Consider the following 56,925-nt stretch of genomic DNA (forward strand, 5'->3'; position numbering starts at 1 on the left):
GCACGGTGCGCCGGGCACCCGGCCCGGCAGAGTAATCAGATGATCTGCGTGATTGACCAGATGATGCGGTACGCATGTGGGTTATTCTGCTTCGAAGAGGATCCGGGCAATGCAGCCCCCGGGTCCTTTTGTGTTTCCGGTTCGTTGTTACAGACAGATGACACAGCGGTACCGGGCAGTACCAAGCGGTAGTACTGAGCAGTGCGGTCCGAGTACCGCGCTACGGCACTACCGAGCAGTGCCGCATACGTCCTCGCAGGGACCGAGGAGGAACTGACGTAATGGGCAAGCGAACCGAGCACCACGCGTACGACCCGAATGACCGCAGTCCGGCCGCCGTTGACCGCAGTCCGGCCGGGGCAGGTGAGCGGCGATGAGTTCTCTGCTGCTCCTGACCAACGCGCTCCAGCCCTCGACGGAGGTGCTGCCGGCTCTCGGGCTCCTGCTCCACAATGTGCGGGTGGCTCCCGCGGAAGGGCCCGCGCTCGTCGACACCCCCGGTGCCGATGTGATCCTGATCGACGGCCGGCGCGACCTTCCGCAGGTGCGGTCGCTCTGCCAGCTCCTGCGGTCCACCGGACCCGGCTGCCCGCTGATCCTGGTTGTCACGGAGGGCGGGCTGGCCGCCGTCACCGCGGACTGGGGGATCGACGACGTCCTGCTCGACACGGCGGGTCCGGCCGAGGTCGAGGCCCGGCTGCGGCTCGCGATGGGCCGCCAGCAGATCTCGTCGGACGACTCCCCGATGGAGATCCGCAACGGCGATCTGTCGGTCGACGAGGCCACGTACAGCGCGAAGCTCAAGGGGCGGGTCCTGGACCTGACCTTCAAGGAGTTCGAGCTGCTCAAGTACCTCGCGCAGCACCCCGGCCGGGTCTTCACCCGGGCCCAGCTCCTCCAGGAGGTCTGGGGGTATGACTACTTCGGCGGTACGCGCACGGTCGACGTGCACGTACGGCGTCTGCGCGCCAAGCTCGGCCCCGAGCACGAGTCGCTGATCGGGACCGTACGGAACGTCGGCTACCGCTTCGTCACCCCGGAGAAGCCCGAGCGCGGCGCGGAGAAGTCCGAGCGGGGTGCCGGTGGCACGGGTGCCGGTACGGCTGCCGGTGCCGGTGCCGAGGACGCGGGTCAGGCGAAAGGATCCGCCGCCGAGGGCGCCCGTGGCGAGCCGCGGCACGAGCCGGCGGGCGAGCACGGGCGTACGGTTTCGGCCACCGAACTGGACGCTGTACAGGAACCTGCCGGACGGCCTGCCAAGCGGTAGGTCACCACGCGTAGACTGCCGCGCGTGGCCAAGGTGACGCGGGACGATGTGGCACGACTGGCGGGTACGTCGACCGCTGTCGTCAGCTACGTCATCAACAACGGACCCCGGCCGGTCGCCCCGGCCACGCGCGAGCGGGTGGTCGCCGCGATCAAAGAGCTGGGCTACCGCCCGGACCGGGTCGCCCAGGCGATGGCCTCGCGGCGGACCGACCTGATAGGGATGGTCGTCCCCGACGCCCGGCAGCCCTTCTTCGCGGAGATGGCGCACGCGGTCGAACAGGCGGCGGCCGAGCGCGGAAAAATGGTGCTCGTCGGCAATTCCGATTACCGCGACGAGCGCGAGGTCCACTATCTGCGCGCGTTCCTCGGGATGCGGGTCTCGGGGCTGATCCTGGTCAGCCAGGGTCCGAGCGAGCGGGCCGCCGCCGAGATCGAGGCCTGGGACGCGCGGGTGGTGCTGCTGCACGAGCGGCCCGAGGGCATCGACGATGTCGCGGTCGTCACGGACGACATCGGCGGCGCACAGCTCGCCACCCGCCATCTGCTGGAGCACGGGTACGAGTACGTGGCGTGCCTCGGCGGCGTCGAGTCCACCCCGGTCGTCGGCGACCCGGTGACCGACCATGTCGAGGGCTGGCGGCGGGCGATGCTGGAGTCGGGCCGGTCGGTGGAGGGCCGCCTGTTCAAGGCCCCGTACAACCGGTACGACGCGTACCGGGTCGCCTTGGACCTGCTCTCGGGCCCGGACCGGCCCCCGGCGCTGTTCTGCGCGACGGACGACCAGGCGATCGGCGTACTGCGGGCGGCACGCGAACTGCGGCTCGACGTCCCGGGTGAACTGGCGGTGGCGGGCTTCGACGACGTCAAGGAAGCCGGCCTCACGGATCCCCCGCTGACGACGGTCTCCTCCGACCGCCCGGCGATGGCGCGAGCGGCGGTGGACCTGGTCCTGGACGACGGCCTGCGGCTGGCGGGTTCGCGACGGGAACGGGTGAAGCAGTTCCCGTCGGCGCTGATCGTGCGCCGGTCCTGCGGGTGCGTGGGGTAGGGCCGTCGGGGGTCGAGGCCGGTCCGGGGGTCGAGGCTCCCGGGGGTCGAGGCTCCCGGGGGTCGGGGCGGTCCGGGGGTCAAGGCGGTCCCAGGGGCCGGGGCGGTCGCCCTTACATGGGGCATACACCGTTTTGTTGGGCTTCTCAGGACGTCCTCAGCCCGTTCTCATCTCGCGCGCCGACAGTCGATTCCATGACCGACTACTACCGCAGCAGCGGCGACGCAGACAGCACGCAGCAGCAGCCCACCGGAGGGTTCCCGGGTCCGGCGGCCTATCCGCCGCCGCCCGCGTACAGTCCCCCCGCCCCGCCGACCCACCGCGGCCGGAGCCGCGTCCGTACCCCCGGCGCGCTCCTCGCGGCGGTGGCGCTCGCCGCCGCGGTCGTCGGCGGCGGTACGGCCGCCCTGGTCGGGCAGTACTCCGACAACGGTACGGGCACCACCGCCACCAGCACCGTCACCGGGACCACCGTCGCGGAGAGCAGCAACGGCACGGTCGCCGGGGTCGCCTCGGCCGTCTCACCCAGCATCGTCGAGATCAACGCCACCTCGACCGGCGGCGAATCCACCGGCTCCGGCGTGATCATCACCTCCGACGGCGAGATCATCACCAACAACCATGTCATCACCGGCGCGTCCTCGATAAAGGTGCAGCTCAGCACGGGCAAGACATACACCGCCAAGGTCATCGGCACCGACGCCGACAAGGACCTCGCACTGATCAAACTCGACGGCGCGAGCGGCCTCAAGGCAGCCACCCTCGGCAACTCCGACCAGCTCAAGGTGGGCGACGGCGTCGTGGCGATCGGCTCCCCCGAGGGGCTGACCGGCACGGTCACCAGCGGTATCGTCTCCGCGCTCGACCGCGATGTCACCGTCGCGAAGGAGCAGGACCAGGGCCAGGGCGACGGCCAGAGCGCGAACCCGTGGCAGCAGGGGGGCGACGGAAGCTGGCCGTTCGAATTCGGCGGGCAGCAGTTCAACGGTGACACCGGCTCCTCGAAGACCACGTACAAGGCGATCCAGACCGACGCCTCGCTCAACCCGGGCAACTCCGGCGGCGCGCTGATCGATATGAACGGACAGATCATCGGCATCAACTCCGCGATGTACGCGCCGAGTTCGGCGTCGGTCGGCGCAAGCTCCAGCGCCGGGAGCGTCGGCCTGGGCTTCGCGATCCCGATCAACACGGTCAAGTCGGACCTGGCCACGCTGCGCGACGGGGGTGCGAACTGATCCGGTCCGCCGGGATCCGCACCACCGGGGCACCCCTCACAGCAATGCCCCGAGCCGTGCGACGCTGATAGGAGCCGGCAGCACCGGCACGACCGGCGGCCCGCGACCAGCGGCCGACGGTCAGCGACCGGCGACCGGCCAGAGACCGACCCGACGAGACACCCACGAGGTACCCGAGATATGAGTCCCGCCGAAGGCGATCCGCAGAGAATCCTGATCGTCGACGACGAACCCGCCGTACGCGAGGCCCTCCAGCGGAGCCTCGCGTTCGACGGGTACGGGACCGAGGTCGCCGTCGACGGCGTCGACGCCCTCGCCAAGGCCACCGTGTACGCCCCGGACCTGATCGTTCTCGACATCCAGATGCCCCGCATGGACGGCCTGACCGCGGCCCGCCGCCTCCGTTCCGCCGGTTCGAAGGTCCCGATCCTGATGCTGACCGCCCGCGACACGGTCGGCGACCGGGTCACGGGACTGGACGCGGGCGCCGACGACTACCTCGTCAAGCCCTTCGAGCTGGACGAGCTGTTCGCCCGTATCCGCGCACTCCTGCGCCGCAGCTCGTACGCCACGGCCTCCGGGGCCGGCGAACAGCCCGCGCACGACGTCCTCGCCTTCGCCGACCTGCGCATGGACCTCACCACACGCGAGGTCACCCGCGGCAGCCGCCGGGTGGAGCTGACCCGTACCGAATTCACGCTGATGGAAATGTTCCTGGCGCACCCCCGGCAGGTGCTCACCCGGGAGCAGATCCTCAAGGCGGTCTGGGGCTTCGACTTCGAGCCCAGCTCCAACTCGCTGGACGTATACGTGATGTATCTGCGCCGCAAGACGGAGAGCGGCGGCGAACCGCGCCTGGTGCACACGGTGCGCGGAGTCGGCTACGCACTGCGAGCGGACAGCGCCACGGGCGGTGGTACGAGCGGTACGGGCAGCGGCACCGGAGCCGCACCCGGCCGTGGCAGCGCCCCCGTCTCCCGAAGCGGTGGCGCCGAGTGACCGGCCCGATCCGCCGGTTCCAGTCGCTCCCCCTGCGCTCCCGGCTCGCGCTCCTCGTGACCACGGCCGTCGCCGTGGCCGTCGCCGCGGTGGCCGTGACCTGCTGGCTGCTCACCCGTACCCAGTTGCCGAGCGAACTGGACACCTCGCTCCAGAACACCTCGGCCCCGGCCACTACCGTCCAGAACACCTTCAACAACTGCGTCAACGGTACGGATACCGGCACCCCGAGCGGTTCCAACTTCGCCTATATCCAGGTGATCCTGGCCGACGGCACCCGCTGCGTGGCCTCGGACTCCGAGCCCGTGACCGTCCAGCAGGAGGATCTCGCGGTCGCCAACGGCACCGAGCACCAGTCCCTGCACGACAGTACGACCGAGAGCGGCACCCCGGTCCGCGTCTTCACCCAGCGCCAGGTCCTCCGTATCCCCGCCGGCGAGGTCGCGGTCTCCGTCGCGCGCCCCCTCACCGAGATCAACTCGTCCCTCAACCGGCTCGCCCTGCTCCTCACCGCCGTCGCCGGCATCGGTGTCATCGGCGCGGGCGCGGCCGGCCTCTGGGTCGCGAGGGCCGGGCTGCGCCCGGTCGACGGCCTGACGCGCGCGGTCGAACATGTCGCCCGTACGGAAGACCTCACCGTCCGTATCCCGGTCGCGGGCGAGGACGAGATCGCCCGGCTGTCCCGTTCCTTCAACTCCATGACCGCCGCGCTCGCCTCCTCCCGCGACCGGCAGTCGCAGCTCATCGCCGACGCCGGGCACGAGCTGCGGACCCCGCTGACCTCTCTCCGTACGAACGTCGAACTGCTCGCCCGCAGCGAGGAGACGGGCCGCGCGATCCCGCCCGACGACCGCAGGGCGCTGATGGCGTCGGTCAAGGCGCAGATGACCGAACTGGCCGCCCTCATCGGCGACCTCCAGGAACTGTCCCGCCCGGACGCGGCCGACCCCGGCCCGCTCCAGGTCGTCGCGCTGCACGACATCGTGGACAGCGCCCTGGAACGCGCCCGCCTGCGCGGCCCGGACCTGACGATCAGCGCGGACCTGCGCCCCTGGTACGTACGGGCCGAACCCGCCGCCCTCGAACGCGCCCTCGTCAACGTCCTCGACAACGCGGTGAAGTTCAGCCCCCCGGGCGGCACGGTGGAGGTCGCCGTCGCCGAAGGCGGCGAGCTGACCGTACGCGACCACGGCCCCGGCATCCCGGCCGACGAACTCCCGTACGTCTTCGAACGCTTCTGGCGCTCCCCCTCCGCCCGCGCCCTTCCCGGCTCCGGCCTGGGCCTGTCGATCGTGGCCCGTACGATCCAGCAGACGGGCGGCCGGATCACCCTGCACCCGGCGCCGGAAGGCGGCACGGTGGCATCGATCCGGATTCCGGGAGCCCCGACCCCGCCACCGGAAACCCCGTAGGCCCTCCGGAAACCCCGTAAGTACGGAGAGCCGTCCCGGAAGTCCATTCCAGGGGCGGTTCGTTTCCGCAGGTCAGAGGGCCTTTCATCGTTCCGGCGTCCCGTTCTTCCCGTGGATGGTTGCGGCCTGGGGCGGGCGGGCCGAAGGCTGTGGGCAGACAGCAGCACCGGCCGGGAAGCACCCGTCGCCCAGCGACGGGCCTCCCTCGCCGTCGTCGCGCTTCCGTCTCCTCAGAGCCAACCGACACGGGAAGAAGAACCATGCGCAAGCACCGCCGCATTCGCACCACTGCCCTGGCCGCCACCGTCCTCGCCGCCGCCCTGTCACTGACCGCGTGCCAGGACACGGACGCGGACATGGGCGCGGGGGCGGGCACGGGCACCGGGCAGAAGGTCTCGTCGGAGGTGCCGGCCGGGAACGCCGGGCAGGAGGCTGCCCAGGGCTCGGACACCTCCGAACCCGCCGACACCCCTGAAGCCGCCGATACTTCCGAAGCCGTCGATACTTCCGAGTCCGGTGACAAGAGCGGCTACGGGCAGGTCTGCGGCGCCAACGACATCTCATGGAGCACCAGGTCCGAGACCCAGGCCGGGGGCTACATCCTGATCATCGCGAAGGCCAACCCGGGAATCACCTGCGTCCTGCCCGCCGCGCTCCCCACGGTCGCCTTCGGATCCGACGGCACCGAGGCGGGCCCGGCGGAACAGGCCGTCGGCGAGGAGATCACCCTGAGCGGAACCACCACCGCCTATGCCGGGGTGAACCCGAAGACCACCAACGACAACGGCGGCAAGGAACTGGACAGCATCGTCGTCGCCATCGGCAACACCGACCCGAACCCGGTCTCCCTCCCGGTCGGCCCGATCACCGTCGAAGACCCCATCGTCACCAACTGGCACACCACGGCGGCGGACGCGGTCCCCTTCAGCTCCTGACGGGTCAGCCCCCGAAAGGCCGCTGAAGGGGCCGCCGAAGTGGATCAGAGGGTCACACTAAGGTCATGCTGATCTGCTCTCCCTGCACGGTCCAGTGCTGGCGGGGCCCGGAGGGGTTGCACGGCTCCACGTTGGTCAGGCGGGTTCTCGGGTAGTCACTGGCGAGACACATCTCGGGGTACACGGACTGCGAGATCGATTCGCCGTTGATGGTCCAGTGCTGGCGGGGCCCGGAGGAGTTGCACGGCTCCACGTTGATTATGCGGGTTTGCGGGTAGTTACTGGCCAGGCACATATCGGGGTACACGGACTGCGAGATCGATTCGCCGTTGATGGTCCAGTGCTGGCGGGGCCCGGAGGAGTTGCACGACTCCACGTTGACTATGCGAGTTCTCGGGTAGTCACTGGCCAGGCACATGGTGCCGACGGCCGAGACCGCATCGGCAGGTGCGGCGGCCGCCACAGCGGCCGACGGCATCGAGAAGGACGTCAGTGCGACAAGAGCAGGTACGAGGAGCTTACGAAACACGTTAGCCACGAGGTGGAACCCTTCACGGTCGGCAGATCCACATCAGCCGGGACACGTCTGCCGGTCCCGGCCAACGGATCTGGGTGATTGCGGCCTCGGAAGGTTCCCCTCGTTCTCGAAGTCGTATGCGTGACATGCCGTGCCCCCTGGAAACGGAACGGGCGGCCCCTGTCTGCGCCGACAGGGGCCGCCCGGAGCGGCGAGTGACGCGGCCGGCCGCTCAGGCCAGGTCGTCGAACTCGCCCTCTTTCGCGCCGCCGAGGAACGCGCGGAGCTTGGTGCGGGTGGTGCGGATGATGACGTCGGGGTGGTCGCTCTCGCGCATGAGGATCTCGCCGTTGTGCTCGGCGAGTTCGAGACAGTTGTTGCCCTCCGCACCTGACGATTTCGAGGACTTTCTCCACTGAATATCCATTATTGACACGCCTTCACACTTGTTGCGCGATATCGCGAATGAAGTCCCGTGATCTCTCAGGATCGAGCGATCGCTCCTCGACCCGGTCCAGCACGGCTCGATAGTTCACGAGGCGCGTTTCGGCATCCAGAAATGCGGGGCCGGTCGCGGTGTCCGTCTGTACGGTGTCGAGCTGCGGGACGGGGCCGTACACGTATTGTGTCGAACTGCCGGTCTCCGGGAAACCGCCCGCCGCGAACGGGATCGCACGGACAGTGACGTTGTCACGGTCCGACTCCTTCAGCAGATGGTGGAGTTGGCCGCGAGCGACCTTGGGGCCGCCGTACACCATCCGCAACGCGGCCTCATGGATCAGGAATGTGCACGTCGGCGCGTCTTCCCGGTCGAGCACATCGCGGCGCTTGAGCCGGTGCGAGAGCTGCCGCCGCTGCCGCGCCGGACTCAGCGGCGGCACAACTTCCGCGTAGACGGCACGCGCGTAGTCCTCGTTCTGGAGCAGGCCGGGCATATACATGATCTGCACCGACCGGATGCCTACGGCATGGTGCTCCAACTCGGCCAGATCCAGCGCGCCGCTGGAAAAGTCACCGCGATAGTCCTCCCACCAGCCGCTTATACGCTCTGCGGCCATGGTGGCGAGGGCCTCGATGTACGCCTCATCCGGGCACTCGTAGTGCGCCGACCACGTACGCACCCGCTCGGGGCTCACACCGAATCGGCCCGATTCGATGTTGCTGATGGTGGTGCGGTCCGTACCGAGCATGGCCGCCGCATCGGTGAGCGAGAGCCCGGTGTGCTCACGGATCTTGCGCAGTTCGATACCCAGTCGGCGCTGCCGCGCCGTGGGCGCCTTCCTCGATGGCATCGGCCCCTCCTCTTGTCAGGCATCAGTGTGTCTGGTGCCTGGGCGAGGGTCCAACCGGTCCATTACTTTACGTGAAGCAGCCCAACACCTCAGGCGGGGCCCATAGTTGATGTGCGGGTCCGGGCGCGGGCGGAGGCAGTTACGTAGTGGCGCTCTTGGCGGGCACGGGCGTCGCCGTCCCGCCGGCCTGGGAAGCGTCCCCGTAGGCCTGGGAAGCGTCCAGGCCGTCCACCGCGGGGTCGTACTTCCACGCGAGCAGGCCGAACCAGACAAGGGTCAGGAACGCCTGCGGCGAGAGCCAGAGGTTCGACAGCACAGCACCGAAGAACGTGTAGAGCGCGAGCCACAGTCCGCTGACCACGCCGACGGCACGTATCGCGGTGGAACGGCACAGCAGCGACACCGTGATGGTCCACACCCCGGCGAGCACATGCCCGCCGAGCCGTACCGGCCAGGCGATGTCGTAAGGCACGTTGTTGATCAGCATCGCGCCGGTCGTGATGTCGAGTGCGAGCCAGCCGAAGCCGGCGGCCTTGGCCCATATCGGCGCGTTCATCCGGCTGACCACGAACAGGATCGACAAGTGGAACAGCACGCCGACGCTCTCGCCGACCGGTGAGCCGTCGGTGGCGAGCCCGAGGGCGAGCGTCGGAACGAACAGGACGATGGGCAGGACTGCGAGCGTACGGAAGCTGAGGATCTCGCGATTTACGGTGAGCATGGCCTCATCCAGGTCGTAGCGGATACTCCATATCCACTTCTCGCCCGGGAAGCTAGCACGGGCGGATAGCCCTTATCCACTTCTGGCCCGGCTGGCTATGCTGGCGGGATGAACGCGACCCCGCAGCCCGGCGACGAGCGGCCGTTGCGGCGCGACGCGGAGCGCAACCGGCAGCGGATCATCGACGCCGCCCGGGAGGTGTTCGCCGCCCAGGGTGTGAGCGCGGGCCTGAACGACATCGCCCACCACGCCGGCGTGGGCGTCGGTACGGTCTACCGCCGCTTCCCCGACAAGGAGGTTCTGGTCAAGGTCGCGCTCCAGGAGCATCTCGCGAGTCTGGTGGCGCTCATTGACGAAGGACTGGCCGCGGCCGATCCCTGGGACGGATTCACCCACGTCGTACGGCGGGCCGTGGAGATGAACGTCGCCGACCGCGGCCTGCGCGACGTCGCCTTCAGCTCGGGCGGCGGACGGCGGCAGGTGGACGCGGTGCGCGACGGCATCGTGCCCGGCATGGGCCAACTCCTGCGGCGCGCCCAGCAGAACGGCAGCGCCCGCCCGGACATCACCGTCACCGATCTCATCATGCTGATGCTCATGCTCACCGAATTCGCCCAGCGCAGCGCCCCGGTCAAGCCCGAGGCCTACCGCCGCTACCTGGACCTGGCGATCGGCTCACTGCACACCCGCCCCGATGGCGCCGCCACCGATCTCACGGTGACGGTCAGCGCGGACGAGGCTAGGGCGATCGCGGAGGGGTGGTCGCAGAGGGGGCGGTGAGGGGGGGGTGGGGCGGCTGCTGGGGGTGGGGGAAGGGTGTTGGGTGCGGTTCGGGTTTGGGTGCGGGTTCGTGCCGAGGGGTAGTCGGGGTGGGGCGGGACCGTTGGATGCGGGTGGGGGCCGCCCCTCCTGTTTGAGTTTCGCGGGGGTGGGGTGGGTGTCAAGGGCGCTCCTTCGTCGCGTCGGCTCCGCCGATTGCGCTGCGCTTAACCCCTGACACCCACCCCACCCCCGCAAGTGCAGCTTCGTGGGAGGGGCGGCCCCGGGGGAAGGGTCCGCGGAGGAGCACTCCGGTGCTCTTTGTTTCGTTGCCGGGTGGCTGGTTGGTGGGGGGTGTGCGCGGTCGTGGAATGGGGCGGTGACGGCACCGGCTCAGCGGCGGACTGTTTGTGGGCGGTTGGGGTGCAAGCAGGTGTCTGAGACTCGTTGCCGGGTGGCACCCCTAGCCTCGGGCCCACCGCATTGCGCCTGGTCAGGGGGATGGTGAGTGGCTGGGGCTCTGGGCTGGTGGCGGGTCTTGTGTGAGGTGTTGCGTTAAGACGGTCTGATGGGGCAGGGCGGTCGTTCTGGCCGTGGATGTGCCCTGATGGCGGGCTGACCGGGCGTGAGAGACTCGGCGGTCAGTTTGCCGAGGCAGGAGGGTCGCTTGTCGTGTCGGACGTCATGCCGCCGCCGGTACACCTGGACAAGGTGGTGGAGGGACTCGCGGAGAACCCCGCGCTACCGGCAGAACTCGTCCGCCGCCTCTTTGCCTGCCGCAGGGGCTTTGGCAGTGTTGCCAAGCGGCCGGACCTGACCGACGACATGATCGCCGAGATCATCGCCGTTGATGATGACTGGCTCACGCACTCGCTCGCGCTCAACCGCAGCCTCCCGCATGCCTTCCGGATGACGCTCACCGAGCATCCGGATCCGGCGACACGAGCGGCCTTGGTGGTCGGCGCGGACAACGCGCCCCGAGAACTCTTCGAGCGGCTGCTCGGCGACACCGACTTGCGGGTGCGTGAGCACCTGGCGCAGAGCGATCACGTACCGACGGATCTGCGCGTGCGGCTGGCGGCCGACCCGGACCCGAAGGTCCGGGCGACGCTTGCCCAGTGGTGGACGCAGGCCCCGGAAGCGGTGCGTCGTCTCCTGCTGACGGATCCCGAGGACACAGTGCGCGCAGCGGCCTGCGCGACCTACTACCGATGGCTTCCCCATCCCGTCCTGCCTGCCGACCTGCTCCCGGCGCTGTTGGCCGACCCGGTCACGCGCGCCGGGGCGGTCCGCCACTGCACGCTGGACGCCGACACAGCCCGTCGGCTGACCGACGCCCCGGACGAGGAGGTGCGTAAGGAACTCGCTTCGCACCCCGACCTCCCGCCGCCGCTGCGCGACACGCTCGCCGAGGACCCCAGCCCGCGGGTCGCCCTCCGCATCTTCGCCCGTCAGGACACCCCTGAGCCGGCCCGCGCCGCGATCCACGCACAGCTCCTGTCCGACGTGCCCGCGCCGAGCTGGCTCACCGATCTCCAAGACCTCGAAGACGACGCGTTTGAACGGCAGCTCACGAGCGAGATTGCGCGTCTGGAGTTCCGGACACTGCGTCTGCCATGGGTGACCGCTGACCCCTTGCCGTACGTGGACTCGCCCTACGCCTGCTTCCGGGCCTCGGCCGCGATGTCCGACTGCCTCCCCGAGCCGGTCGTGGCCCGGCTGCTCGACGACGAGGAGAGCGACGTCCGCACGACGATGGCTCTGCACGCCCGTGACCGGATCGACCCCGCCACCGCCGAACGTATCGACCGCAGCTACCGTCCGGCGAAAAGGACCCGGTGGCGTCCGGCCGATGACCTCCCCCTCCCGGCGGACGTCCTTCGGCGTCTGGCCACCGATCCCGACCCGAGAATGCGGCAGCTCGCCCCGCGAGACCTCGACCTGCCGGTGGAACTCGTCCGTCACCTGGCCGCCGATCCCGATCAGACAGTGCGCCGCGCGATCGCGCCCCATCCCCGGCTCCCGACCCGCGAGCTGACCCAGCTTCTGGCCGATCCATCCGAATCGGTCGCGATCGCCGCAGCAGGCAACCCCAACCTGCCTCCGGAACACATGCACCGGCTCCTCGCCCTGGCACACCTGTAACACCAGCATGCGCGCGGCGAGCGCTGGGTCCGCCGCACCCCTCGGCGGTCAACACACCCCCTGAGACCGGCCTAACGCAACATCCAACGCAAGACCCGCCACCAGACCGGTACCCCAGCCACTCGCCATCCCCCTGACCAGGCACAATGTGGTGGGCCCGAGGCTAGGGGTGCCACCCGGCAACGAGTCTCAGACACCTGCTTGCACCCCAACCACCCACCAGCGGCCGGACGCTGAGCCGGTGCCGTCACCGCCCCATTCCACTGCCGCGCAGACCACCCACCAACCAGCCACCCGGCAAAGAAACAGCCCCCACAATCAAGCGCTTCCGGGGACCCCTCCCCCCGGGCCGCCCCTCCCACTCACTCGCACTTGCGGGGATGGGGCGGGTGTCAAGGGTTAAGCGCAGCGCAATCGGCGAAGCCGACGCGACGCAGGAGCGCCCTTGACACCCGACACGACCCCGCGAAACTCAAACCAGAGGGGCGGCCCCCACCCGCATCCCACGCCCCCGGCCCACCCCGACTACCCCTCGGCACGAACCCGCACCGCACCCAACACCCTCCCCCCACTACCCCCGCGCATACGGTCGCGTCATGATCTCCATGTTGTGGGCGTCCGGGTCCTTGAAGTACGCGCCTCGGCCGCCGAACAGGCTGTTCGTTCTGCCCGGTTCGGTGTGGCCGGGGTCGGCGTAGTACGTGATGTCGAGCGCCTTCAGGCGCGCGATCATCACGTCGAATTGGTCCTCCGGCACAAGAAACGCGTAGTGCTGCGACTGGATCGGTTCGTCGCGCTTCTCGTAGTAGTCGAGCGTCACGCCGTTGCCGAGGTCGACGGGCAGGAACGGCCCGAACGGGGCGCTGACCTTCAACCCCAGTACCGTGGCGATGAATTCGGCCGACAGATGCCGGTCGCTCGCGTAGACGGCGGTGTGGTTGAGCTGGACGGCAGTCACCCGGACGACCCTAGTACCCCTGAGAGACCCGGGCAACGCCCCTCAGTCCGAGGTCGCCGCGCACCGCCAGAAGTCCCTCATCAGGTCCGGCGGCGTCGGGCCCGTCATCGCGACCTGGCTGAGCAGGACCGTAACCGTGCCGGTGGACGGTACGACGTGGGCCGTCGTGCCCGTACCGCCGACCCAGCCGTACCGCCCCCGTACGTTCCACGGGTCGATCGGCTCGATGTCGACCGAGCCGCCGTAGCCCCAGCCCTGGCCCTCCAGGAACAGCGCGCCCGCTTCGCGCTCGGCGCGGGTGAGGTGGTCCGTGGTCATCAGGCGTACGGACTCCTCCGACAGCAGCCGGCGCCCGGCAGTCGTACCACCCGCCGAACCACCCGCCGTACCACCGCCGCCCAGCAGCATCCGGCCGAACGCCAGCCAGTCGTCCACCGTCGACACCAGCCCGCCCGCGCCCGACGGAAACGCCGGAAGCCGGGACCACTGGCCGTCGGGCGCGTCGACCAGTTCGAGGCCGCCCCCTCCAGTGCCCCCTCCCTCGCCCCCTCCGGCACCGCCTGCCGCATCGCCCGCCGGACCGTGGCGGTAGTAGCTCACGAACCGGTCGAGTTTCTCAGCCGGTACGGCGAATCCCGTGTCCGTCATCCCGAGCGGCTCGAAGATCCGCTCCGCCAGGAACTCGGGCAGCGGGCGCCCCGCGACCCTGGCGATCAGGACACCCTGGATGTCCGAGGCGGTGTTGTACAGCCACGCCTCGCCCGGCTGGTGCAGCAGCGGGATACGGGCCAGCGTCGCCATCCACTCGTCCGGCGGCGCGACGAGCTGCGGCTGCGGCGGCCCCTGCCTGAGGTCGTTGAACAGCGGGGCGAGCGCCGGTAGCGAGAAGTCGGCGGGGAAGCCGTACCCGGCGCGGAAGCTGAGCAGATCGGCCACCGTGATCGGCCGCACGGCCGGGACCACGTCATCCACCGGGCTGCTGGTCGTACGGACGACCTTCGGCGACGCCAGCTCCGGCAGCCAGGTCGCGACCGGATCGTCCAGCGCGATACGGCCGTCCTCGACCAGCAACATCACCGCCGCGGCGGTGATCGGCTTGCTGATCGAGGCGATACGGAAGATCGAGTCCCTGGCCACCGGGGAGGTGCCCTCGACGTCGGCGAAGCCCGCCGCCCGTACGTCGACCTGATCGCCACGGGCCACAAGGGCCACCGCCCCCGGTACCGGCCCGTCCGTGACGTACTTCTCCAGGACCTTGTCCAGTCCCTCGCGCAGCTCGCTCATCTCTTCACCTTTCCGGCCTTCACCTTTCCGGCCCGCCTTCTTCAGTGTGCGGTCAGGAGGGAGACTCCCGCCGCAGCCGGAAATCATCGGTCACCGAGAAGCATCCTCAGTCACCGACGAGCATCATCGGGCTTCGAGGAGCGCGGCCGTGCGCTCCCAGAGTTCGCGCTGGACACCCGCGTCACGGCCGGGTTCCGGGCACTCCAGGGGGGCGCCGTTCCGTACGGAGAAGTAGCCGCCGGTCGCGTCGGCGTACGCGGGGTCGGTGGCAAGCCGTACGACGATGCCAGCTCCGCGCCGGGGGTCGCCGACGCCGAGCCGGTTCAGAATCTTCTCCAACGGTCCGGAGAAGGGCAGTTCACGCCCGAGGCCGGTGGTGTTGAAGCCGGGGTCGCAGCAGTTGGCGGTGACGCCGGTACCGGCCAGCCGGCGGGCGAGTTCCTGGCTGAGCATGATGTCCATCAGCTTCGTCCGCCCGTACAGCCGCGATGACTCACGACGGGTGTAGTTGTCGGTGAGCGTGAGGTCGCGTGCCGGGTTGATGCCGCCCGAGTGCCGGGACGCCTCGGAGGCGACGGTGACGATCCTGGCGGGCGCCGAGGACACCAGGGTGTCGCGCAGGGTGTCGGTGAGGACCCAGGGCGCGAGGTAGTTCACCGCGGTCATCTCGGCGAGTCCCTCACTGGTGATCCGTTGTGAGAAGGCGTGCAGCCCGGCGTTGTTGATCAGTACGTCGATCCGCGGAAAGCGGGCGGCGATCTCCTGCCCTGCCCTGCGGACCTCCCCCAGCAGCGACAGATCGGCGAGGAAGACATCAACCGGTGTGCCGGGGGCGGTCTCCTCGATCTCGCGGCGCAGTACGTCGGTCTTGGCCCGGCTGCGGGCGACGATCCCCAGCCGGGCGCCACGGCGGGCCAGATCGAGGGCGGCCAGTCTGCCGATGCCGTTCGTGGCGCCGGTCATGACGATGACGGGTCGGTGGTGCATCAGGGGCTCCGCTCCGCTGGCAGTGGAATCAGCTAGGTCGTGAGGTACCTCATCATTTCTCGGCAACGTACCATCACTGAGGTACCTCACAAACTCTCTGGCACAAACTCTCTGGCATGGAGGAGCGATCCCGTGAGCAGCGGTTCCGGGCCGGAACAGATCGGCCTGCGGTATCTCTCCCTGGCGAACCAGGTGCGCAGAATCGTCGATGAGCACATGAGCGGCGCCGGTCCGTCGCTCGCCCGTACCAAGGTCCTGATGGTGCTCGGGGGGCATGGAGCGCTACGGCAGGCGGCACTGGCCGCGGAGCTGGGCTACGCGCCCCGGTCGGTCACCCAGGCCGTGGACGCGCTGGAGCGGGACGGACTGGTCGAGCGGACCTCGGACCCCGGCGACCGCCGCTGCAAGGTCGTCGTCCTCACGCCCGAGGGCAGGGCGGCGCTGGCCGCCGGAACGGCCGCCGGTGAGGACATACTGCGGCAGGTCTTCGGGGCACTCGGGCCTGGTCAGCGGGCCGATCTGGACGCGTTGCTCGACGCCATCGAGGCGGCCGCCACCGCGGCCACCGCTGCCACCGTCACCGCGGCCACCCGTGACGTATCGGCCACCCGCGACGTACCCGCCGGCCCGGGCCCCGCCTAGGGCGCGAGACCTCGGGCGCCACCCACCTCGTCTAGTGCGCTGTCTCGTCGGTCAGTGCGCGATGCCGTCGATCAGTTCGCGCGCTCCCTGGCGCAGCAGCGTGACCGCCACCGACGTGCCCAAGGTCGCCGGGTCGAGCGGGCCCGCCCATTCGTGGGCGTTCAGTACGGTCTTGCCGTCCGGCGTGAAGACGCAGGCCCGCAGCGAGAGGTCGCCGTTGCGGTGCGCCTTGGCGTAACCGGCGATCGGCGAGTTGCAGTGGCCCTGGAGGACATGCAGGAACATGCGCTCCGCCGTCGTCTCGCGGTACGTGTCGGGATCCCCGAGCCCGCTGACCGCGTCTATCAGGACGGTGTCGTCCTCGCGGCACTGGAGCGCGAGGACGCCCGCGCCGATCGGCGGGCACATCGTCTCGGGCGACAGGGCCTCGGTGATCACATCCGTACGGCCGATGCGTTCGAGGCCGGAGACGGCGAGGAGCAGGGCATCGGCCTCGCCCGCGGCGAGCTTCTCCAGGCGGCGGTTGGCGTTGCCGCGGAACGGTACGCACTCCAGGTGCGGGTGCGAGGCGGCGAGCTGGGCGATACGGCGTACCGAAGAGGTGCCGATCCGGCTGCCGGCCGGGAGTTCGTCGAGGGTGAGACCGCCCGGGTGGACAAGGGCGTCGCGGATGTCGTCGCGCTTGAGGAACGCGGCGAAGGTCGTACCCGCCGGCAGCGGGCGGTCCGCGGGGATGTCCTTGACGCAGTGCACCGCGAGGTCCGCCTCGCCCGCGAGCAGGGCGGCGTCGACCTCCTTGGTGAAGGCGCCCTTGCCCTCGACCTGGCTCAGGTCGCCCATCCACTTGTCGCCGGTGGTCTTGACCGGGACGACCTCGGTGGCGGTGCCGGGGTGGAGCGCGGCCAGCTCGGCGCGGACGCGCTCCACCTGGGCGAGGGCCATGGGCGAGTCGCGGGAGACGATACGGATCAGCTCAGGCACGGACATGGGGCCACGATAGACCGTCGTACTTGAGCCGCCGTGGGCAACCCGGATACCCAACTCTTCCGTACCACAAACAGGTTGAGGGAATCCCCTGCCTGAGCCGCGCGATCCGCCTCAGCCGCGCGATCCGTCCCGGACCGCGACCCGCCCGCCTCAGCCCGGAAATGCGGCTCCCTTGTGCCGGCTCACCCGTTGTGCCGTATCAGCGACTCCACCAGACCGGCCCGCGTCGCCGGGAAGTCCAGCGGTACGATCCCGAGCCCGCGCCAGCCGCTCGCCTCCGCGCCGTCCAGGAACGTGTGCACCTGCGGGTTGAGCCGGTCGGAGTTCCAGCGCGGCGGCAACGGGGCCGCCGTACTGACGTAGTTGATGAACAGCTTGCCCGGCTGCTGCACGGCCTTGCGGAAGTGCGCCTCGATCTTGGGGTACTTGGCGAACGGCTCGGCCTGGTAGTCGTCCTGGATGTCGAACAGCGCGCCGTCCCCGTACCGCACCCCCGGCAGCCCGCCGCTGTCCGCAAGCAGCACGACCCGGCCGCGCGCCTCGCCGAGCGTGGGCAGATTGCCGTCCAGCCGGAAGAGCGAGCGCCAGCCCTTGCCGTCGAGGTACGTGTCGAAGATCCGCCGGAACTCGGCGTCGCTCTCCGTCGAGTACTCCTGCTTGAGCCGCATCAGGACGGTCTCGGAGGGGTGCGCGCGGAGGAAGTCCCGGCAGGCGCCGAGGACATCGTCGAAGTTCAGGTTCTGGTAGAAGGCGGCGTGGTGGATGCTGAAGGCGTTGTCGAAGGCCCGGCAGCGTACGTCCAGGAAGCGGATGCCGCTGTTCAACTGGTCGGCGATGCTGGTGTTCTGGCAGGCCACCCAGAGTCCGCCGACCTGGGCGCCGGAGTTGTGCGTACCGGGAATCGTCAGCCGCTGTACGGGCGTACCGTCGGCGAAGCCGCTCATCCAGTCCTGCGGGGCGAACGCCCGGCGCGAGGCGGCGACGGCGGGCGCGGCGCCGACGAGGGCGGTGGCGGAAACGGCGAGAGCACCGGCCAGAAAGCCCCGGCGCGTGCCCATGTGTGTGCTGTTCGTACGGCTCGTACGGCTCATACGAAGGTGCCTCCGTCTGCTGTGTGGGGGATCAGCCTGGGATCAGCCCTCGGATTATGTCCGGTACACGTCACACGTGGAACAGGGCCGAATGAACGGCTGCGGAATGAACGGAACGCAGCGCGAAGAGCCGCACGGCCCCTGGGCGGCGAGGTGGTGCTGAAGGTCGATGTGACGGAACTGGTGGACCGTTCCCACCTGGCGCAGTACACCGCGTCGTTCATGGGCGTCGGTGAGGAAGGCGGTCAGATCCCGGGGGAGGTGGCGGCGGGCCGCCAGGTGGTGGCGCGTGAGGGTGTAGTGCCACCAGGCGTTGTGGCTGAGCGCCGCCGCGAGGCCGACGGTGAGTCCGTAGGCGAGGCCGCGGTCGAGGATGTGGGGCGGGGTCATCGAGATCGCCTGTCCGCCCGTGGTCCCCCGGCCCAGACCGTAGTGAAACCCGCCCTGTACGGCGTACTCGACGCCGTAACAGAGTAGGAACGCGGCGCAGACCGCGAGGCCGACGACGGTCCACAGCCTGCGGAAGATCCTCCGGTCCTGGTCCAGGAGGGCGGCCGGTCCGACCGAGGTGGCGAGATCGGCCGGTTTACCGGCGAGGCCGTGGGCGATTCCGACGGCGAGCCCGAACGCGCAGGAGAAGGAGAGCATCGTGGTGAAGGTGTAAGAGGGGGTGCCGGTGAGGAGCGACTGGATCCGAAGGACGGCCCAGTGGGTGATGCCGATGGTGGAGCCGCTGGCGAGGCCGACCGAAAAGCCCCGCCAGTCCCAGGCCCACCGGGTGCGGACGGTCGGGATGGCGTCCGGGCGACGTGCGGACAGGCTGCTCGCGCGAGCGCCGACGGCTCCGCCGGCCAGCGCGTAGACCGTTCCGTTGGCGAGGGCGCCGACGGCTGCGGCGGTGGGGCCGTAGTTGAGCCGGAAGGAGAACCAGAGGACGGCCCCGGCGGTGAATCCGAGGCCGCACATACGCCAGTCCCAGGCCCGAAGGCGCCGAATCCCGGGCACCGCCCCGGACCGCCTCGCCGAAACCGCTCCACGCCGCCCCGCTGCCAGTCTGCTGGACAGCGCACCTACGACTCCGCCCGCGAAGCCGTAGGCGAGTCCGTACGCCAGCGTCGTCAGCAGCCAGCCCGGCTGCCCGGTGGTGAGTACGTGGGTCACTCCCTCGGCGACGCCCCCGGTCACTCCCGCGACGAGACCGCACCCGATGCCGCCCGCGATCCCTCCGGCCAGTCCCGCGACCATGGCCGCGGGCGGGCCCGTCTGCCAGCCGGAGTCGAGGCCGGCGAGCAGCGCCGTGAGCCTGCCCACCACGGTGGCGGCGGTCCAGGCGACGGCACCGAGGACAACTCCCGTCACCACCTGGGCGGTACGGGACGGCAGCGCACGGCGCACCTGCCACCAGGCCAGGTCCGACGTACCCCCCAGGGTGTGCTGCAGATGGCGCGCCAGATACCGCAGCGCGTGCTCGGCCTGGTGCGGGGACCAGCGGCACGGATACCGCGGATGGGGCCGGTAGGCGGCGGGTACGAACGCGTCGAAGAGATGGGCCCGGACGTCCGCGGCGCCGGGGAAGCGGGCCGGATCGCACAGGTCCGCGGGCGTGGGGAGGACGGCGGCCTGTTCTCCGGGCCGGGGGTTGTACACCGTCCTGGCCAGGAACAGCATCAGCGGTGTGGTCAGCGCGCGTGCCACGGGGGCGTCGGTGCCGAGCAGCCGGATCACCGGATCCCAGCGGGCGGCCGCCGCCGTCTCCTGGCCGCCGGCGTCCCGTTTCAGATAGCCGGCGATGTCCGGCGCGTCCAAGGGGCGCAGCTCCACGGCGGCGGCACCGCTGAGCCTGACCGGTACGCCGCGGGCCGGGGCCAGCGTGTCCCCGTACTCCGTCACGCGGCTGGACAGCACGAGCGGCCGGCCGAGCGGCAGGGCGGCGTTGACCGCGTCCAGCGCCATGGCGCGGAACGGGGTGGGAATCTCGTCGAACCCGTCCAGGACCGGCAGGATCAGCCGGTGTTCGAGCAGCGCCCGGGCGAGGCTGACCTGACCTTGATCCTGCCCGCGCCCCTGCCCGTGCCCGCGCCCCAGCCCCTGCCCGTGCCCGCGCCCCTGCGCCTGCCCCGCGCGATCCGCGTACCCCGTGTGATCCGCGTACCCCGCCTCCGGAGCACCGGCGCCGAGACCGCTGTAGTCACGCGCGAGCCGCTCCGCCATCCACGATTCCAGCGTCTGTTCCGCCGGATTCCACGAGGCCAGCGGGAACAGTACGGGAACGGGGTCGCCCTCCGCGCGCTCGGCGACCAGCGCCAGCAACAGCCGGACCAGCAGCATCGTCTTCCCGCTGCCCGGCCCGCCGAGGACCACAAGGCGCCGTGTCGGCACTCGTTCCAGGAACACCTCGGTGATCTCCGCACCGGTCCCGGCCAGGCCTGCGGCCTCACTGGCCCAGCCGGCGGGCGGAGCCGACCGGCCGGACGGCCGCTCACCGGCCATCTCCCGCAGGAGGGACCACGATTCGCCGAATCGCGGATCGGCCGCCCGCCAGGACACCGGAAGCGGATACGGATCGTTCAGCCGCCGCACCCGCGCCTCGGATTCCCACTGCCCCCGCACGGCCACCGCCAGCCGGTCGGTGATCCGGGCCATGTCGTACCCGTCGGCCACCTCCCGCCGGTCGGCCCGGAAGGCCGCCCACGACAGATACAGCCCGCCCACCGACGGAAGCAGAGCCGCCACGGTCTCGGCCACCGGCAGCTCGAACCGGAAGGCAACCCCCACGGCCCCGGCCATCCCGCCGGCCGCCAGCACGAGATAGAGCACCCCAACTCGCCGCGTCCGCCGCCCAGTTCCCATGCCCGGATTTTCCAGCGACGCGGACGGACGGCTGACTGGAACGGCGCCCCCGCCCCACGTACGAGTGACAAGGGTTCACGCCTCAACGACCGTTGCCACGGCGGCAACGGCCTTTGGGACGGCGATAGCGACCGTTGGCACGGCGAAAAAGGTGTGTCCGCGAAGTCTCGCCTCCCGCTTTGCGGCGGACGGCGGTACTTCGCGGACACTCCCTACGCGTACGCGGGGACTAGCGGATGATCGTGATCCGGTTGGCCGCCGGGGGCGCCAGCGGAGACTGGGCCGACGTGTTGGCCGCGAGGTACGCGTTCAGCAGGTCCAGGTCCGAGGGCCCGACCAGCTTGTTCTTGCCCTGGGCCAGGACCGCGAAGCCGTCGCCGCCGCCGCCGAGGAACTCGTTCATCGCGACGCGGTAGGTCTTCGCCGGGTCGATCGGCTGGCCGTTCAGCTTCACCGTGTCCGTGAGGACGCGGTCCGCGCCGGTCTTCGTCATGTCCAGCGTGTACGTGAAGCCGTTCGAGACCTGGAGGATCTTCGGGGAGGCCGCGTTCGCGCCGCTCACCTGCTGCTGGAGCGCCGTGACGATCTGGGCGCCCGTCAGGTCGAAGACGTTCATCATGTTGGTGAACGGCTGGACGGTGAACGCCTCGCCGTACGTCACCACACCGTCGCCCTCGGCGCCCGACGCCGCGTACACCAGGTCGGACCTGATACCGCCCGGGTTCATGAAGGCGAGCTGCGCGCCGCCCTTGTCCGCCGGGGCCGTGCCCGCGAGCTGCGCGTCCGCGATCACATCGCCGAGCGGGGACTCCGGGCTCGTCGAGCCGCGGCCGTTGATGTCCGCGGAGATGTAGCCCTGCGGGGTGTTGGAGATCGGCGCGGCCAGCTTGTTCCAGCGGGCGATCAGGTCCGTCATGTCCTGCGCCTTGGGCTGGTCGCGGCTGACGACGTGGTTCGCCGACTCGACGCTCGTCCGCACGATGTCATTCGTACGGCGGTCGTAGGTGAGCGTGGTGTCGGTGTACAGCCGGCCGAACGACGCCGCCGAGGTGACCAGGCGCGGGTTGCCCGCCGGGTCCGGGATCGTGCAGGCGTACGCGTTGTGGGTGTGACCCGTCACCAGCGCGTCGACCTGCGGGGAGATGTTCTTGGCGATGTCGACGATCGGACCGGAGACACCGCCGCCGGGGGCGGGGCTGTCACAGTCGTAGTTGTACGCGGACGAGGCCGGCAGACCGCCCTCGTGGATGAGCGCGACGATCGAGTTGACGCCCTGGCTCTGCAGCTCCTTGGCGTACTTGTTGATCGTCTCGACCTCGTCGTGGAACTTGAGGCCCTTGACGCCCTCGGCGGTCACGATGTTCGGCGTGCCCTCCAGGGTCACCCCGATGAAGCCGATCTTGATGCCGTGCGTCTTCCAGACGGTGTACGGCTTGAGGACCGGCTTGCCGGTCTTCTCCGACGTCACATTGGCGGCGAGGTACGGGAAGTCGGCGCCCTTGAACTTCTTCCCCTTCTCGTAGCAGCCGTCGGTCGGGTGGCAGCCGCCCTTCTGCAGGCGGCCCAGCTCGACCGCGCCCTCGTCGAACTCGTGGTTGCCCACGGCCGTCACATCGAGGTCCATCTTGTTGAGCGCTTCGATGGTCGGCTCGTCGTGGAAGAGGCCGGACAGCAGCGGGCTGGCGCCCACCATGTCACCGCCGGCCGCGGTGACGGAGAACTTGTGGCCCTCGCGGGCCTTGCGCAGCGAGGTCGCCAGGTATTCGGCACCGCCGGCGGGGATCGCCTTGGTCGTACCGTCGGCCTGCTTCTCGTTGACGTTCCCGGACGAGCCGGCGGGCGGCTCCAGGTTTCCGTGGAAGTCGTTGAAGGAAAGGAGCTGAACCTCCACCAGGTCGTCCTTGTGGTGGCCCTTGTTCTTGTCCTGACTCGCGACGGCGGGCATCGCGGCGACCAGCGCGCCCACGGTCGCCAGACCTGCTGCGGCGGTAAGCAGCCGCCGCGCCGCGCGCTTCTTGTGCGGTGTCGCTGACATCGGTCCCCTTGTGGATCGAATGCGTATCGAACGTATGCGTGAAGTGCTTTGAGGGTATTGAGAATCGTGAAAAGTCCGGAGTTGAATACTGCGCCCCGCAGCCTAGGGTCAACGCGCGTAGCGCGACAGGGGGTGCCGGGTTACGACCTGGTTGCCGTTGGGGGTGCGGGGGCCGTCGGGGCGTGGGCGGATCCGCGGGGGGCGTGAGCGGATCCGCGGGGCGGGCGCGCCGTACCCTCGGGTTATGACTGACGCAGCAGCCCGCGAGCCCGGCCGGCAGATTCTGACTCTAGACGCGCTCACCCCGGAGCAGGCCGAGGAGGTCCTCGATCTGCTCGCCGAGGCCGGTGTCTCGGACGGGGTGCAGTCCATCTCCGAGCAGGGCCGGCTCCAGTTGCGCGGCGGACACCGCGAGGGCGTACGGCACTTCCTGCTGAGCGTGGACGACGTGCTGGTCGGATACGGGCAGCTTGAGGACACCGACCCGGTCGAGGCGCCCGCCGCCGAGCTGGTCGTACGGCCCGGATACCGGGGGCAGGGCCATGGGCGGGCGCTGGGCGCCGCGTTGCTGGGGGCGTCGGGGAAGCGGCTGCGGGTCTGGGCGCACGGCGGCAAGTCGGCGGCGCGGCATCTCGCGCAGGTGCTGGGGCTGACGCTCTTCCGTGAACTGCGGCAGTTGCGCCGCCCGTTGGACCCGTCGGCGATTCCCGAGGCGGTGCTGCCCGCGGGGGTCACGATCCGTACGTTCGTACCGGGGCAGGACGACGCGGCCTGGCTCGCGCTCAACGCGGCGGCGTTCGCGCACCACCCCGAGCAGGGCGCGCTGACACAGCGGGACCTGGACGACCGGATGGCCCAGCCGTGGTTCGACCCGAAGGGCTTCTTCCTCGCGGAGCGCGGCGGCGAGCTGGTCGGCTTCCACTGGACCAAGGTGCACGCCGAGGAGCGGATCGGCGAGGTGTACGTCGTCGGCATCCGGCCGGACGCGCAGGGCGGCGGGCTCGGGAAGGCACTCACCGCGATCGGGCTGCGGCATCTCGCGGCGGAGGGGCTGCCGACGGCGATGCTGTACGTGGACGCGGACAACGCGGCGGCGGTGACGGTGTACGAACGGCTGGGCTTCGCCACGCACGAGGTGGACCTGATGTACCGCACGGAGTCCTGACCATGTACCGCACGGAGTCCTGACCCCGGGGCCGCGCGGGTCGCCGGCCAAGGGCCCCGCGCCGACCGCCGGACCCCGGCCCTCGGCCCCGGCCGCCCGGCCTCGCCCCGTGGCCCCCGGCCCCGGCTGCCCCGCCCTCGGGGGCCGCCGCATCCGGACCGTAACCCTCCGTTCCGCCCCCGTGACCCCGCGCGCACCCCCGCGCTCTGCCGGGCCCCCTCTCGTACCCCCCGTACCCACCCCCGTACCCCCACCTGCACACCCCCGCGCCCCCCGCGGGAACGCGCCCCGGGGAGCCCCGCCCCGCTTTCCTTCACGTCATGTCACCGTTACCGGCCATTCAGACGGTCTTGCGACTCTCTCTCAATGCAGCCCGCTCTGCCCCCCACGCCGAACGGCAGGATCCGCCTCGCACCTGCCCTCTCCGACGCGCCGGTCGTCCCCTCTGCGCGGAACAATGGGGACATGAGCCAGCAGCCCGCCGAGGTACCGGTCCAGCATCCGCAGCCGTCCGTCGGTTTCATCGCCTCGCACCGCCCGCACGCGGTCGCCGTGGGCGGGTCCGACCTCGAACCCGATCTCGACTCCGACCTCGATGTGTACGAGGAGGAGGGCGAAGGAGAGCGGGAGGGCTCCGAGCTGCCCCAGGGGCGGTTCCTCGATCGCGAGCGGAGCTGGCTCGCGTTCAACGAACGCGTCCTGGAGCTCGCCGAGGACCCCGCGACCCCGCTGCTGGAACGGGCGAACTTCCTCGCCATCTTCGCGTCCAACCTCGACGAGTTCTTCATGGTCAGGGTGGCCGGACTCAAGCGCCGTATCGCGACCGGCGTGGCCACCCGCTCCGCCTCCGGACTCCAGCCCCGCGAGGTCCTCGATCTGATCTGGACCCGCTCGCGGGAGCTCATGGCACGGCACGCCGCCTGCTACCAGCAGGATGTCGCCCCGGCCCTCGCCGACGAGGGCATCCACATCATCCGCTGGCCCGAGCTGACCGACAAGGAGCAGGCGCGGCTCTTCACACTCTTCCGGCAGCAGATCTTCCCGGTCCTCACACCGCTGGCCGTGGACCCGGCGCACCCCTTCCCCTATATCTCGGGTCTCTCGCTGAATCTGGCCGTGGTGGTACGGAACCCGGTCAGCGGCCACCGCCACTTCGCGCGGGTCAAGGTGCCGCCGCTGCTGTCCCGCTTCCTGGAGGCCTCGCCGCAGCGGTACGTACCGCTGGAGGATGTGATCGCGGCACACCTGGAGGAGCTGTTCCCGGGGATGGAGGTGTTGGCGCACCACATGTTCCGGGTGACTCGTAATGAGGACCTGGAGGTGGAGGAGGACGACGCCGAGAACCTCCTGAAGGCGCTGGAGAAGGAACTGATGCGGCGCCGCTTCGGCCCGCCGGTCCGTCTTGAGGTCGAGGAGTCCATCGACCCGTACATCCTCGATCTGCTGGTCCGCGAGCTGAAGGTGTCCGACGCCGAGGTCTATCCGCTGCCCGGGCCGCTGGATCTGACGGCGCTGTTCGGGATCTCGCGGCTGGACAGGCCCGAGCTGAAGTACCCCAAGTTCATAGCGGGCACGCACCGTGACCTCGCCGAGGTGGAGTCGGCGTCGGCGCCGGACATCTTCGCCGCCCTGCGCGAGCGCGATGTGCTGCTGCACCATCCGTACGACTCGTTCTCGACCTCCGTCCAGGCGTTCCTGGAGCAGGCCGCGGCCGACCCGGACGTGCTGGCGATCAAGCAGACGCTGTACCGGACCTCGGGCGACTCGCCGATCGTGGACGCGCTGATAGACGCGGCCGAGTCGGGCAAGCAGGTCCTGGTGCTGGTCGAGATCAAGGCGCGCTTCGACGAGCAGGCCAACATCAAGTGGGCGCGGAAGCTGGAGGAGTCCGGCTGCCATGTGGTGTACGGGCTGGTCGGGCTGAAGACGCACTGCAAGCTGTCGCTGGTGGTACGGCAGGAGGGCGACACCCTGCGCCGGTACAGCCATGTCGGCACGGGCAACTACCACCCGAAGACGGCGCGGCTGTACGAGGACCTGGGGCTGCTGACCGCGGACCCTCAGGTCGGCGCCGACCTGTCCGACCTGTTCAACCGGCTGTCCGGCTACTCGCGCCGGGAGACCTACCGCCGGCTGCTGGTCGCGCCGAAGTCCCTGCGGGACGGGCTGATCGCCCGTATCAACAAGGAAGTGGCGCACCACCGGGCAGGGCGGCCCGCCTATGTCCGGTTCAAGGTCAACTCGATGGTCGACGAAGCGGTCATCGACGCCTGTTACCGGGCCTCGATGGCGGGGGTGCCGGTCGATGTCTGGGTCCGCGGGATATGCGCGCTGCGGCCGGAGGTCGCCGGGCTCTCGGAGAACATCCGGGTGCGGTCGGTCCTGGGGCGCTTCCTGGAGCACTCCCGGGTCTTCGCGTTCGGCAACGGCGGTGACCCGGAGGTGTGGCTCGGCAGCGCCGACATGATGCACCGCAATCTCGACCGGCGTATCGAAGCACTGGTCCGGGTCACCGACACGGCCCACCGCACGGCACTCATCCGGCTGCTGGAGACCGGAATGTCCGACAACACCTCCTCCTGGCACCTCGGCGCGGACGGCAACTGGACCCGGCATGCCACGGACCAGGACGGCCGGCCGCTGCGGCACGTACAGGAAATGCTCATAGACGCCCGGAGGCGCCGGCGTGCAGCACCATGAAGTGGACATCGACCCCTTTACCGCGGGTGACCGCTTTACTGCGGGCGACACCGACCGCCTGACGGCGGGCGAGGTCCTGGCCGGCTATCTGCACGCGCGCGCGGGGGACTTCCTGCGCGCGCTGCGGATGTACGGCGAGAGCGGTTCGGACACGGCGGCGGCCGAGGCCGCGGCCCGGACGCTGCGCGGCGCGGCGCGCAGGATCGGCGGCGGGCTGCATACGTTCCGGCCGCTGCTCGATCCGGCCTGGGCGGATCAGCTCCGTACGGAACTGGGCTGGCTGTCGGGCACGTTGGCGCAGGAGCACGCCTGTACGGGGCGGCTGCACCGGCTGCTCGGGGCGCTGGCGCGGCTCTCGGGCGCGACGGTGGCACCTGCCGTAACCCCGGCGGGCTCCGTCGCTTCGGCTTCGGCGGCTTCAGTCGCTTCGGCTGCTTCGGCTGCTTCCCGTACGGACGGCCAGCCGGAGGGGCCGCCGCCCGGCACACTCACCGTCGGGGCGTCGCGCGCCGGCGCGCTGCTGGACCGTCAGCTCACGCTCGCGCGGACGCGGGCGCACTCGGCGGCGCTCCAGGCGCTCGGTTCGTCGCGCTTCCACGCGGTGGCGGACGCCGTGGCGGTGCTGGCCTCGGAGGTGCCGCTGGCACCGCCGGCCGGGGCGCCGGCCGTGGAGGTGCTGGCGGGGCCGAGCGAGAGCACGGAGCGGCAGTTGCTGGACGCGGTGGCCGCGCTGCCGCTGGCCCGCGCGGCGCATCCGTACAACGCGGAGGCCCTGGTGCACGGGCTGGCCACGGCCTCGGAGGGCGAGGCGCAGGACGCGCCCTGGCATCACGTACGGCAGTTGCTGCGGCTGCACCGGTACGCGCAGGAGGTCTGGAGCGCCGGCGGCGCCCCCGATCCGATGCTGCTGGGCGCGGGCCAGGCCCTGGACCGGCACCGGGACGCGGCCGAGGCGGCGGCCGCCGCGGCGAACGCGGCCCGCACCCCGAGGATCGCGCCCGCGACGGCGTACGCCCTGGGGGTGCTGCACGCGGACCAGCGCCTGGAGGTCGAGGCGGCGCGCTTCGCCTTCCAGCAGGTCTGGCAGCGGGCGGCGGCGACCACGCCATGACCGGGTACGGGCCGCGGGACGGTGACCAGGACGAGCAGAGGAACCAGAGCGAGCAGGACAACGGGAACAACCAGAGGAACCAGGACAAGCCGGACCGGCAGGGCATGGTGCTCGCGGCCGGCTGTGTCCTCTGGCGCCGCCCCGCCGGCGACGGCGGTGCCCCCGAGATCTGTCTCGTACACCGGCCGAAATACGACGATTGGTCGCACCCCAAGGGCAAACTCAAGCGCGCGGAAGGCACCCTGGCCGCAGCCGTACGCGAGGTGTTCGAGGAAACCGGCCACCACTGCGCCCCCGGAGCCCCCCTCGGTACGGTCAGCTATCTCGCCCAGGGCCGCCCCAAGCAGGTCAGTTATTGGGCGGCCGAGGCCACGGACGGCGCCTTCACCCCGAACGCCGAGGTGGACCGCATAGCCTGGCTCGCCCCCGAAGCCGCCAGAGACCGCCTGACCCAGCCCCGCGACCGCTTCCTGGTCGACGCACTGCTGACCGCGCTGCACGCCAATATCTAACGGCATCGATCAGGCGCGTCCGAGAATTAAAGGCGTTCTCAGGCGAACATCAACTCGGGGTGACGTGGAGGGCAATTCCCGGAACGCATCGGTGTACGGGGCTGATTTCCGTTGGCCGATCGGCAATTGACATCCACCTGCCGCATTTATTCAGCCCGCCGCATAACGTCAGCCGCCAGCTTCATCCGCTCGTCGATGCCCTTTTCGACCGCGTCGAGTTCGCCCGCGTTCTGGTCGATCCCCTGATCCTGATAGGCAACGTCGACCGCGTACCAGACCCCGGTGACATTGTTCTCCATCTTGCACTTGGCATCCAAGGTGGCCACGGCCCTCTCCTCGGCCGAACCGGGGCTGGCCGCCCAGCGCTTGTCGTTGCTCGCCTCGATGGGCGTCGGGTAGGCATACCCCTTCTTCTTCATGCACGCCGACCACTTGGCGAAGACGTCCTGGACACGCTTGTCCTCAAGAGACCGGGAGAAGCTGTTCAGATTGATGTCGTTGGCGAGCTGCGAGTCTCCAGCGCCCGCCGGGTCGCCGCCGCCAAGTCTCTCCCGGGCCTCACCGACGCAACCGCCCTTCGGCACCTTCTGGCCCTTGAAGTCCTGGCCACCGCCCTGAGCCTCACCCCTGGCGATCTTCGCCGGGTCGGTGCCGCCAAGCAGGACCAGCTTCTCGTCCTTCGACATGAGGGGCACCGTGTCCTGGGCGCCGACGCCCGCGCCGGACTGCTTCTCCGCGCTCGCCTGCTCCCGGGCCGCCGGGGTGCGGTAGCCGTACTCGGCGGCGTACCCGGGGTCGAGCACCCCGTAGCGGAACTCCGACAGGGTCTGCGCGGGACCGTCCTGCTGCCGTGGCTGGAAGATCTCGTACGAGAGGCCGAACCGTCGCATACAGCGCTGACGCAGTACTTCCTCGGCGGCGCCGAGCCTCCTCCACTGCTCGTCGGACAGCAGATAGCCCTCGATCGGGACGGGTTTCTCCACCCGAATGGTGATCTCGGGGATGTCGAGATCGCCGAGAACGGCCTGGGCGGTCGGGCCGCCCGCATCCCCGGAGCCCGGACCAGGGGCATTCCGGGAACATCCGGTGAGCGCGGCGAAGGCAAGAGCGAGAACCAGCGCGGCAAACGCCGCAGAAGGGGTGCGACGGTGGGACACGGGCTCAACTTCCTTGAGAAGGGGTGCGAGAGTGAAGCGGGCGCTCCGCTCGATTCCGGCGAGCGGAGCGCCCGTCAGCTCCTCATCAGTGAGGCGCCTGGGTATGACCTGGTCAGATGAACTGGCCGGAGGCGTTGTTGTTCTTCATCGTCGAGTTCAGGTTGGCGGCAGCGAACGCGCCGATCGTCTGGTACGCGAAGCTGCCGTTGTAGCCGGAGTTGAAGTAGACGCGGAACTGGCGGTTGACGTTGTTGTTGTTCACCGACGCGGCATTGTTCTTGACGTTCTGACCAGCGCCGTTGGAGCCGTTGGGGTAGCTGGAGGCGACGAACGTATGACCCGCGTAGTCGGAGACACCGCCGGTCTGCGCGAAGATCGCACCCTCGAAGTTCGAGTTGTAGTGCAGGCAAGCGGCACCCGCCGGGCAGGCGACCGCGGCGCTGGCCGGAGCGGCGGTGGCGAGGCCGGCACCCATCAGGGCGAAGGACATCGCACCGGCGGCGGCGAGACGTGTGAAACGCATGAGCTTCCCTTCGTTTGCTTTCGGCACAATCACGGAGGGGGGTATCACGCATGGCCCCATGCACGTGAACAATCACGCGCTTCCCCCCGGAACCGAAGGGAACGTAGCACGTGTGTTCGACTGGCCACATCGAATATTCGACCGGTGGCGCGAAGCGATCAGCGAGGCCCGCGCGGTGCCGCGCAGCGCCACCCAATCGCCGCGCGCCCTGCACGCCATTCGGAGATATTGATTCCGGATCCGAAGGCTTGAGCTTTGGCTTGAAACCGAGACGGAAACATGACGAAGAGCGCGGCCTTTCCACCTCGGAGGCACGCGCCTGATGCCCATGGTCACTTCGACGCAGAAAATTCAGCCTTCATGAGTGGCACTCACACAGGGAAAAGTGCGCCGCCTACGCCAGGCCGTCCAGCGCCCCGGGGAACCCAGCCGGGCGGGCGCGGGGCGCCGAGTGAGGAACCTGCCGCACCACACGCCGGTCCGCTTCCCCGGCTGCCGCACCCGGGCCGGCCGGAAGAGCCGGCAGGGCCGACCACGGAAGAATCTGACTGGGCGTCATCTGGTTCCCTGTCATCTCGGCACGCACACCGGCCCGCATCGTCCGGAATCGAACCGAGTCCAAAATGAGACCGGCACCGTGCCGTCTGTCACGGTTCACTTCCCGTTCATTCTTCCCCGTTGGCGGCTTCACCTCATCTGCCTAATTTCGGGCTTACAAGGTGACGGTCACAGTGCCCCACCACCACCCCGACACACGCCGCCGTCAACAAGCAAGGACCGGCGGCTCTTGGAAGGAACACCCGAAGTGAAGCTTCAGCGCAAGAACGGGCTGCGTGCCACCGCGCTCGGTGCCCTCGCCGTCTCCGGCGCCCTGGTTCTCACGGCGTGTGGATCGGACGACAACACCGGCGGCGGCGACGCGTCGACGAAGCCCACCGCCGCGTCGAACGCCGTGTGCCAGGACGCCAAGGGCCAGCTTCTCGCGTCCGGTTCCAGCGCGCAGAACAACGCCATGGACCTCTGGATCAAGGGCTACATGGCCGCCTGCCCCGAGGTCGAGGTCAACTACAACAGCTCCTCCTCCGGTGAGGGCATCATCGCCTTCAACCAGGGCACCGTCGGCTTCGCCGGCTCCGACTCGGCGCTCAAGCCCGAAGAGGTCGCGGACTCGAAGAAGATCTGCCAGGGCGGCCAGGGTATCAACCTGCCGATGGTCGGCGGCCCCATCGCGATCGGCTACCACCTGGAGGGTGTGGACAGCCTCGTCCTCGACGCCCCCACCCTTGCCAAGATCTTCGACACCAAGATCAAGAGCTGGGACGACGCCGCGATCGCCAAGCTGAACCCGGGCGTCAAGCTCCCGAAGAAGCCCATCCAGGCCTTCCACCGCTCCGAGGACTCCGGCACCACGCAGAACCTCGGCAAGTACCTGGGCGCCACCGCTTCCGCGGACTGGAAGTACGAGGCCGAGAAGAAGTGGCCCGCCCCCGGCGGCCAGTCGGCGTCCGGCTCGTCCGGTGTCGCCAGCCAGGTGAAGCAGGTCGACGGCTCGATCGGTTACTTCGAGCTCTCGTACGCCACCTCGCAGCAGATCTCCACGGTCAAGATCGACACCGGCGCCACCGCCCCGGTCGAGGCGTCCTCCGAGAACGCCTCCAAGGCCATCGCCGCCGCCAAGATCAAGGGCACCGGCAAGGACCTCGCCCTTGAGCTGGACTACGCGACCAAGGCCGACGGTGCCTACCCGATCGTCCTGGTGACGTACGAGATCGCCTGCGACAAGGGCAACAAGGCCGAGACGCTGCCCGCGGTCAAGTCCTTCCTGACCTACACCGCCAGCGACGAGGGCCAGAAGCTGCTCTCCGAGGCCGGTTACGCCCCGATCCCCGCCGAGATCAACGCCAAGGTCCGCGAGACGGTCTCCTCCCTCTCGTAGTCCCCAGCAGCAGGTGACGGAAGTCGGCCCGGCGTATCGCTCCGGGCCGACGGCCGTCCTGCCTCCGGTGCACCGCCGCCAGGGGAGCCACCCTCCCCCACACAGACCGGAAAGATCATGGCTTCCACCACACCCATGGACACTCCACCAGCCCCCCCACTGAGCCCGAAGCCGCGTACCTCCACCGGCCGCGCGGGCGACAACATCTTCGCGGGCCTCTCCAAGGGCTCGGGCATTCTGCTGCTCGTCATCATGGCGTCGATCGCGGTGTTCCTCACCTACCGCGCCGCCATCGCCATCTCCAAGGACGAGGGCAACTTCCTCACCACCTTCGAGTGGGACGCGTCCGCCACACCGCCGGTCTTCGGTATCGCGGTCCTGCTCGTCGGTACGGTCGTCAGCTCGATCGTCGCGATGGTCATCGCCGTCCCGATCGCCGTCGGCATCGCGCTGTTCATCTCGCACTACGCGCCGCGCCGGCTGGCCGCCCCCATCGCGTACATCGTGGACCTGCTCGCCGCCGTACCGAGCATCATCTACGGCCTCTGGGGCGCGCTCGTCCTCGTGCCGTACCTCGACGGACTGAACCTCTGGCTCGACCAGTACTTCTCCTGGACGTACATCTTCGACCAGACCCAGCCCGGCGTCGCCCGGAACATGCTGACCGTCGGCATCCTGCTGGCAATCATGATCCTGCCGATCGTGACCAGCGTCAGCCGGGAGGTCTTCCTCCAGGTCCCGCGGATGAACGAGGAGGCGGCCCTCGCACTGGGCGCCACTCGCTGGGAAGTCATCCGCCTCTCGGTCCTGCCGTTCGGACGCTCCGGTGTCATCTCCGCCTCGATGCTGGGCCTCGGCCGCGCGCTCGGCGAGACGATGGCCGTCGCCACGGTCCTCTCCCCGAACTCCCTGCTTTCGCTCCATCTGCTCGACCCGGGCGGCGGCACGTTCGCCCAGAACATCGCGGCGAAGTTCGGCGAGGCCAACGAGGTCGGGCGTGACGCCCTGATCGCCTCCGGTCTCGTGCTCTTCGTCCTCACCTTGCTGGTGAACGGCGCGGCCCGCCTGATCATCGCGCGCCGCAAGGAGTACTCGGGGGCCAACGCATGAGCCACGCAGCCGTACAGCACGCACCGGCCCCGCTGCCGCCCTCGAACGGCGGCCAGAGCCTCAGCCGCCGGGGTCTCCCCCGCTGGGCACCGGCCGGTTTCGCCATCATCGGCATTCTGATCGGCGCGGGCATCGGAGCCGCCGCCGGTCTGGACAGCAAGGTCCAGTGGGGCCTGATCGCCGCCGTCGCCTTCCTCGTCGTCTCGTACGTCACGACCTCGATGGTGGAGAACCAGCGCCAGGCCAAGGACCGCCTCGCCACCAGCATCGTGTGGGTGTGCTTCATCCTCGCGGTGATCCCGCTGTTCTCGCTGCTGTGGACCACCATCAGCCGCGGGGTGAAGGTCCTCGACGGGTACTTCCTCAGCCACTCCATGGCCGGTATCCCCAGTTCCCAGCCGGGCGGCGGTGTCTACCACGCGCTGATCGGCACGCTGGAGCAGGTGGGCATCGCGACCGTGATCGCCACGCCGATCGGTCTGCTGACCGCGGTCTACCTGGTGGAGTACGGCAAGGGCGCGCTGGCCAGGGCCGTGACGTTCTTCGTGGATGTCATGACGGGCATCCCGTCCATCGTCGCGGGTCTGTTCATCCTGTCGCTGATGCTGATGACCAACCCCGATCCGTCCGGCCTGATGGGCTCGCTCGCCCTCACGATCCTGATGATCCCGGTTGTGGTCCGCTCCACCGAGGAAATGCTCAAGCTCGTACCGAACGAGCTGCGCGAGGCCTCGCTGGCCCTCGGCGTACCGAAGTGGCGCACGATCCTGAAGGTCGTCCTGCCGACCGCGATCGGCGGTATCACCACCGGTGTGATGCTCGCCATCGCGCGTATCGCCGGTGAGACCGCGCCGATCATGCTGCTGGTCTTCGGCAGCGACCTGATCAACTCGAACCCCTTCGAGGGCGCTCAGTCGTCGCTGCCCTTCTACATCTACCAGGAGTACAAGGCAGGCGAGGTCGCCTCGATCGACCGCGCGTGGGCCGCGGCCCTGGTCCTGATCGCCTTTGTGATGATCCTCAACCTGGTGGCGCGCGGCATCGCCCGCTGGAAGGCCCCGAAGACCGGCCGCTGAGGCCCGATATCCGGCTCCGCCGCGCGGGGCCACGAAAGAAGCAGTGATTGACATGGCCAAGCGAATCGATGTCAGCGGACTCTCCGCCTACTACGGATCCCACCGGGCGATCGACGACATCTCGATGACCGTCGAGCCCCGCTCCGTGACGGCCTTCATCGGCCCGTCCGGCTGCGGCAAGTCCACCTTCCTGCGCACCCTGAACCGCATGCACGAGGTTACGCCGGGCGGCAGGGTCGAGGGCAAGGTGCTCCTGGACGACGAGAACCTGTACGGTCCGAATGTCGACCCGGTCGCGGTGCGCCGTACGGTCGGCATGGTCTTCCAGCGCCCGAACCCGTTCCCCACGATGTCGATCTTCGACAATGTCGCGGCCGGGCTGCGGCTGAACGGCCAGGCCCGCAAGAGCGAGCTGGCGGACGTCGTGGAGAAGTCCCTCAAGGGCGCGAACCTCTGGAACGAGGTGAAGGACCGGCTGAACAAGCCCGGCTCCGGACTCTCCGGCGGCCAGCAGCAGCGTCTGTGCATCGCCCGCGCGATCGCGGTCGAGCCGGACGTCCTGCTGATGGACGAGCCGTGCTCCGCGCTCGACCCGATATCGACCCTCGCGATCGAGGACCTGATCGGGGAGCTGAAGGAACGCTTCACGATCGTGATAGTGACGCACAACATGCAGCAGGCGGCGCGGGTCTCGGACCGTACGGCGTTCTTCAACCTCGCGGCGGTCGGCCAGCCCGGCAAGCTGATCGAGATCGACGACACCGAGCGCATCTTCGCCAACCCGTCCGTGCAGGCGACCGAGGACTACATCTCCGGGCGCTTCGGATAGATCGGACAGGGTGACAGAGCCGTCCTGCGGTGCTGCATGGCGGTGCCACCGCACGACGACGGGCCCGCCCCCTCTCCCAGGGGGGCGGGCCCACCCACGTTTACGGGCCGGCTCGTCCGAAGGCCAGGTCGGCCGAAGACCAGCTCAGCCGAAGGCCAGGTCGACCAGCCAACTGTGCCCACCCGGGGGACAACCCCCGGCCCCCCGGCCGATCAGCAAAGACCAGGTCAGCCGAAGGCCAAGTCGACCAACCAGAAGCTCAGCCCGGCGACCAGTGCCGCCGCCGGCATCGTGATGAACCAGCCGAGAACGATGTTCTTCGCGACGCCCCAGCGCACCGCGTTCACCCGCTTCGTAGCCCCGGCCCCCATGATCGCCGAGGTGATCACATGCGTCGTCGAGATCGGCGCGTGGAACAGGAACGCCGAGCCGAACATGATCGACGCCCCCGTCGTCTCGGCCGCGAATCCCTGCGGCGGGTCCAGCTCGATGATTTTCCGGCCGAGCGTCCGCATAATGCGCCACCCGCCCGCGTACGTACCGAGGGACAGCATCACCGCACAGACGACCTTCACCCACACCGGGATCGTGTCGCCCGAGTCCTCCACATCGGCGATGACCAGCGCCATCACCACAATCCCCATTGTCTTCTGCGCGTCCTGCAAGCCGTGCCCGAGCGCCATGCCCGCCGCGGACACGGTCTGGGCTATCCGGAAGCCGCGCTTGGCCTTGTGCGGGCTGGACCTGCGGAACATCCACATGATCGCGAGCATCACCAGATAGCCGACACCGAGGCCGACCAGCGGGGACACGAACATCGGGACGACGATCTTCTCCAGCACGCCGGACCAGATCACATCCGTACCGCCGGCCAGCGCCGCGCCCACCAGGCCGCCGAACAGCGCGTGGGACGACGAGGACGGGAGTCCGTAGTACCAGGTGAGCAGATTCCAGACGATCGCACCGACCAGCGCGGCGAAGAGGATGCCCATCCCCCGCGAACCGTGGGGCGTCTCGATCAGACCCTCGCTGACGGTCTTGGCGACCCCCTGCCCCAGGAACGCGCCCGCGAGATTCATCACGGCGGCCATCACCAGCGCGGCGCGCGGGGTCAGCGCCCGGGTGGACACCGAGGTCGCGATGGCGTTCGCGGAGTCGTGGAAACCGTTGGTGTAGGTGAAGCCGAGCGCGACACCAATGGTCACGATCAGTGCGAAGGTGTCCACGTGGTTCAGGACTCCTTGACCGCGATGGTCTCCACCGTATTCGCGACGTGCTCGAACGCGTCGGCGGCCTCTTCCAGCACATCGACGACCTGCTTGAGTTTGAGCACCTCCATCGCGTCGTACTTGCCGTTGAAGAGATGGGCCAGCAGCTTGCGATGGATCTGGTCGGCCTGGTTCTCCAGCCGGTTGACCTCGATCCAGTACTCGGTGAGGTTGTTCATGGTGCGCAGGTGCGGCATGGCCTCGGCGGTCAGCTCGGCCGCCCTCGCGAGAACCTCGATCTGCTGCTCGACCCCCTTGGGCAGCTCTTCGATGTTGTAGAGGACGACGAGGTCGACTGCCTCCTCCATGAAGTCCATGATGTCGTCGAGGGAGGACGCGAGTTTATAGATGTCCTCGCGGTCGAAGGGCGTGATGAAGGAGGAGTTGAGCTGATGGAAGATCGCGTGGGTGGCATCGTCGCCCGCGTGCTCCGCCGCCCGCATCCGCTCCGCGATCTCGGCCCGGGCGGAGGAATCCGCCCCGAGGAGTTCCATCAGGAGTTTCGAGCCCGTGACGATGTTGTCCGCGGACGCGGCAAACATGTCATAGAAGCTCGTCTCCCTGGGGGTCAGACGAAATCGCACCTGGGGTCCTCGGGTTACATGGAATTCGGTCAGGGTGATGCTAGGCGCATCATCCGGCCACTGCTAACCGGCAAGTTCCAAGTGTCGCCTATCAGACAAGGTGATATGCACAGGGCCCTGCCCCAAGGGCCACAGACAGGTACCATATACCCACGAGGGGTATATGACTCTTTTCGGACATCCAGCAGTTCGGACACCTGGCGGTCCGGACATCCCAGCGGGAGGACGCGATGACGACCACCGAGGCGGCCGGCGCGGCGACGAGCGACGCGCCCTCCGCCCTCACCGACCACGACCGCGGCGTGCACGGCTACCACAAGCAGAAGGACGAACACCTCAAGCGGCTGCGCCGGATCGAAGGCCAGATCCGGGGCCTTCAGCGGCTGGTCGACGAGGATGTGTACTGCATCGACATACTGACGCAGGTCTCCGCCTCGACCAAGGCCCTGCAGTCCTTCGCGCTCCAGCTCCTGGAGGAGCATCTGCGCCACTGCGTGGCCGACGCCGCGGTCAAGGGCGGGGACGAAATCGATGCGAAAGTGGAGGAAGCGACCAAGGCGATCGCCCGGCTGCTCCGCACCTGAAGACGCCCCCGATACGCCCCTGATACACCCTGTTCGTAACGGCCCTGTTCGTAACGGACATCACATCCGGACGGACGTCACATCTGGCACGACGTTCACACCTGGCACGACGGCAGGAGCGCGGCAGGCCGGGGCGCCCGCTCCGCCGTCACATTCAGCACCTCGTCGATACGGTCCGGGCTGAGCCGTTCCTCGTCCGCGGCCGACGCCGCGATCATCAACTCGCCGCACAACTCGATTTCGGCGAGGGCCACGTGGTCCTGGACGGTCGGCGTACGCAACAGTGCCACGTGCAATCACCTCTTCCTGCCGGTATCGACTTCCTAGCGTAGGGAGCGTGATACACACCGCGCATGGCACGTCCGGACCATTTCCGGCTTGGTCCTCCATGGTTACGGCTGGATCCGATCTTGCGGCCGGGCACATTCGCCCAAGTCCCGGCGTTACGCCTTGATCTCAGTCCCGGCGTTACGCCTTGATCTCACCGGCGAAGATGTCGTCGGACGGCGGCAGCGTGACGGAGACCGCGGCCCCGAATGCGTACAGCAATGTGGTCGACGCGACATCGACCAATTGCCCCTGATTGACATAGCTGAACTGGTGCCTGACCTTGCGCAGCCGCCCCGCCTCGTCCAGATACGCGTCGAACGGCACCGCGTTCTCCCCGAATCCCTTGGCCGCGGCGGCCAGTGCCTCGCGCGCGTACGGCGCGGCCGTCACCGCGGCGCGGCCGATATGCGTCACGCCCCGGTAGTGCCGGACCCGGGTGCCCGCCAGATCCAGTTCCCCGATAAAAGCCACATTCCGGGCGGCGCGCAGGAGTTCGGCCGCGGTCAGCGGATCGGTCGCCCCGCCGGTGACCAGGTTTCCGTCGTCCAGCGTGGTCGAATCCACCCTGACCCACTTGTCGATGGGCACACCGGCCCCGCGGTTCTTCATATACAGGGCGGCGGGCGACAGCAGTTCGGTGATCGGCCGGTGCCCGCTCGTACCCGCGGGGTCCTTCGGCAGGACGACCCTGAGCCGCCCCATCCGCCGCACGAAGTCGTATCCGCCCTCGCCCCGGATGGTCACCCGCGTCCCGCCGGCCGCCATCTCCATGGACGTACGAGCCTTCGAACTCCCCGACGCCAGCAGCACATCGGCCGCCCTCAGCACCGCTCCGGGATCCCGGCCCGGCCGGTCGTCGGCCATGGCACCACCGCTTCCCGAGCAGCCGGAGGCCGCGGCGACGACTCCGGCCACAGCCACGGCGGCGAACGCCACACCCCTGCTTCTGTGCTGCTGCACCACCATCGCCTGCCAACCCCCAACGCCTGGCCGTCGTTTGTCCGAAGCCCACCCGCTCCGGATAACGACGCCCCGCGTCCCCCGTCACGCGGCGCGCCATGTCAGGCATCACAACGGGCGTCACCCCGGGCCCTGTCATGAGGCGCGAACACATCGGTACGGTGGAGTCCGTGTGCGAGCACAACACATCGGAACCCCCCATAGGCACCCCACCCCCCACCCCTTTATTTCACCCCATATCCCCCCACATCACCTCGACCCTGGAACGCGGTTCGTTCTGTCTGGCCCACTGCACCTGCGGCTGGTCCGGCCCGGCCCGCAGATCCCGCGACCGCGCCCGTACGGACGCGGCGTCCCACGCGCCACAGAGCTGAAGCGGACCTTCCTGATCCGGAACCGTTGCACCCCTGAGGCACCCTTCCCTCCTCAGGAGGCCTTCCTATGCGACCCATGGAACGGCGCACCCTGCTCACCGCCGCCGCGGCCGCCGCCCTCACCGCGGCGACCGCGACAGCCTGTTCCGGCGGTACGGGCAGCTCGGACGGTACGAGCGGCGCGGGCGACAAGGGCGGACCGCCCACAAGCCCGCCGGCCGGTACGGCAAGACCCACGAACTCCGCCCCGAGCTGGGGCGCGCTGGCCAAGGGGCTCGACGGCGATCTCGTACGCCCCGAGGACACCGCGTACGGAACGGCGCGACAGCTCTACAACACCCGCTTCGACTCCCTGAAGCCCGCGGCCATCGCCTATGTCGCCGGCGAGGACGACATCAAGGAGTGCCTCGCCTTCGCCAGGACCCAGGGCACCCCCGTCTCCATCCGCAGCGGCGGCCACTCCTACGCGGGCTGGTCCAGCGGTGACGGCCGTCTCGTCATCGACATATCCCGGCTCGGCTCGCTGGAGTCCGCGGGCTCGGACGGGATCGTCGGCGCCGGCGCCAGGCTCGCCGATGTCTACCGCGCCCTCGCGGAGCACGGCCGTACGATCCCCGCGGGCTCCTGCCCGACCGTCGGGGTGTCCGGGCTCACCCTCGGCGGCGGCCATGGTGTCGCCGCCCGCGCGTACGGTCTGACCTGCGACAGCCTGCTCTCCGCCACCCTCATCACCGCCGACGGCAAACGGCTCACCGCCGAGGCCGGGCGGAACGAGGACCTCTTCTGGGCGCTGCGCGGCGCGGGCAACGGCAACTTCGGCGTCGTCACCGAGCTGCGTTTCCGTACCCACCCCGCGCCCACGACCGTCTCCGCCTTTCTGAGCTGGCCCTGGTCCAAGGCGGGGACCCTGCTCGCGGCCTGGCAGGAGTGGGGCCCGGACCAGCCGGACGAGATCTGGTCCTCGCTCCATCTCTCCGCGGGCCCCGGCGGCTCCGCCCCGACCGTCTCCCTCTCCGCCTTCTCCCTCGGTGACGAGACCGGACTGAAGAACGCGCTCGACCGGCTCGCCGACGGCCCCGGCGGTCCCGGCCCGGCCGGCTCCATATCACTGCGGCAGCGCGGGTACGAGGAGGCGATGCTGGTGTACGCGGGCTGCTCCGGGCTCACCCAGGAGCAGTGCCATCTGCCCGGTACGACCCCCGGCCGCAGCCCGGACGGCGCGCTCCAGCGCGAGACCTATGCCGCGGCCTCGGACTTCTTCGACCGGTCGCTCTCCCCGGCCGGGGTCCGCGCGCTGGTCTCGGCCGCCGAGGCGTTCACCCGGCTGCCGGGCGGCGGTGGCGGCGGGGGCGGCGGGAAGGGGTCCGGCGGCGGGGGCGGCTCCATCGCCCTCACCGCGCTCGGCGGCGCGGTCAACCGGGTCGACCCGCTGGCGACCGCCTTCGTCCACCGGCGCTCGCGGATCCTGGCCCAGTACATCGCCGCCTGGGAGCCCGGCACCCCCGGAACGGCGGAGCGCGCGTGGCTGAAAACCACCCATGGGTCGCTGCGCCGGTACGCGTCGGGAGCGGCGTACCAGAACTACACCGACCCGGCGCTGACGGACTGGCGTACCGCCTACTACGGCCCGGCCGCGGACCGGCTGGCACGGCTGAAGAAGCAGTACGACCCTGACCGGCTGTTCGATTTCCCGCAGGCGCTCTGAGACCCGGTCGCGGCATGCGGGTAGTCGCCCGGACGGCCCACCGAGGTGGCCGGACCGGCCGCTTGAGGATGCTCTGTATGTAGCAATCAAGAGGGGGCACACCCGGCAGACCGACTCACAGGGGCGTACCCATGGACCGATACGGACCCCGGATAGCCACGCTCACCACGGCCACCGTGCTCCTTGTCGCACTCGGCGGCGCCGCCACGGCGGTGGACCGCCCGAAGGAGCCGAGCGAACTGACGCTCATCAACACCGGCCTGGGTCAAGTGCTGGCCGATGAGAACGGCAATCCGCTCTATCTGCGGCTCGCCGACAAACCGGACAGGCCCTCGTGCTCCGGCGCGTGCGCCGCGAAGTGGCCCGCCGCGATCGGCTTCCCGACGAAGTCGGCGGGTGTGATCGGCGAGACGGCCCAGACCCCGCTCAACGCGGTCAACAGCACCCAGCCGCACGTCATCTACAACACCCACCCGCTCTACTACTACAAGAGCGACCGGCCCAACGAGCCGAAGGGCCAGAACGTCGACGGCTTCAGCCTGGTCTCCGCGGACGGCGAGGCCATGTCGGACCGCGGCAGGTCGTCGGCCACCGCGCCGCTGCCGAACCCGGCGGCGTCGAAGGCCAAGCCGAAGCCGTCCGCGACGAAATCCAAGACCACGGCGCCCAAGCCTCCGGCGCCGACCGCCAGCGCGACGTCGCGCGGCCGGGTTCCCCTGCCGCGGCCTCCCGGCAGGACCAGCCCGTGGACCCCGACGCCCAGGGCACCGCAGGCGCCCGCGCAGAAGCCGGTGGCACCGGTGGCGCCCGCGCAGCCGACGCGCGGCACGGCGACGACGGGCACGGGCACCGGAACGGGGAACGGGACGGGTACGGGCACCGGGACCTCCAACATCCCCGGGCCGTCCGTCGGCGCCCTCCAGGTCACCCCGTCCGGAGCGGCCAGGGGAGGCGCGCGGCACCTGACCTCCGCGTACGAACCGCGCCGTACCGGTACGGCCGAACTCACCCTCGCCATCGGTGCGACCGCCGCGGCCGCCGCCGGCACGATCCTCGTGGTGCGCCGCCGCAGGTGGCGTGTCACGGGTGACCACCACTGACCGGAACGGCGGGGCCGGCCGGCCAGGACCGTACGGCGCACAGGACACGCATACGGATTCCGGGGCGAGCGCGTGAAGCACACGCATCGCTCCGGGCACGCCGAGCCCGTGGTACGCGTACGAGCGCGGCGAACGGGACGGTCAAGGTCCTGTTCGCCGTCTCGGTCCTGTGCGCCGTGGCCGCCGTACTGCTGCATCTGTTCCCGCAGCGGGCCGCGCCGCCGTCGGACACCGCCGAGCCCCGCCTGATCAAGGTCACCGACCCGCCCACCGCCCCCATCCGCCTGCGCATACCCGTGCTCGGGCTGGCCGCGGACGTCCTGCCGCTCGGCGTGGACGACAAGGGCTCGCTGAACCCGCCGGGTTTCCGGGACGCGATGAAGGTCGGCTGGTACGCGCTGGGGCCGCGCCCCGGCGACATGGGCCCGGCCGTCCTGGTCGGGCACCGGGACGCCCCGGCCAACCCCGGCAGCGTCCCGGCGCGCAACGGCCGCGACAACATCAAGAACGCCGCCTTCGCCAAGCTCGGCCGGCTGCGGCCCGGCGATCTGGTCGAGACGGAGCAGGGGGACGGGCGGCGGCTGCCCTTCCGCGTGACGTCCGTCAGCACGTACCCGACGAAGAGCTTCCCGACGGCGCTGGTCTACGGACCGGTACCGAACTCGCAGCTACGCCTGATCACCTGCGGCGGAGTCATCAACGCCCAGGGCCACTGGGATTCGAACGTGGTGGTGAGCGCGGTGGCCTCACGCTGACGGCGATTTCCGGCCGGGGAGAAAATCAAGCCCGTCCGGCGATTGAGGACAAACCGCCCGCCGGGCGGAACCGGCCCCCGGATCCTCGGCCCCTCCGCCCGCGTCACGCCGCCAGATTGTTGTCGTCGGGGCGCGGCTCCGGCAGCCCGAGCGGCCGCGTCCCGCCCACCGCCCCGCACTCCGCCGCGCGATCCGCCTCGCGCGCGGCCCGTGACCGTACGGCCCAGCCCACCCGCTCCGAACGTGACACCGAGGACACCAGCGGCGTCAGCAGCGCCAGCGCGAGCGGGGTGAGCAGCAGGGCGACCGCCGTACCGAGCGCGAACCCGCCGATCACATCAGTCGGGTAGTGGACCCCCATATAGACCCGGCAGAAGCCTTCGAGCAGCGCCAGCGCTATCGCGGCCAGCCCGAACCTGCGGTGCGCGATGAAGATCCCGGCGCCGAGCGCCATCGCCATGGTGGCGTGGTCACTGACGAACGAGTAGTCCGTCTTCCCCGCCACCAGGACGTCCAGTCCCTTGTGATCGACGAACGGTCTGGGCCGCTCCACAAAGCCCCGGATGGGGATATTGACCAGCAGCGCGATCGCGGCGGCCAGCGGCGCCCAGAGCAGTCCGACGACGGCGGTGACGGAGTCCTCCGCCGACCCGCGCCCTCGTACGCTCCACCAGCACCCGGCCAGGATGAGCACCAGCGCGACCATGATCCCGTACTCGCCGACGAACTCCATGACGCGGTCGAACCACGAGGGAGCGTCCTTGGCGAGTCCGTTGATGTCATAGAGCAGGCTGACATCGGGGTTCGACCCATCCAGTACGAGTCCAGCCATCTGCAGCGGCCCCTTGCCTTGTCACCCGGCATGCCGCATCTCGGTGCGCGCTGCCTCTACCAACCCCCGTGGTCGGTACGGAACATGCCGCGTGATCAATACCGCGGCTCCGTCCAGGGAACGGCCTGCTCGGCGTCAGCGTTCCGCTCTCCACCGAACGATCACCATGACGTTATCGAAGAGTGACACGTCGTCCCAGTTCAGACGGCCGCTACCGGCTGGTACGGGGAAGACTTCCGGCCATGAACGGGCTATCCGGACCCATCTCGGGGGTCAGCCGGAGCCGGCCGGAGGCCCCGCGCCCGGGCCCGGACAGCCCCCGGGACCCGTCCCTCAGGCGTCCGGGCGGCTCGCCGGAAGATCGGTCGGCAGCGACTTCGCACCGTCCTCGGTGACCCGGGTGGCACCGAAGTAGTCCGGGGTGTCGATCTTGTCGAACCGGATCACCGCCCCGGTGTACGGCGCGTTGATCATGTACCCGCCGCCCACATACAGCCCCACGTGCCGGATCGCGCGCGAGTTCGTCAGATCGTCCGAGAAGAAGACCAGATCACCGGGGAGCAGCTCGTCGCGCGACGGATGCTCGCCCGCGTTGTACTGGTCGTTGGCGACGCGCGGCAGCTCGATCCCCACGGTCCGGTACGCCGCCTGCGTCAGCCCGGAACAGTCGAACCGCCCGCCCTGCTCCGGCGTACCGTTTCCGCCCCAGAGGTACTTCGTACCGAGCTTCTCCTGTGCGAAGTGGATCGCCGCGGCGGCCTGCTGCGACGGCGCGACCCGCCCGACGGGCCGGGCGAAGCTCTTCTCCAGCGTCCGGATGATCTTGACGTAGTTCTGCGTCTCCCGGTACGGCGGCACCCCTCCGTACTTGATCACCGCGTACGCCCCGGCGTTGTACGCCGCGAGCATGTTGTCGGTCGGATCCCCGGGCACGTCCTTGACATATCCGGCCAATTCACAGTCATACGAGGCGGCGGACGGAATCGCATCCGCGGGATCCCAAATGTCCCGGTCTCCGTCGCCGTCCCCGTCGATCCCGTGCGACTGCCAGGTCCCGGGGATGAACTGCCCGATGCCGCGCGCGTTGGCGGGGCTCTGGGCGCTGGGGTTCCAGCCGCTCTCCTGGTACAACTGCGCGGCGAGCAGGGCGGGGTTGATGGCGGAACAGTACGTGCCCCAGTCCTGCACGAGCGGCTGATACGCGGCGGGCACGGCGCCCTTGGCGAGCCCGACGGCACGCCCGCCGCCGACGAGCCCGGCGGCGGCGGAATAGGTCCCCACCACGAGCAACGCGACGAAACCGACCCCGACCCCACCGACAGCGGCCACGCCCAGCCATGCCTTACGCACCGTCAAACACCCTCCGCGTCAGGGCCGCCAGTCCCCCCAGTCTAGGCGCGCCCCTCCACTTTCAGGCAGTACGCCCACCCCCCGCCGAAAGTCCCCCTAGGGATGACCAGAAGTCATCGTGCACGTCGGGCCGAGGGATGGGACCCCCGCTGTAGTCGGGGCCGTTGGCCGGGGTGGTCGGCTGGGCGACGTCCGACTCCTCGACGCAAGGGCTGTCGACCTCGAAGAACGCTTGGCCTCCACCACCGATGCTGAGACTGATCCCGAAACCATCTCCCGATTGCGCGTATACGGCCGGAAACTTCCTGCTGCTGTTCACGGACTTGATTTCGTAACCGCTCTGCCTCCAGAAGCGTTCAATCACGCCAAGGAAGCTTCCCCGCCGCGCCTCTGAAATAGCGGTCATCACCGCACGCCGCCTCGTTACATCGCAGCTCCCCACCGTGGTCTCACCGTGGGTCCAACGGACTTCCGGTTTGATGGCATCGAAAGTGGCGTCCAGGATCTCGTCCGCGCGACTCGCAGCTTCCTGAAGGTTCATTTCCGACCCCTTCTCTTTGTCCCGCAACTGTCCGCCTCCAGCGCATCCGGCCAGTAGTGCGCCCGCGAGCATCAGGGCATTGGTCGTTCCCGCCGTCGACCTCATCGCCGCCTCTCCGTCGTGATTTCACTGCCGTGCCCGGAAACGATCAGACCGATATTGTCCGCCGACTCGGCGTCCCGCACCGGGTTGAAGTAGTTGGAATGCGCCGGAGCGGCACCCTCACCGTCCAAGAACGGGCGCGGGCCGTCGTCCACAACAAAACGGCGTGCGCCAAAGGCCTTGCTCGCCGGGTCCTTGCCGAACCAGAGGTCGTCGTCCCCCACATCACCAGCCTCACCGCCGATATACGCGCCGGGCGGCCCCGCCACGTACAGCCCCGCCGCCGCAAGCGCGGACTGCTGCTTGGACGGGAGCTTGGTCACCGGATCGTTCTCAGCGGCGCCGACGAAGACGTGATCTCTTCCGACGCCCAAATGCTCCGCACGATCGACGCCCACTCCCGGACTACCCACCAGAACGATGTCGTCCGCACCTGGAATTCCGCCCTCTTGCTGCGCGGCGGCACCCACTGTTCGGGAGCCATAGGAATGGCCGATAGCGGTCAGGTGGAGATCCTCATGCTGGTTAGTTGTCGTCAATCCGCTCATAAAGCTGTTGAAAGCGGGTGCACCCTGCTCGGCCCGACGCGACCCCATTACGGCGAAGTTGCCCGCCAGGCTCTGGGAATCCGGCATCTGTGGCGCGTCGTAGCCAAGCCAGACAATGGCCGCGCTTGACTCGTCATACTTCTGCGCCCCCACCGCCGTATCCCGCGCCCTCTTCACATCGTTCCGCGCGAATTCCTCGTCCAGCGCCGTCCCCAACCCCGGCACATACGCCGACACATTCCTCGCCGTATCCGGATTCCCGTACGAGACGATCGCTCTTCCATTCCCTTCCGCCCCGATCCCCAGCAGAAGCATCGGCGGATGCCCACCCGCCCGTAACTGCTCGTCGATCGCACGCAAACCCGCCAGCCGCACCCCCGCCCCCTCCTCCCCCCGGCCCTCCAGCTCACCGATCAGCAGTGACAGGTTGTCCCGGTTCGCCGCGTCGCGGATCGCGGACGGGATGCCGTCCAGGTTGCCGATCTCGTCCGGGTAGACCGCCAGGTACTCCTCCCGCTGCTCCTGGGGCAGGCCGTCCCACCAGGACTTGCGTTCCGCCGGGGACTTGTCCCTGGGGATGGCGTCCCGTAAGTACTCGTCCGCGAGCCCGCGCACCACCCGCGCGTCCCCGTTCGCGTCCGCCCACATCGCGTCCGTGACGCGCACGCCGTCCTCCGCCGTCAGTTTCACCAGCGTCGCGGTGTAGCGCGCGTCGACGGCACGCGCCTCGGCGACCGCGTGCGCGATCGTGTCCGCGATCTCCTGCGCCTTCTCCGCCAGCGGATTCGGCGGCGCCAGCGGCGGTCGCGGGGACAGCAGGGGCGGCAGCGTGCTGCCCTCCGCCGTGCCGCCCGGGAGCTTCTCCCGGGAGATCAGGTCCTCGCCCGCCGGCGGATAGCTCACCGAACCGTCCGCGTGGACCGTGAACTTCAGCCCGGCCGCGTCGTCCAGCGCCGCCCGCAAACGCCGCTGAGGCGCCCTCAGCTCCTGGGCCAGGCTGTTCAGCGTCGTACGGACCAGACCGCACTCCGTATACGCGTACTGGAAGTTACGGCTCAGCTCCGCCAGCCGCGCGACCGCCGCGTCCGCCGCCTCGCCCTCCTGGGTCGTCTCAAGGCCCGCGAGGATCTGCTTGTCGATACGGTCGCGCGCGGCGTCCGCGCGGTTGCTGGCCCGGCCCCAACCGTCCGCCGCCGCCTCCAGCTCGGAGCACTTCAGGTCACGCAGCCGCGCCCAGGTCAGCGCCCCGCCCGCCCCGGAACCGCCCGCGGAACCACCCCCTGCCCCGCCGCCGAGCCCGCCACCCCCGAGCCCGCTCACCGCGCACCCCCGCCGAGCCCGCCACCGACACCGACCCCCGCAGGCGCAGCGAACGAGACCAGCGCCGACCGGATCTCCGTCTCCGTCTCGCCCTGGTCCCGCGCCACCGCCCGCAACTGGACCGCCAGCCCCGCGCACTCCCCCATCACCGACTCGATCCGCCGCTCCCACGACCCCCGTACCGTCCCCAGCACCGCCGCCGCGGCCAGCCCCTCCGTACCGGCCGCCACCCCCTCGTGCGCGGCCGCGAACTCGCCCCGTACCAGGCTCATGTGCGTACGCAACGCCTCCGCCGCCCCCGCCGCCCGCGTCCAGGGACCGCCGCTGTGCCGCAGCCCGCCGGCGCGCGGAGCCGGTACGCCGCCGGCCATCTCGATCAGGCGTCGCCAGTCGTCCGAATACCCCGCGTGCTCCGAGTACCCCGCCATGCCGCTCGCCCCTGTTCCTCTTCCGCGTTCCTCACCGCGATGTGGACGGCACTGTCCCAAAGCCGGGCAGGGGCCGGCCGCGCCCGTCAACAGGGTTCGGGAGCGCGTACGTACGGGGAAACCACCCGCGGTCCAGGCATTCCGAGGCCATCGGCCGCCCGGCCCGACAGCCGTGCGGCGCCGCCAAGTTCACCCGTACGGTGCCCCGCCCGCGCCATGAGTCCCACCGGTCACTCCGGTACGGCGCCCCCGCCCCCGGACCGGCCTTCCGTCACGCGCGCCCCGGGGCGCTGACCGTAAAGGTGTAACAACGACAGTCATTGCCCGGAGTCACGCTCCGTGATACACAGAGTAACCATGCGCGGACACACATGGCAGATCCACGCCAGCTCAGCGGGGTGTGATCGGTCATATGTGCGGGGATCGGGTAAAGAGAGCCGCCAAGCGGCATACGAGAGCGGTTCCATCAGCGAAGATAGAGCGTGACCCATGCCATGAGGGCGTGGGCGTAACAACCCAACAGGGGCGGTGAGTTACATGTACCTGGCGGCCGAGAAGGGCGACATCACCACCATCATCGGTGGCATCGCGCCGAACTGGGGGCCTTTCGGGACACTGGGGAACGAGGCTCGCGTCATGATCGAGGTCGTGATGGCCGTAGCCATCCTTCTCTGCCTCGGCATCGCGATCTGGGGCGCGGCCAAACAGCGGATCGGAGCGACGGCGCTCAGGGACACGTTCAGCGCGGAGCAGGGCAAGGGCCTGATCGTCGCCGGGCTGACCGGAGTCTTCATCATCGGCTCGCTGGGCACGCTTTTCACCATCGTCTACGGAATGGCCGTCTAGCGGCGGCCGGCCCCGAGTCCCCGGCCGGGGCCCCGGCCCCTGTCGCCCCACCGTCCTCACCGTTGTCGTCAGTCCGTACCGGGCGTGCCCGGACCACCCTCAACACCACCCGTCCGTCGCACCCACCGGCTGAGGTTGCGTCTCCCTGATGTCGAGTCACCACACCGCGCCCGCGCGGCACCCAGCACGGCTACCGTCGTACTGCACGGACCGCACGTACTGCACGTACTACACGGACACGGACTGCGCGGACCGCACGGACCACCAGGACCCGCACTCGGCTGAGGGGGCGTACGCGGCATGAGCTACGGCGACGAGCACGGCTACGGCGACGGCCCGGGCCGTACGGACGACGGCTTCGGCGGTACGGGCCAGACGCGTACGCGCCTGCCCGACGGCAGAAGCGGCGACCTGTACGGCGGCGGCCCCCGCCGCCCGGCCCGCGGCTCACGCTCCCTCATCACCGTGGTGGGCGTGGTCGTCCTCCTCATCGCGGCCATCGCGTTCGCGAACCGCGGCGGGGACAAGGGCGCCGAAGGCGCCAAGGGCACGGGCGGCGGCGCGGCCGCCGCGCCGACGGCGGCGTCGGGCGTCAAACCGGTGACGGGCAAGAACGGCACGATCCCCGCCGGCTTCCCCCACACCGAACAGGGCGCGGCAAGCGCGGCGGCCAACTACGCGGTGGCCCTGGGCTCCGACGGCATGTTCGGCCAGGACAGCCGTGACAGCATCGTCGAGACCGTCTATGCGCCGGACGCGGCGGGCAGGCTCAAGGACACCCTGGACGCCGCGTACACAGTGGAGTTCCTGCAGAAGCTCGGCCTGGACGCCAACGGCAACCCCCCGGAGGGCAGCACCTTCGTGTCCCGGACGATCCCCGTGGGCACCAGCGTCAAGAGTTTCGGCGGCGACAGCGCGAAAGTGTCCGTCTGGTACACGGGCCTGATCGGAATGTCCGGTCCCGGCTCGACGGACCCGGTCAGCACGACCTGGAAGACCTGGACCTTCGATCTCCGGTGGCTGGAGAACGACTGGCGGATCGTCACCGAATCGCAGCAGGACGGGCCCGCGCCCGTCCCCGGCGATGTGGCGGCCTCCACCTCGGACGAGATCAACAAGGCTGTCGAGCAGTACGGAGGCTTCACGTATGCCAGGTAGCTCCCGACACCGCGCTCGCACGGTCGTCGCCGCTCTGACGGGTGTCCAAGCCGCGCTCCTCATGCTCGCGGGGCGCGCGGCCGCGGCCCCGACACCCACCCCCACGCCCACACCCTCGTCGACCGCCGACCAGGGCGACTGCGACCTTCTGAAGGGGCTCGTCAAGGAGTACTGCGAGAACGGCGACATCGGCACGGGCCGGTCCGGCCCTCCCAGCACCCCCGACGCCCTCGACCCCCTCTCCTCCCTGGCCCGCGGCTGCGCCGACGCCGCCGCGTGGATCGTCGGGAAGCTCAGCGACGCCGTGACGGCGACCGCCAATGTCGACTTCACCAACGCCGCCTTCCTCCGTCAGTACGCCGTCATCTTCGCCGCCTCCACCGTCCTCACCCTCGTCATCTGGCTCCTCGCCGTCGCCAAGCGCGCCATCCGCGGCGTCCCCCTCACCACCGCGCTCTCCGAGGCCATCGGCTTCCTCTGGCTGACCGTCCTCGCCTCCGCCTTCACCCCGCTCATCCTCTATACGGTCGTCTCCGCCACCGACGGCGTCACCGAGGTCATCTCCACCTCCACCGGCGGCCAGACCGATGTCTTCTTCGGCGGCTTCGCCGAGGCCCTCAAGAAGGGCGACGACATCGGCGGCGGCCCGATCATGCTGATCGTCGTCGCCCTCGTGTCGATCCTCGCCGCCGGCATCCTCTGGCTGGAACTGGTCATCAGGGCCGCGCTGCTGTACGTGGGCGCCCTGCTCGGCACCGTCGTGTACGCCGGGCTCGTCGACAAGAACATGTGGGGCCATGTCCGCCGCTGGGCCGGCATCATGATCGCCGTCATCATGGTCAAACCCGTGATCGTGATCGTCCTCGGCCTCGCGGGCGCGCTCTCCGCCGACGACGGCCCCGACGCCTTCTCCGCCGTGGTCTCCGGCCTCGCCATCATCCTGCTCGCGATCTTCGCCTCCGCGATGATCTACCGCTTCGTACCCGGCTTCGGCGACGAGATCGCCTCGTCCCGTACCAACAGGAAGCAGGCCACGGACGGTTCGCAGGCCGCCGCCCTCATCAGCTCGCCCGCCGCCCTCGTCTCCCAGGGCATCAAGACCCACAGCAGCCGCAACCACCAGCAGCAGGGCAACAGCGGCGGCCAGGGCGGCCGGCCCGCCAACCCCGTCTCCGGCGGCGTCGCCGCGCACAGCGCCCGCCCCTCGGGCGGCATAAGCGGCGCAGGCGGAGGCGCGGGCGGCGGAGGCGGCACCCCCGCCGCGCCCCCGCCCCGCAGCGGCGGCCCCACCAGCGGCCCCCACAGCTCACGCGGCACAGGCCTCGGAGGAACCGGAACCGGTAACAACAGCACTGGAGGTGGAGGGCGTTGACGACCCAGTCCCACCCGATCACGCCCCGCCGTACGTATCTCATCGGCCGCGCCCGGCCGAACGCGATCGTCGGCAAGAACCGCGAGACCGGCGAGATCGCCCTGATCGTCGCCGGCGCGTTCGTCGGCATGATGTGCGGGCTCCTCGTGCCCGTCCTGCCGCTGCGCATCGTGACCCTCGCCGGCTTCCCGCTCATCGCGCTGGCCGCCGTCTACGTACCGTACAAACACCGCACGTTCTACAAGTGGTACGAGATCAACCGCAGCTTCAAGCGCACCCTCCGCGCCGGTACGGTCTACCGCTCGGCCGCCATGGAGGCCGGCACCTCCCTCGACGGCCGCGAGGTCGAGATCGGCCCGCCCCCCGGCATCGGCCGGATCAACTGGCTGGCCGCGCCCTTCGGCCCCGACGAGATCGCCGTACTCCTGCACGCCGACCGCCGCACCGTCACCGCCGCCATCGAGATCGAGGGCCCCGGCGTCGGCCTGCGCGACAGCGAGGACCAGGAGGCCCTCGTCGACCGCTTCGGCACGCTCCTCAAGCATGTCGCCAACGGGGACGGCTTTGTCACCCGCCTCCAGATGCTCGCCCGTACGCTGCCCGCCGACCCGGACGCGCACGCCAAGGACGTCGCCCAGCGCGGCGACGTCGCCGCCCCCGAGTGGCTCCAGGAGTCGTACGACCAGCTCCAGTCCATGGTCTCCACCTCCAGCGAGCAGCACCGCGCCTATCTCGTCGCCTGCATGCACTACACCCGCGAACTGGCCGCCGAGGGCCAGGCCATGGCCCGCGCCGCCCGCCAGGCCTCCGGCACCAGGCGGCTCGACCGGGACGCCGGCCTCGCCGTCGTCATGGCCCGCGAGCTGACCGACATCTGCGCCCGGCTCGCCGAGGCGGACATCCGGGTACGGCAGCCCCTCGGCCAGAGCCGGCTCGCCTCCCTCGTCCACTCCATGTACGACCCCGACCACCCCATCGACCACATCCAGGCCATGACGAAACGAAACGCCTGGCCGGCCGAGCTGGACGCGATGGAACCGACGTATCTGCAGGCCAAGACCCGTGAGTCGTCGACCCGCGCGCCCTGGTGCCACTCCACCGCCTGGGTCAAGGAATGGCCCATGACCCCGGTCGGGGTGAACTTCCTGGCGCCGCTGCTCGTCCACACCCCCGATGTGATCCGTACGGTCTCCGTCACCATGGACCTCGAACCGACCGAGATCGCGATCGAGCGGATGCTGACGGAGAAGACCAACGACGAGGCGGAGGCCAGCCGCGCCGCCAAGATGAACCGCACAGTCGACCCGCGCGACATCGCCGCGCACGGACGGCTCGACCAGCGGGGTGAAGATCTCGCCAGCGGGGCAGCGGGAGTCAATCTCGTCGGGTACATCACAGTGTCGTCCAGGACACCCGAGGCACTGGCCAGGGACAAGCGGACGATCAGAGCCTCGGCGGGCAAGTCGTATCTGAAGCTGGAGTGGTGCGACCGCGAGCATCACCGCGCGTTTGTGAACACCCTGCCGTTCGCGACGGGCATCCGCCGCTAGCACCGCTCAGCCAGCCCAGCCAGCCACCGCGCCGAGAAAGGGGCCTGTGGTGCGAGATCCGCTCTCCGTCCTCACGGATGCCTTCACCAGCTTCCTCTTCGGGAAGGTGGAGACGACCAGGCTGCCCGTCCGTACGTCGACGGGCCAGGCCCAGGCCGTCTATCTGCCCACCGCGGCCCCCGGCCTCGGCGACTCGGGCGTGATCATCGGCCGTGAGGTCTACAGCGGCAAGGGCTATATCTACGACCCCTTCCAGCTCTACGGCCAGCAGCTCCCGGCCCCCCACTGGCTGGTCCTCGGCGAGTCCGGCAACGGCAAGTCGGCGCTGGAGAAGACTTATGTCCTGCGCCAACTCCGCTTCCGCGACCGCCAGGTGGTCGTCCTGGACGCCCAGGGCGAGGACGGCGTCGGCGAGTGGAACCTGATCGCCCAGGAGCTGGGGATAACCCCCATCCGGCTGGACCCGATGGCCGCGCTCGACGGCGGCATCCGGCTCAACCCCCTCGACCCGTCGATCACCACGACCGGCCAGCTCGCCCTGCTCCGTACGATCATCGAAGTCGCCATGGGACACGGCCTCGACGAGCGCTCCGGCTTCGCGCTCAAGGTCGCCCACGCCTATGTCAACGAGACCATCGTGCACCGCCAGCCCGTCCTCATGGACATCGTCGAGCAACTGCGCCACCCCGAGCCCGAGTCGGCCGAGGCGATGAATGTCGATTTGGACGATGTACGGGCCTGGGGCCTGGACGTGGCACTGGTCCTGGACCGCCTCGTCGACGGTGACCTCCGGGGCATGTTCGACGGCCCGACCACCGTCGGCATCGACCTCGACGCCCCCCTGATCGTCTTCGACCTCTCGCACATCGACCGCAACTCGATCGCGATGCCCATCCTGATGGCGATCGTCGGCGTCTGGCTGGAGCACACCTGGATCCGCCCCGACCGCAGGAAGCGCATCTTCCTGGTCGAGGAGGCCTGGCACATCATCAACTCGCCCTTCGTCGCCCAGCTCTTCCAGCGGCTCCTCAAGTTCGGCCGCCGGCTCGGCCTGTCCTTCGTGGCGGTGGTCCACCACCTCTCGGACGTCGTGGACGGCGCGGCGGCCCGCGAGGCCGCGGCCATCCTCAAGATGGCCTCGACCCGCACGATCTACGCCCAGAAGGCCGACGAAGCACGCGCGACCGGCCGGGTCCTCGGCCTGCCCCGCTGGGCGGTGGAGATCATCCCGACCCTCACCCCCGGTATCGCGGTCTGGGACGTCAACGGCAATGTCCAGGTCGTCAAACACCTGGTCACCGAGGCCGAACGGCCGCTGGTCTTCACCGACCGCGCCATGACCGAGAACTCCGAGGCGTCGGACGCCGCCGACGCCGCCGAGGCACTGGCCGCCGGACTGCCCGCGGACATGCAGGCCGCGGAGTGGGAAGCGGAGCAGCGCGCGATCCTCCTTGAGCGGCAACGGCAGTTCAACGAGTCCTCCGAGTCGACGGTGGCGTGACATGCCGCGCCACCACGACGGCCAGGGCCGGGGCCGGGGACGAGGTCCGGTGTACGACAGAGGCGACAGCGGCCAGACCCGCGGCGGCATCCCCGACGGGCTGCTGGTGGGCCTGCTCGGCTTTGTCCTGGGCCTGTCCCTGCTGGTCTGGACGGCCACCGGGCTGGCCGGCCTGTTCACCCACGGCGCCTGGCCGCAGGCGGTGACGTACGGCCGTACGCCCCTGGCGATGCGTCAGCTCGCCGCCGCGCCGCACGATGTGGCGGGCGCCTGGCCCGGCACCCCGCCGGACCAGCTCTCCGGGTACGGACTGTTCTGGGGCCTGCTGATAAGCCAGCTCATGGTGCTGACCGTCCTCGCGGTGTTCGTCCTGGGCGTGGTGGCGCGGTACCGAGTGGTACGAGCACGCCGCCGCGAACAGCACCACGCGGACCGCGAACGGGCGGCCGGGACCCGCGACAGGCTCAGCAAGGGGCCCATGAACGAGGGCGCCAGGAGCGGGGAGACCTGGAGCGAGGACACCGGACCGGGCGTCACGGCCATGATGGTGGCCCCGGCCCCGGGCCCCGCCGCGAGCCCGCAGCCGTCCGCCTCGACGACGGCACCGGCAACGGCACCAGTACCGCCCGAGCCCGTGTCCGTACCGCCCATCGCCACCACACCCGCACCCGCGCCCTCGCTCGCCGCCGCACCCGTCTTCGCCGCCGTCCCCGCTCCCCGTACCGAACCGCCCGTACGGTACGGCGATCCCCTCACCCGCCGCCCCACCGCCGTCCAGGCCATCCTGGATGCCGAGGGCCCGGCGCTGGTCGTCACCTCCGACCCGACCGTATGGGCCGAGACCAAGGACGCGCGCGCCAAGCTCGGCCCGGTCCTGCTGTACGACCCCGGCCATCTCTGCGACACCCCGGCCCGTATGCACTGGTCGCCCACGGCCGGCTGCGAGGACCCCGCCACCGCCGCCGCCCGTGCGACCGCGCTGCTCACCCCCGTACGCCCGCACGCCCTGCTCGACGCCGCCATGGCCGACACGGCCGAAACGCTCCTCAGGTGCTGGCTGCACGCCGCGGCCGTGGACGGACGGCCGTTCAAACAGGTGCACCGCTGGGCCCAGGGCGGCAGCGCCCACGAAGCGGTACGGATCCTCCGCACCCACCCCAAGGCGGCCTCCGGCCTCGCGGGCCTCCTGGAGTCGGCACTCACCGCCCACCCCGAACGGCGTGAAGTGGCCCAGCAGTTGACGGCCCGTACGCTCGCCGCCCTCTCCTCGGTCCATATCCGCGACGCCTGCACACCCAACAGAACCGATGCGCTCGCCCTGGATTCTTTTGTGAACGAGGGGGGCACTCTCTATGTGGTGGGTGAGCCGATCGAAGATCCGCGCTCCCGCCCGGGTGCGATGCCACTGCTCACCGCACTCACCTCGAACGTGGTCGAGCACGGCCGCCGCATGGCCGCACGGTCATCTGACGGTCGGCTCGACCCACCAATGACGCTCGTCCTCGACGATGTCGCCGCCGTGGCCCCGCTCCCCCAGCTCCCGGAGCTGCTGACCGCCGGCCGGGACCAGGGGCTGCCGGCCCTGGTCCTGCTCCGCTCCCGCCAGCAGGGCAAGGACCGCTGGCCTCACGCCGACCTCCAGGCCTTGTCGGACGGGGCATGACCCGCCGGTGACCCGTACGGGCCCGTCAGGGGCGCTCGATCGCCAGCTCCTGTTCCTTGGCAACCGGATCCGGCTGGAACGCCATGACCGTCCCGGTGGGTACGAAGCCGAGCTTGAGGTACGCGGCCCGCGCCCGGGGATTCTCCTCGTGGACATAGAGCCGTACGCGGGCCAGCCGCGGCTTCTCCTGCGCCCAGGCCCAGTCGAGCGCCTCCCCGATCAGCGCCCCGATCAGACCGCTGCCGCGCTGCTCGGGGCGTACATAGACACCGACGAGATGGCCCTGGGCCTGGGCGATGGTGGCCCCGAAGAAGTCGCTGCTGCCGGCATCCTCGACCAGCATGGCCACCGAGCCTGACCAACTGCCGTCCGGGGCCTCGGCGATGAACTGGCTCGATCGGCTCCCATGCCGGGGCGAGGCACCGGTGGCCCGCTGCCGCCAGTACGAGTCGGGGTGCGCGAGGCCCTGCTCGTACGTCTCCAGAAACGCCACCGGCGCGGCCGGGTCCTGGAGGGCGAGCAGCCGGAGTTCCTTGACCTTGGCCCACTCGTCGGGCCGTACGGCACGTATCACATGCTTCATGCACCGATACTCCGCGCAGGAGACTCCGCTCGCAAGGCGATTTTGAACGCAGAAATGCCCCGTATCGATGAACGATACGGGGCATTTCTATAAAGTTTGTTCGGCGGCGTCCTACTCTCCCACAGGGTCCCCCCTGCAGTACCATCGGCGCTGTAAGGCTTAGCTTCCGGGTTCGGAATGTAA

Annotated in this window: 51 protein-coding genes, 1 rRNA gene and 1 pseudogene (1 of these 53 only partly in view); 28 read left to right on the plus strand and 25 right to left on the minus strand. The window is 69.8% G+C overall.

The genetic code is table 11. The features are described from left to right. Positions 1-76 carry the 5' portion of an alpha/beta hydrolase family protein gene (locus ACFU9P_RS26595; protein WP_384085297.1) on the minus strand. Its footprint begins 872 nt before the window's first position, so 76 of the gene's 948 nt are visible here — the first part of the coding sequence; its start codon is at positions 74-76; the stop codon falls past the left edge of the window. 297 nt (positions 77-373) lie between these two features. On the opposite strand from ACFU9P_RS26595, the pseudogene ACFU9P_RS26600 reads away from it, so the two are divergent. The 6 genes and pseudogenes from ACFU9P_RS26600 to ACFU9P_RS26625 form a co-directional block, all read left to right on the plus strand. Further along, positions 374-1,153: pseudogene (locus ACFU9P_RS26600) on the plus strand (response regulator transcription factor); the annotation flags it as partial. 138 nt (positions 1,154-1,291) lie between these two features. Further along, positions 1,292-2,317 carry a LacI family DNA-binding transcriptional regulator gene (locus ACFU9P_RS26605; RefSeq protein WP_376385649.1) on the plus strand — a complete coding sequence of 342 codons (1,026 nt, stop codon included), beginning with the start codon at positions 1,292-1,294 and terminating at the stop codon, positions 2,315-2,317. Positions 2,318-2,511: 194 nt separating this feature from the next. Then, a complete protein-coding gene (locus tag ACFU9P_RS26610) occupies positions 2,512-3,555 on the plus strand; it encodes a S1C family serine protease (RefSeq protein ID WP_384085300.1) in 1,044 nt (347 codons plus the stop codon). Positions 3,556-3,735: 180 nt separating this feature from the next. Continuing rightward, on the plus strand, positions 3,736-4,554 hold the full coding sequence (locus ACFU9P_RS26615) for a response regulator transcription factor (protein ID WP_384085303.1): 819 nt from the start codon (positions 3,736-3,738) through the stop codon (positions 4,552-4,554). Next, on the plus strand, positions 4,551-5,966 hold the full coding sequence (locus ACFU9P_RS26620) for a sensor histidine kinase (protein ID WP_384085306.1): 1,416 nt from the start codon (positions 4,551-4,553) through the stop codon (positions 5,964-5,966). The genes ACFU9P_RS26615 and ACFU9P_RS26620 overlap by 4 nt, the downstream gene beginning before the upstream one ends. Positions 5,967-6,226: 260 nt before the next feature. After that, positions 6,227-6,901, plus strand: coding sequence for a hypothetical protein (locus ACFU9P_RS26625; RefSeq protein WP_384085309.1), 675 nt, complete (start codon positions 6,227-6,229; stop codon positions 6,899-6,901). A 52-nt stretch (positions 6,902-6,953) separates the two neighbouring features. On the opposite strand, the gene ACFU9P_RS26630 is transcribed toward ACFU9P_RS26625, so the two are convergent. The 4 genes from ACFU9P_RS26630 to ACFU9P_RS26645 form a co-directional block, all read right to left on the minus strand. After that, positions 6,954-7,439 (minus strand): ricin-type beta-trefoil lectin domain protein, encoded by a 486-nt coding sequence (locus ACFU9P_RS26630; RefSeq protein ID WP_376385639.1) that lies wholly within the window; start codon positions 7,437-7,439, stop codon positions 6,954-6,956. Between the two features lie 211 nt (positions 7,440-7,650). Continuing rightward, the gene (locus tag ACFU9P_RS26635) at positions 7,651-7,845 is read right to left on the minus strand and encodes a DUF397 domain-containing protein (protein WP_384085312.1); all 195 of its coding nucleotides are present in this window, start codon (positions 7,843-7,845) and stop codon (positions 7,651-7,653) included. Between the two features lie 13 nt (positions 7,846-7,858). Continuing rightward, positions 7,859-8,710, minus strand: a complete 852-nt coding sequence (locus ACFU9P_RS26640) for a Scr1 family TA system antitoxin-like transcriptional regulator (protein ID WP_376385635.1) — start codon at positions 8,708-8,710, stop codon at positions 7,859-7,861. A gap of 139 nt (positions 8,711-8,849) precedes the next feature. Then, complete coding sequence (locus ACFU9P_RS26645) at positions 8,850-9,431, minus strand: hypothetical protein (RefSeq protein ID WP_384085316.1); 582 nt, start codon at positions 9,429-9,431, stop codon at positions 8,850-8,852. Between the two features lie 108 nt (positions 9,432-9,539). Between ACFU9P_RS26645 and ACFU9P_RS26650 the strand changes: the two genes are divergently transcribed. Further along, positions 9,540-10,211: a TetR/AcrR family transcriptional regulator gene (locus ACFU9P_RS26650; RefSeq protein WP_384085319.1), complete on the plus strand. Its 672-nt coding sequence runs from the start codon at positions 9,540-9,542 to the stop codon at positions 10,209-10,211. Positions 10,212-10,862: 651 nt separating this feature from the next. Continuing rightward, positions 10,863-12,335, plus strand: coding sequence for a hypothetical protein (locus ACFU9P_RS26655; RefSeq protein ID WP_384085322.1), 1,473 nt, complete (start codon positions 10,863-10,865; stop codon positions 12,333-12,335). Positions 12,336-12,906: 571 nt separating this feature from the next. On the opposite strand, the gene ACFU9P_RS26660 is transcribed toward ACFU9P_RS26655, so the two are convergent. The 3 genes from ACFU9P_RS26660 to ACFU9P_RS26670 all read right to left on the minus strand — a co-directional run bounded on the left by ACFU9P_RS26660 (position 12,907) and on the right by ACFU9P_RS26670 (position 15,564). After that, a complete protein-coding gene (locus ACFU9P_RS26660; protein ID WP_384085326.1) occupies positions 12,907-13,293 on the minus strand; it encodes a VOC family protein in 387 nt (128 codons plus the stop codon). A gap of 42 nt (positions 13,294-13,335) precedes the next feature. Next, the gene (locus ACFU9P_RS26665) at positions 13,336-14,577 is read right to left on the minus strand and encodes a serine hydrolase domain-containing protein (protein ID WP_384085329.1); all 1,242 of its coding nucleotides are present in this window, start codon (positions 14,575-14,577) and stop codon (positions 13,336-13,338) included. 123 nt (positions 14,578-14,700) lie between these two features. After that, positions 14,701-15,564 carry an SDR family NAD(P)-dependent oxidoreductase gene (locus ACFU9P_RS26670; RefSeq protein ID WP_384085332.1) on the minus strand — a complete coding sequence of 288 codons (864 nt, stop codon included), beginning with the start codon at positions 15,562-15,564 and terminating at the stop codon, positions 14,701-14,703. A 132-nt stretch (positions 15,565-15,696) separates the two neighbouring features. Between ACFU9P_RS26670 and ACFU9P_RS26675 the strand changes: the two genes are divergently transcribed. Further along, a complete protein-coding gene (locus tag ACFU9P_RS26675; RefSeq protein ID WP_384085335.1) occupies positions 15,697-16,206 on the plus strand; it encodes a MarR family winged helix-turn-helix transcriptional regulator in 510 nt (169 codons plus the stop codon). A 51-nt stretch (positions 16,207-16,257) separates the two neighbouring features. Here the strand turns inward: ACFU9P_RS26675 and hemC are convergent, their stop codons facing one another. The 4 genes from hemC to ACFU9P_RS26695 form a co-directional block, all read right to left on the minus strand. Then, positions 16,258-17,193, minus strand: coding sequence for a hydroxymethylbilane synthase (hemC, locus tag ACFU9P_RS26680; RefSeq protein ID WP_376385757.1), 936 nt, complete (start codon positions 17,191-17,193; stop codon positions 16,258-16,260). A 182-nt stretch (positions 17,194-17,375) separates the two neighbouring features. Then, positions 17,376-18,284, minus strand: a complete 909-nt coding sequence (locus tag ACFU9P_RS26685; protein ID WP_384085338.1) for a phosphatidylinositol-specific phospholipase C — start codon at positions 18,282-18,284, stop codon at positions 17,376-17,378. A 54-nt stretch (positions 18,285-18,338) separates the two neighbouring features. Beyond that, on the minus strand, positions 18,339-21,134 hold the full coding sequence (locus tag ACFU9P_RS26690) for an NACHT domain-containing protein (RefSeq protein WP_384085341.1): 2,796 nt from the start codon (positions 21,132-21,134) through the stop codon (positions 18,339-18,341). Between the two features lie 229 nt (positions 21,135-21,363). Then, positions 21,364-23,169: a bifunctional metallophosphatase/5'-nucleotidase gene (locus ACFU9P_RS26695; RefSeq protein WP_384085344.1), complete on the minus strand. Its 1,806-nt coding sequence runs from the start codon at positions 23,167-23,169 to the stop codon at positions 21,364-21,366. Between the two features lie 244 nt (positions 23,170-23,413). Here ACFU9P_RS26695 and mshD point away from each other — a divergent pair, with 244 nt between their 5' ends. From mshD to ACFU9P_RS26715, 4 genes are all read left to right on the plus strand, one after another. Then, positions 23,414-24,334 (plus strand): mycothiol synthase, encoded by a 921-nt coding sequence (gene mshD, locus ACFU9P_RS26700; protein WP_384085347.1) that lies wholly within the window; start codon positions 23,414-23,416, stop codon positions 24,332-24,334. 465 nt (positions 24,335-24,799) lie between these two features. Next, a complete protein-coding gene (locus ACFU9P_RS26705; protein ID WP_376385748.1) occupies positions 24,800-27,034 on the plus strand; it encodes an RNA degradosome polyphosphate kinase in 2,235 nt (744 codons plus the stop codon). After that, positions 27,021-28,145 carry a CHAD domain-containing protein gene (locus tag ACFU9P_RS26710; RefSeq protein ID WP_384085351.1) on the plus strand — a complete coding sequence of 375 codons (1,125 nt, stop codon included), beginning with the start codon at positions 27,021-27,023 and terminating at the stop codon, positions 28,143-28,145. The genes ACFU9P_RS26705 and ACFU9P_RS26710 overlap by 14 nt, the downstream gene beginning before the upstream one ends. 104 nt (positions 28,146-28,249) lie before the next feature. After that, positions 28,250-28,657 (plus strand): NUDIX hydrolase, encoded by a 408-nt coding sequence (locus ACFU9P_RS26715; RefSeq protein WP_384085439.1) that lies wholly within the window; start codon positions 28,250-28,252, stop codon positions 28,655-28,657. A gap of 146 nt (positions 28,658-28,803) precedes the next feature. On the opposite strand, the gene ACFU9P_RS26720 is transcribed toward ACFU9P_RS26715, so the two are convergent. Then, a complete protein-coding gene (locus ACFU9P_RS26720; protein ID WP_384085354.1) occupies positions 28,804-29,814 on the minus strand; it encodes a hypothetical protein in 1,011 nt (336 codons plus the stop codon). A gap of 112 nt (positions 29,815-29,926) precedes the next feature. Then, positions 29,927-30,337: a peptidase inhibitor family I36 protein gene (locus ACFU9P_RS26725; protein WP_384085357.1), complete on the minus strand. Its 411-nt coding sequence runs from the start codon at positions 30,335-30,337 to the stop codon at positions 29,927-29,929. 805 nt (positions 30,338-31,142) lie between these two features. Here ACFU9P_RS26725 and pstS point away from each other — a divergent pair. The 4 genes from pstS (at position 31,143) to pstB (ending at position 35,288) form a co-directional block, all read left to right on the plus strand. Continuing rightward, positions 31,143-32,273 (plus strand): phosphate ABC transporter substrate-binding protein PstS, encoded by a 1,131-nt coding sequence (gene pstS, locus ACFU9P_RS26730; RefSeq protein WP_376385744.1) that lies wholly within the window; start codon positions 31,143-31,145, stop codon positions 32,271-32,273. 117 nt (positions 32,274-32,390) lie between these two features. Continuing rightward, positions 32,391-33,383: a phosphate ABC transporter permease subunit PstC gene (pstC, locus tag ACFU9P_RS26735; RefSeq protein ID WP_376385742.1), complete on the plus strand. Its 993-nt coding sequence runs from the start codon at positions 32,391-32,393 to the stop codon at positions 33,381-33,383. Beyond that, entirely contained in the window at positions 33,380-34,459 is a 1,080-nt protein-coding gene (gene pstA / locus ACFU9P_RS26740; RefSeq protein WP_384085362.1) for a phosphate ABC transporter permease PstA, read from the plus strand. Before pstC ends, pstA begins: the two co-directional genes overlap by 4 nt. Positions 34,460-34,511: 52 nt before the next feature. After that, on the plus strand, positions 34,512-35,288 hold the full coding sequence (pstB, locus tag ACFU9P_RS26745) for a phosphate ABC transporter ATP-binding protein PstB (protein ID WP_046496215.1): 777 nt from the start codon (positions 34,512-34,514) through the stop codon (positions 35,286-35,288). A 227-nt stretch (positions 35,289-35,515) separates the two neighbouring features. Here the strand turns inward: pstB and ACFU9P_RS26750 are convergent, their stop codons facing one another. Further along, positions 35,516-36,514: an anion permease gene (locus ACFU9P_RS26750; RefSeq protein ID WP_376385738.1), complete on the minus strand. Its 999-nt coding sequence runs from the start codon at positions 36,512-36,514 to the stop codon at positions 35,516-35,518. Between the two features lie 5 nt (positions 36,515-36,519). Continuing rightward, a complete protein-coding gene (locus tag ACFU9P_RS26755; RefSeq protein WP_046496218.1) occupies positions 36,520-37,140 on the minus strand; it encodes a DUF47 domain-containing protein in 621 nt (206 codons plus the stop codon). A 230-nt stretch (positions 37,141-37,370) separates the two neighbouring features. Between ACFU9P_RS26755 and ACFU9P_RS26760 the strand changes: the two genes are divergently transcribed. Next, positions 37,371-37,724 carry a metal-sensitive transcriptional regulator gene (locus tag ACFU9P_RS26760; protein WP_254407223.1) on the plus strand — a complete coding sequence of 118 codons (354 nt, stop codon included), beginning with the start codon at positions 37,371-37,373 and terminating at the stop codon, positions 37,722-37,724. Between the two features lie 95 nt (positions 37,725-37,819). On the opposite strand, the gene ACFU9P_RS26765 is transcribed toward ACFU9P_RS26760, so the two are convergent. Further along, positions 37,820-38,020 (minus strand): hypothetical protein, encoded by a 201-nt coding sequence (locus ACFU9P_RS26765; protein WP_046496221.1) that lies wholly within the window; start codon positions 38,018-38,020, stop codon positions 37,820-37,822. Positions 38,021-38,192: 172 nt separating this feature from the next. Then, entirely contained in the window at positions 38,193-39,020 is an 828-nt protein-coding gene (locus ACFU9P_RS26770; protein WP_376385736.1) for a hypothetical protein, read from the minus strand. A gap of 131 nt (positions 39,021-39,151) precedes the next feature. Between ACFU9P_RS26770 and ACFU9P_RS26775 the strand changes: the two genes are divergently transcribed. The 4 genes from ACFU9P_RS26775 to ACFU9P_RS26790 all read left to right on the plus strand — a co-directional run bounded on the left by ACFU9P_RS26775 (position 39,152) and on the right by ACFU9P_RS26790 (position 42,948). Then, positions 39,152-39,388, plus strand: a complete 237-nt coding sequence (locus ACFU9P_RS26775; protein ID WP_384085442.1) for a hypothetical protein — start codon at positions 39,152-39,154, stop codon at positions 39,386-39,388. 76 nt (positions 39,389-39,464) lie between these two features. Then, the gene (locus tag ACFU9P_RS26780) at positions 39,465-41,093 is read left to right on the plus strand and encodes an FAD-binding oxidoreductase (protein ID WP_384085444.1); all 1,629 of its coding nucleotides are present in this window, start codon (positions 39,465-39,467) and stop codon (positions 41,091-41,093) included. A gap of 131 nt (positions 41,094-41,224) precedes the next feature. Beyond that, entirely contained in the window at positions 41,225-42,193 is a 969-nt protein-coding gene (locus ACFU9P_RS26785) for a hypothetical protein (protein WP_384085369.1), read from the plus strand. Between the two features lie 176 nt (positions 42,194-42,369). Then, entirely contained in the window at positions 42,370-42,948 is a 579-nt protein-coding gene (locus ACFU9P_RS26790) for a sortase domain-bontaining protein (protein WP_384085372.1), read from the plus strand. Positions 42,949-43,051: 103 nt separating this feature from the next. Here the strand turns inward: ACFU9P_RS26790 and ACFU9P_RS26795 are convergent, their stop codons facing one another. The 5 genes from ACFU9P_RS26795 to ACFU9P_RS26815 form a co-directional block, all read right to left on the minus strand. Then, on the minus strand, positions 43,052-43,780 hold the full coding sequence (locus ACFU9P_RS26795; protein WP_384085375.1) for a phosphatase PAP2 family protein: 729 nt from the start codon (positions 43,778-43,780) through the stop codon (positions 43,052-43,054). Between the two features lie 333 nt (positions 43,781-44,113). Then, entirely contained in the window at positions 44,114-45,130 is a 1,017-nt protein-coding gene (locus tag ACFU9P_RS26800) for an NlpC/P60 family protein (RefSeq protein WP_384085378.1), read from the minus strand. A gap of 61 nt (positions 45,131-45,191) precedes the next feature. Beyond that, on the minus strand, positions 45,192-45,776 hold the full coding sequence (locus ACFU9P_RS26805) for a hypothetical protein (RefSeq protein WP_384085381.1): 585 nt from the start codon (positions 45,774-45,776) through the stop codon (positions 45,192-45,194). Then, on the minus strand, positions 45,773-47,641 hold the full coding sequence (locus ACFU9P_RS26810; protein WP_384085384.1) for an alpha/beta hydrolase: 1,869 nt from the start codon (positions 47,639-47,641) through the stop codon (positions 45,773-45,775). Before ACFU9P_RS26810 ends, ACFU9P_RS26805 begins: the two co-directional genes overlap by 4 nt. Beyond that, positions 47,638-48,069 (minus strand): hypothetical protein, encoded by a 432-nt coding sequence (locus ACFU9P_RS26815; RefSeq protein ID WP_384085387.1) that lies wholly within the window; start codon positions 48,067-48,069, stop codon positions 47,638-47,640. The genes ACFU9P_RS26810 and ACFU9P_RS26815 overlap by 4 nt, the downstream gene beginning before the upstream one ends. A gap of 537 nt (positions 48,070-48,606) precedes the next feature. On the opposite strand from ACFU9P_RS26815, the gene ACFU9P_RS26820 reads away from it, so the two are divergent. The 6 genes from ACFU9P_RS26820 (at position 48,607) to ACFU9P_RS26845 (ending at position 56,159) form a co-directional block, all read left to right on the plus strand. Next, a complete protein-coding gene (locus ACFU9P_RS26820; protein WP_003985768.1) occupies positions 48,607-48,915 on the plus strand; it encodes a hypothetical protein in 309 nt (102 codons plus the stop codon). A gap of 300 nt (positions 48,916-49,215) precedes the next feature. Further along, complete coding sequence (locus ACFU9P_RS26825) at positions 49,216-50,073, plus strand: hypothetical protein (RefSeq protein ID WP_384085390.1); 858 nt, start codon at positions 49,216-49,218, stop codon at positions 50,071-50,073. Beyond that, a complete protein-coding gene (locus tag ACFU9P_RS26830) occupies positions 50,063-51,445 on the plus strand; it encodes a hypothetical protein (RefSeq protein ID WP_376385719.1) in 1,383 nt (460 codons plus the stop codon). Before ACFU9P_RS26825 ends, ACFU9P_RS26830 begins: the two co-directional genes overlap by 11 nt. Then, positions 51,442-52,995, plus strand: coding sequence for an SCO6880 family protein (locus ACFU9P_RS26835; RefSeq protein WP_384085395.1), 1,554 nt, complete (start codon positions 51,442-51,444; stop codon positions 52,993-52,995). Before ACFU9P_RS26830 ends, ACFU9P_RS26835 begins: the two co-directional genes overlap by 4 nt. Before the next feature lie 49 nt (positions 52,996-53,044). After that, complete coding sequence (locus tag ACFU9P_RS26840; protein WP_384085398.1) at positions 53,045-54,496, plus strand: ATP-binding protein; 1,452 nt, start codon at positions 53,045-53,047, stop codon at positions 54,494-54,496. Position 54,497: 1 nt separating this feature from the next. Then, positions 54,498-56,159: a type IV secretory system conjugative DNA transfer family protein gene (locus ACFU9P_RS26845; RefSeq protein ID WP_384085401.1), complete on the plus strand. Its 1,662-nt coding sequence runs from the start codon at positions 54,498-54,500 to the stop codon at positions 56,157-56,159. A 25-nt stretch (positions 56,160-56,184) separates the two neighbouring features. On the opposite strand, the gene ACFU9P_RS26850 is transcribed toward ACFU9P_RS26845, so the two are convergent. Together ACFU9P_RS26850 and rrf are read right to left on the minus strand one after the other, a co-directional pair. After that, the gene (locus tag ACFU9P_RS26850; RefSeq protein ID WP_384085404.1) at positions 56,185-56,742 is read right to left on the minus strand and encodes a GNAT family N-acetyltransferase; all 558 of its coding nucleotides are present in this window, start codon (positions 56,740-56,742) and stop codon (positions 56,185-56,187) included. Between the two features lie 98 nt (positions 56,743-56,840). Then, positions 56,841-56,925, minus strand: a 5S ribosomal RNA gene (rrf, locus tag ACFU9P_RS26855); the annotation flags it as partial.

Origin of the sequence: Streptomyces sp. NPDC057617 (assembly GCF_042800555.1) — a bacterium.
Classification (GTDB): domain Bacteria; phylum Actinomycetota; class Actinomycetes; order Streptomycetales; family Streptomycetaceae; genus Streptomyces.

What these genes read in the sequence shown, in the direction of transcription:
- ACFU9P_RS26610 (WP_384085300.1), top strand. Translation starts at nt 2,512, where the DNA reads ATGACCGACTACTACCGCAGCAGCGGCGACGCAGACAGCACGCAGCAG.
- ACFU9P_RS26615 (WP_384085303.1), top strand. Translation starts at nt 3,736, where the DNA reads ATGAGTCCCGCCGAAGGCGATCCGCAGAGAATCCTGATCGTCGACGAC.
- ACFU9P_RS26625 (WP_384085309.1), top strand. Translation starts at nt 6,227, where the DNA reads ATGCGCAAGCACCGCCGCATTCGCACCACTGCCCTGGCCGCCACCGTC.
- ACFU9P_RS26635 (WP_384085312.1), bottom strand. Translation starts at nt 7,845, where the DNA reads ATGGATATTCAGTGGAGAAAGTCCTCGAAATCGTCAGGTGCGGAGGGC.
- ACFU9P_RS26640 (WP_376385635.1), bottom strand. Translation starts at nt 8,710, where the DNA reads ATGCCATCGAGGAAGGCGCCCACGGCGCGGCAGCGCCGACTGGGTATC.
- ACFU9P_RS26645 (WP_384085316.1), bottom strand. Translation starts at nt 9,431, where the DNA reads ATGCTCACCGTAAATCGCGAGATCCTCAGCTTCCGTACGCTCGCAGTC.
- ACFU9P_RS26650 (WP_384085319.1), top strand. Translation starts at nt 9,540, where the DNA reads ATGAACGCGACCCCGCAGCCCGGCGACGAGCGGCCGTTGCGGCGCGAC.
- ACFU9P_RS26665 (WP_384085329.1), bottom strand. Translation starts at nt 14,577, where the DNA reads ATGAGCGAGCTGCGCGAGGGACTGGACAAGGTCCTGGAGAAGTACGTC.
- ACFU9P_RS26670 (WP_384085332.1), bottom strand. Translation starts at nt 15,564, where the DNA reads ATGCACCACCGACCCGTCATCGTCATGACCGGCGCCACGAACGGCATC.
- hemC (WP_376385757.1), bottom strand. Translation starts at nt 17,193, where the DNA reads ATGTCCGTGCCTGAGCTGATCCGTATCGTCTCCCGCGACTCGCCCATG.
- ACFU9P_RS26685 (WP_384085338.1), bottom strand. Translation starts at nt 18,284, where the DNA reads ATGAGCCGTACGAGCCGTACGAACAGCACACACATGGGCACGCGCCGG.
- ACFU9P_RS26690 (WP_384085341.1), bottom strand. Translation starts at nt 21,134, where the DNA reads ATGGGAACTGGGCGGCGGACGCGGCGAGTTGGGGTGCTCTATCTCGTG.
- ACFU9P_RS26695 (WP_384085344.1), bottom strand. Translation starts at nt 23,169, where the DNA reads ATGTCAGCGACACCGCACAAGAAGCGCGCGGCGCGGCGGCTGCTTACC.
- mshD (WP_384085347.1), top strand. Translation starts at nt 23,414, where the DNA reads ATGACTGACGCAGCAGCCCGCGAGCCCGGCCGGCAGATTCTGACTCTA.
- ACFU9P_RS26705 (WP_376385748.1), top strand. Translation starts at nt 24,800, where the DNA reads ATGAGCCAGCAGCCCGCCGAGGTACCGGTCCAGCATCCGCAGCCGTCC.
- ACFU9P_RS26715 (WP_384085439.1), top strand. Translation starts at nt 28,250, where the DNA reads ATGGTGCTCGCGGCCGGCTGTGTCCTCTGGCGCCGCCCCGCCGGCGAC.
- ACFU9P_RS26725 (WP_384085357.1), bottom strand. Translation starts at nt 30,337, where the DNA reads ATGCGTTTCACACGTCTCGCCGCCGCCGGTGCGATGTCCTTCGCCCTG.
- pstC (WP_376385742.1), top strand. Translation starts at nt 32,391, where the DNA reads ATGGCTTCCACCACACCCATGGACACTCCACCAGCCCCCCCACTGAGC.
- pstA (WP_384085362.1), top strand. Translation starts at nt 33,380, where the DNA reads ATGAGCCACGCAGCCGTACAGCACGCACCGGCCCCGCTGCCGCCCTCG.
- pstB (WP_046496215.1), top strand. Translation starts at nt 34,512, where the DNA reads ATGGCCAAGCGAATCGATGTCAGCGGACTCTCCGCCTACTACGGATCC.
- ACFU9P_RS26760 (WP_254407223.1), top strand. Translation starts at nt 37,371, where the DNA reads ATGACGACCACCGAGGCGGCCGGCGCGGCGACGAGCGACGCGCCCTCC.
- ACFU9P_RS26770 (WP_376385736.1), bottom strand. Translation starts at nt 39,020, where the DNA reads ATGGTGGTGCAGCAGCACAGAAGCAGGGGTGTGGCGTTCGCCGCCGTG.
- ACFU9P_RS26775 (WP_384085442.1), top strand. Translation starts at nt 39,152, where the DNA reads ATGAGGCGCGAACACATCGGTACGGTGGAGTCCGTGTGCGAGCACAAC.
- ACFU9P_RS26780 (WP_384085444.1), top strand. Translation starts at nt 39,465, where the DNA reads ATGGAACGGCGCACCCTGCTCACCGCCGCCGCGGCCGCCGCCCTCACC.
- ACFU9P_RS26785 (WP_384085369.1), top strand. Translation starts at nt 41,225, where the DNA reads ATGGACCGATACGGACCCCGGATAGCCACGCTCACCACGGCCACCGTG.
- ACFU9P_RS26795 (WP_384085375.1), bottom strand. Translation starts at nt 43,780, where the DNA reads ATGGCTGGACTCGTACTGGATGGGTCGAACCCCGATGTCAGCCTGCTC.
- ACFU9P_RS26805 (WP_384085381.1), bottom strand. Translation starts at nt 45,776, where the DNA reads ATGAGGTCGACGGCGGGAACGACCAATGCCCTGATGCTCGCGGGCGCA.
- ACFU9P_RS26815 (WP_384085387.1), bottom strand. Translation starts at nt 48,069, where the DNA reads ATGGCGGGGTACTCGGAGCACGCGGGGTATTCGGACGACTGGCGACGC.
- ACFU9P_RS26820 (WP_003985768.1), top strand. Translation starts at nt 48,607, where the DNA reads ATGTACCTGGCGGCCGAGAAGGGCGACATCACCACCATCATCGGTGGC.
- ACFU9P_RS26825 (WP_384085390.1), top strand. Translation starts at nt 49,216, where the DNA reads ATGAGCTACGGCGACGAGCACGGCTACGGCGACGGCCCGGGCCGTACG.
- ACFU9P_RS26830 (WP_376385719.1), top strand. Translation starts at nt 50,063, where the DNA reads ATGCCAGGTAGCTCCCGACACCGCGCTCGCACGGTCGTCGCCGCTCTG.
- ACFU9P_RS26845 (WP_384085401.1), top strand. Translation starts at nt 54,498, where the DNA reads ATGCCGCGCCACCACGACGGCCAGGGCCGGGGCCGGGGACGAGGTCCG.
- ACFU9P_RS26850 (WP_384085404.1), bottom strand. Translation starts at nt 56,742, where the DNA reads ATGAAGCATGTGATACGTGCCGTACGGCCCGACGAGTGGGCCAAGGTC.